Here is a 57671-nt window from a genome sequence, read left to right on the forward strand (position 1 = left end):
TTCCAGATCCATCGCACACCAATCTACGTAGTTACGTAATTCCTTGCAAGCGGCTGGTCGGACAACGCGACGGGCCCCCGTCCGCACCGAGTGCGGACGGGGGCCCGAAGGACCGCTCAGAGCCGGGAACGGATCACACCAGCAGACCGGGGATGGTCTCCTCGTGCGCCGTGCGCAGCTCGGCCAGCGGAAGCGTGAACTCGCCCTGGACGTCGACCGCGTCGCCGTCGACCACGCCGATCCGCGTCACGGGCAGCCCGCGGGCGCCGCACATGTCGGTGAAGCGCAGCTCCTCGCTCCGCGGCACCGACACGACCGCGCGCCCCGCGGACTCGCTGAACAGGAACGTGAAGGCGTCCAGGCCGTCGGGGACGACCAGCCGCGCGCCCTTGCCGCCGCGCAGGCACGACTCCACGACCGCCTGCACCAGACCGCCGTCGGACAGGTCGTGCGCCGCGTCGACCATGCCGTCGCGGGAGGCGGAGATCAGGATCTCGGCGAGCAGCCGCTCCCGGTCCAGGTCCACGGCCGGCGGCAGCCCGCCGAGGTGGTCGTGGACGACCTGCGACCAGGCCGAGCCGCCGAACTCCTCCTTCGTCTCCCCGAGGAGGTACAGGAGCTGCCCCTCCTCGGCGAACGCCATCGGGGTGCGCCGGGTCACGTCGTCGATCACACCGAGGACGGCGACGACCGGCGTCGGGTGGATCGCGGTCTCCCCCGTCTGGTTGTAGAGGGAGACGTTGCCGCCGGTGACCGGGGTGCCCAGGTGCAGACAGGCGTCGGCGAGACCGCGGGTGGCCTCCGCGAACTGCCACATCACGCCCGGGTCCTCGGGCGAGCCGAAGTTCAGGCAGTCGGAGACCGCGAGCGGCTTGGCTCCGGTGGCGGCGACGTTGCGGTACGCCTCCGCCAGCGCGAGCTGCGCGCCCGCGTACGGGTCGAGCTTGGCGTACCGGCCGTTGCCGTCGGTGGCCAGGGCGACGCCGAGGTTGGTCTCCTCGTCGATCCGGACCACGCCCGCGTCCTCGGGCTGGGCGAGGACCGTGTTGCCCTGCACGAAGCGGTCGTACTGGTCGGTGATCCACGCCTTCGACGCCTGGTTCGGCGAGGCCACCAGCTTCAGGACCTGCTCGCGCAGCTCGTCCCCGGTCTTGGGGCGGGGCAGCGCACCGGCGTCGTCGGCCTGGAGCGCGTCCTGCCACTCGGGACGGGCGTACGGGCGCTCGTAGACCGGGCCCTCGTGCGCGACGGTGCGCGGCGGGACGTCCACGATCTGCTCGCCGTGCCAGAAGATCTCCAGCCGCTCGCCCTCGGTCACCTCACCGATCACGGTGGCGATGACGTCCCACTTCTCGCAGATCTCCAGGAAGCGGTCGACCTTGTCGGGCTCGACGATCGCGCACATGCGCTCCTGCGACTCGCTCATGAGGATCTCCTCGGGCGAGAGCGTCGCGTCGCGCAGCGGCACGGAGTCCAGCTCGACGCGCATGCCGCCGGAGCCGGCGCTCGCCAGCTCGCTGGTGGCGCAGGACAACCCGGCGCCGCCGAGGTCCTGGATGCCCGCGACCAGCTTCTCCGCGAAGATCTCCAGGGTGCACTCGATGAGCAGCTTCTCCTGGAAGGGGTCGCCGACCTGGACGGCGGGGCGCTTGGCCGGGCCGGTGTCCTCGAAGGTCTCCGAGGCGAGCACGGAGACGCCGCCGATGCCGTCGCCGCCGGTGCGGGCGCCGTAGAGGATGACCTTGTTGCCCGGCCCGGAAGCCTTGGCGAGGTGGATGTCCTCGTGCTTCATCACGCCGATGCAGCCGGCGTTCACCAGGGGGTTGCCCTGGTAGCAGGGGTCGAAGACGACCTCGCCGCCGATGTTCGGCAGGCCCAGGCAGTTGCCGTAGCCGCCGATGCCGGCGACGACGCCGGGCAGCACCCGGCGGGTGTCGGGGTGGTCCGCGGCACCGAAGCGCAGCGGGTCGACGACGGCGACCGGGCGGGCGCCCATCGCGAGGATGTCGCGGACGATGCCGCCGACGCCGGTGGCCGCGCCCTGGTAGGGCTCGATGTACGAGGGGTGGTTGTGCGACTCGACCTTGAAGGTCACCGCGTACCCCTGGCCGACGTCGACGACGCCCGCGTTCTCGCCGATGCCGACGAGCATGGCGTCGTTCTCGGGCGCCTTCTCGCCGAACTGCTTCAGGTGCACCTTGCTGGACTTGTACGAGCAGTGCTCGGACCACATGACCGAGTACATCGCCAGCTCGGCGCCGGTCGGCCGGCGGCCCAGGATCTCGCGGATCCGGGCGTACTCGTCCTCCTTGAGGCCGAGCTCGGCCCAGGGCTGCTCGGCTTCGGGCGTCCCCTCGGCGTGCTTGACCGTGTCGAGGTTCTTGCTCACTGGGTGACCACCAGCTTCTTGATGACCGACGTGAAGAACGGGAGGCCGTCGGTGCGGCCGGTGCCGATCAGGGGCTCGACGGCGTGCTCGGGGTGCGGCATCAGACCGACCACGTTGCCCGCGGCGTTGGTGATTCCCGCGATGTCCCGCAGCGAGCCGTTCGGATTGGTGTCGAGGTAGCGGAAGGCCACCCGGCCCTCCGCCTCCAACTCGTCCAGCACCCGCTCGTCGGCGACGTACCGTCCGTCGATGTTCTTCAGGGGTACGGAGATCTCCTGGCCGTCGGCGTAGTCGGCGGTCCAGGCCGTGCCGGCGTTCTCCACCCGCAGCTTCTGGTCGCGGCAGACGAAGTGCAGGTGGTTGTTGCGGAGCATGGCGCCCGGCAGCAGATGCGACTCGGTGAGGATCTGGAAGCCATTGCAGATCCCGAGCACCGGCATGCCCGCCCGGGCCTGCTCGATGATCGTCTCCATCACCGGGGAGAACCGGGAAATGGCGCCGGCGCGCAGATAGTCGCCGTACGAGAAGCCACCGGCGAGGACGACGGCGTCCACTTGGTGGAGATCTTTGTCACGGTGCCACAGCGACACGGGCTCGGCGCCGGCGAGGCGCACCGCCCGGAGGCTGTCCCGGTCGTCGAGCGTGCCGGGGAAAGTGACGACTCCGATACGAGTTGTCACGACTCGTCTACCTTTACAACGAAGTCTTCGATGACGGTGTTGGCGAGGAAGGTCTCGGCCATCTCGTGGATACGGGCGAGGGCGGCGTCGTCGACCGGCCCCTCGACCTCCAACTCGAAACGCTTTCCCTGACGTACGTCCGCGATGCCGTCGAATCCGAGGCGGGGCAGTGCGCGCTGCACCGCCTGTCCCTGCGGGTCGAGGATCTCGGGCTTGAGCATGACGTCGACTACGACGCGTGCCACGGGCACTCCCGGGGTGATGTGGTGCGAAGGCGGTTCCCTCAGCGTACCCGGCCAAAAAATCTACCCGCGTAGATATCTCGGCTGCGCAACAGGGAACACAGAAGGCGTCAGACGTCGAAAATCCGGGAGAATATCCCGGACGTCTTTGCCCGCACCACGACCGACCGCATCACGGGACGCGCGGATAATTGCATGGGCTTCACAATGGGCCGCCCGCCGCTGTACAAAGGAATGCGTAACCCTCATTGCCGAAAAGTCGGCATCGCCACCACCGGCGCCGGGGACGGAACCGGCGGCTGGCCTTCCGTGCCCTATGGGCCGGGTGATACCGCGGGAAAGGACCGATATCCGTGGCTCAGCGAGTAGTGGTCGCGCTCTTCGACGACATCGACGGCGGAGCAGCGGCGGAAACGGTTAAGTTCGGTCTGGACGGGAAGTCGTACGAGATCGACCTCAATACGGCCAACGCAAAGAAACTGCGCAGCGCGCTGGCGCCCTACCTGGCCGCGGGCCGCAAGCAGTCCGCCGCCGGGAAGCGCCCCCGGCTCGCCCGCACCGCGTACAAGCACACCTCGCTGGAGCCCGCGCCCGCCGCCGTGCGTGCCTGGGCCCAGTCCAACAAGATGGACGTGCCCGCGCGCGGCCGGATTCCGAAGGCCGTGTACGAGGCGTTCCGCAAGGCGAGTTGAGCACGGCGCGCCCCGCGGGCGGGTGGGTCCGCGGGGGTCGCGCGCCATCGGGCCACCGACGGTGCGACGGTGCGGCGGGCGCGTTCGACACGGCTCGGACGACCCTCGGCGGGACCGGAGTTGCACTACCCCCCTGATCGTCGGCTAAAGTCTGGAGCACGCCGAGGGGCAAGGCCGAAAGGCCCACCTCAGCAGCGTGCGGGTGTAGTTCAGTAGTAGAACATCCCCCTTCCAGGGGGAAGGCGCAGTGTGCGATTCCTGTCACCCGCTCTCATCGCTTACCGATCATCTCAGTGGATCAGGTACAGTGGTGTTCGCACCGCAGGTGAAAGCCCATCGGTTGCAATGCGGACGTGGCTCAGTTGGTAGAGCATCACCTTGCCAAGGTGAGGGTCGCGAGTTCGAATCTCGTCGTCCGCTCGGTAAAGAAGGCCCTGGTCGAAGACCAGGGCCTTCTTCGTGTGTCCTGCATTGGCTCGTGTCGACTCCCGTGCGGGTCCCCTTCGGGCCGCCGATGACAAATGTCATCGGGCCCGGTGACAGCGCGCACTGCCCGCCGGCCCGGGCCCGCGGAAGCCTTGTGGCATGACCACAGACCAGAACGTGATCGCGGTGGAGGACCTGCGGCGCAGCTACGCCGGCGGCTTCGAGGCCGTGCGCGGCATCTCCTTCTCCGTGGCCCGCGGCGAGATCTTCGCGCTGCTCGGCACCAACGGCGCGGGCAAGACGTCCACCGTCGAACTCGTCGAAGGGCTCGCCGCCCCGTCCGCCGGATCCGTGCGCGTCCTCGGCCACGACCCGTACCGGGATCGCTCCGCGGTCCGCCCCCGGATCGGCGTGATGCTCCAGGAGGGCGGCTTCCCCTCCGATCTGACGGTCGACGAGACCGCTCGCATGTGGGCCGGGTGCACCAGCGGGGCCCGTGCGGTGGCCGAGGCGCTCGACCTCGTCGGGCTGGGCGCGCGGGCCCGGGTGCGGGTCAAGCAGCTCTCCGGCGGTGAGCGGCGCCGGCTCGACCTGGCGCTGGCGCTGATCGGCCGGCCCGAGGTGCTCTTCCTCGACGAGCCGACCACCGGTCTCGACCCGGAGGGCCGGCGCGACACCTGGGACCTGGTGCGGGCGCTGCGCGACACCGGCACCACCGTGCTGCTCACCACGCATTACCTGGAGGAGGCCGAAGCGCTCGCCGACCGGCTGGCGATCATGCACCGGGGGGTGATCGTCACCGCCGGCACTCCCGCCGAGGTGACCGCGGCGCGGCCGGCCCGGATCCGCTTCGCCCTGCCCGCGCACGTGCAGCCGGCGCGGTTGCCGCTCTCGCTCGCGGCCGGGGCCGACGGACGCCGGGTGGAGATCCGCACCCACGAACTCCAGGAGTCCCTGGAGGTGCTGCTCGCGTGGGCGCGGGAGTCGGACGTACGGCTGGAAGGGCTCGACGCCCGCGCCGCCTCGCTCGAAGAGGCGTTCCTTGAGATCGCGCAGACGGAAACGGCGGGTGTGTGAGATGGCGACGACGACGGGTGCGACGCGTACCGGACGGGGGGCGGGGGCCGCGGGCCGCAGCACCGCCACGGGCCGGCTGACGGCGCTCGGCCGGGCCGAGTTGACGCTGCTGGTACGGAACCGGGCCATGCTCTTCGTGGCACTGCTGATGCCCGTGATGATGGTCGGGGCGATGCAGGGCTGGGCCAAGGAGCTGGACTACGACAAGGCCGCGATGAGCGTGGGCGAAGCCTCGGTCACCGCCGGCATCGGGTTCGTGCTCCTGTTCGTGGTGCACGCCAACCTGGTGTCCGCGTACGTGGCCCGGCGCGAGGAGCTGGTCCTCAAGCGGCTGCGCACCGGCGAGGTCTCCGACCGGGAGATCCTGGTCGGCACCGCGCTGCCGGCGGTCGTGCTCGCGGTGGCGCAGTGCGTGCTGATCGCCGCGGTGTCGATGGCCGCCTTCGACGTGCCCGCGCCCGAGCGGCCGGACCTGGTCGTGGCGGGCGTCGTGCTGGGGCTGGTGCTGATGGTCGCGCTGGCGGCGGTCGTGGCGGCGGGCACCAGGACCGTGGAGAGCGCGCAGCTCACCACGCTGCCGCTGCTGACGGTGTCCTTCCTGGGCTCCGGCCTGTTCGTGCCCCTGGAGCTGCTGCCCGAGAAGGTCGCGTCGGTGTGCGAACTGCTGCCGCTGACCGGAGCGATGACGCTGGTGCGCAGCGGCTGGATCGGCGGCGGGGACGCCAAGGACCTGGTGGGCGCCGCGGTGACCGCTTTGGCCTGGATCGTGGTGTCGGTGTTTGCTGTGCGACGGTGGTTCCGCTGGGAACCGCGGCGCTGAGCCGGGCCGGACAAGGGAGGGTGCCGTGCGGATGAAGGGCTGGAGCGGGCGCACCGGGCTCGCCAAGGTGAACATCTACTGCCGCGGCACCGTCTACTTCGTCCAGTGGGCCATGGTCGTCGGCTACGTGCTCCCGACGCTGGGCGGGCCGGTGCGCGAGCACCGGCTCGCGCTGGCCGGGCCGGTGGTCGGGATCGCGCTGGGGCTCGTCATCCACCGGCTGAGCCGTCGCGCCATGGACGCCTACCTGGGGCGGGGCACGGTCAGCCGGCCGCTGCTGTGGTCGGGCGTGGCGGTCACCGCGGTGGCGCTGGCCCTGGCGCTGTCGCTGGCCGACGCCGCCCACCCGCCCAAGACCGGCATTGCCGTGGCGTATCTGATCGGCCTGGGGCTGGCCCCCTTCCTCGCCGCGCACAGCCTCCTCGTACCGCTGCGGACCACCCTCGCGATCCAGTTCGCGGTGCTGATCGGGGTGGGGGCGGCGCTGCTGGCCATGGGCCACACCCGCCACCAGCTCGTCGCGATCATGAGCTTCGTCGGTTTCCTCACCCTGTGGATGGCCTTCACGGCGTGCGCCACGACGTGGACCCTGAAGGTCATGTGGGAGCTGCGGGAGGCCCGGGACGTACAGGCCAGGCTCGCGGTCGCGGAGGAGCGGCTGCGGTTCGGGCGCGACCTGCACGACGTGCTGGGCCGCAACCTCGCCGTCGTGGCGCTCAAGTCGGAGCTGGCCGTGCAGCTCGCGCGGCGCGGGCGCGCGGAGGCGGTCGACCAGATGGTCGAGGTGCAGCGGATCGCGCAGGACTCCCAGCGCGAGGTCCGCGAGGTGGTGCGCGGCTACCGCGAGGCGGACCTGAGCGTGGAGCTGGACGGCGCGCGGTCGGTGCTCGGCGCCGCCGGCATCTCCTGCACCGTCGTCGCCGACGGGGTCGACCTGCTGTCGGCCGAGGTGCGCTCGGCGCTGGGGTGGGTGGTGCGCGAGGCGACGACGAACGTGCTGCGGCACGGGGACGCGCAGCGCTGCACGATCTCCGTGAAGGTGCCGTCCGGGGGCGGCGCGGGCGGCGGCGACGCGGTCGTCCTCGTCGTCGAGAACGACCGGGCGGACGCGCCGACGCTCCGGAAGGACGGGGGCGGGTCGGGGCTGGCGGGGCTGCGGGAGCGGTTGGCGGCGGTGGGCGGGGAGTTGGAGGCGGGTGCGGTGCGAGGGGGGAGGTTTCGGGTGACGGCGCGGGTTCCCTGTGCGGGGGTCTCCTCCGGGGCGACGTTGCCCGTGGACGGCGGGCCCTCGTCGGGGGCCTTGCCCCCGAGCCCCCACGCCTCAATCGCCGGCGGGGCTGAATTTTGCTCACCCCGTGCCTCCGTCGGCGAGGTCGGCTCTGGCCGCCCTGGCGCCTCGATCGCCGGCGGGGCTGAAGGTGGGGAGGGCGTCGGATGACCGTGCGGGTGTTGCTCGCCGACGACGAGCACCTGATCCGGGGGGCGCTCGCCGCGTTGCTCGCGTTGGAGGACGATCTGGAGGTCGTCGCGGAGGCCGCCTCGGGGACGGAGGCGCTGGCGATGGCGCTGGCGCACCGGCCGGACGTCGCCGTACTGGATCTTCAGATGCCGGGGGCGGACGGTGTGAGTGTCGCCACATCCCTGCGTGCGGAACTGCCGGAGTGCCGGACGATGATCGTCACCAGTCACGGGCTGCCGGGGCACCTCAAGCGCGCCCTGACCGCGGGGGTGCGGGCCTTCGTGCCGAAGACCGTCAGTGCGCAGCGGCTGGCGGAGATCATCCGTACCGTGCACGCCGGAAACCGTTACGTGGACCCGGAGTTGGCAGCCGATGCGATCTCCGCCGGGGACTCGCCGCTGACCGCCCGGGAGGCCGAGGTGCTGGAGCTCGCGGGGGACGGGGCGCCCGTCGCGGAGATCGCCCGGCGGGCCGCGCTGTCGCAGGGGACGGTGCGGAACTACCTCTCGTCCGCCGCGGCGAAGCTGGGTGCGGAGAACCGGCACGCGGCGGCCCGTCTCGCACGGGAGCGCGGTTGGGTATAGTGGGCTGCGCGCAACGGCGCACGCGGACGTAGCTCAGTTGGTAGAGCGCAACCTTGCCAAGGTTGAGGTCGCCAGTTCGAACCTGGTCGTCCGCTCAGCTGAAAGGCCCCGGTTCTCTCACGAGAACCGGGGCCTTTCGCCTGTCGCCTGTCGTCGGGGGGACGTCAGGACCAGGTCGTGCCGGTCAGCAGCTCGTACGCCTCCAGGTACTTCGCGCGGGTCGCCTCGACGACCTCCGGCGGCAGCGGCGGCGGGGGCAGCTCGCCGCGGCGGTCCCAGCCGGACGCCGGGGAGGTCAGCCAGTCGCGCACGTACTGCTTGTCGTACGAGGGCTGGGCGCGGCCGGGCTGCCACCGGTCGGCCGGCCAGAAGCGGGACGAGTCGGGGGTCAGCACCTCGTCCGCGAGGATCAGCCCGCCGGGCTCGTCGGCGGGGGTGTCGGCGGCGTGGCCGAACTCGAACTTCGTGTCGGCGAGGATGACGCCCCGCTCCCGCGCGATGTCCCGGGCCCGCCCGTACACCGCCAGCGTCGTCTGCCGCAGCAGCGCCGCGGTCTCCGCGCCGACCTGCCGGGCGACCTCCTCGTAGCTGACGTTCTCGTCGTGGTCGCCGACCGCGGCCTTGGTGGCGGGGGTGAAGATCGGCGCGGGCAGCTCGGAGCCGTCCGCCAGCCCCTCGGGCAGCGCGAGCCCGCAGACCGTGCGCGTCTGCTCGTACTCGGCGAGTCCGGAGCCGGTGAGGTAGCCGCGGGCGACCGCCTCGACGGGCACCATCCGCAGCGACTTGCAGATCAGGGTCCGGCCGGCCCAGTCGGCGGGCGCGCCGGGCGGCAGCTCGGTGCTGATCACGTGGTTCGGCACGAGGTCCTGGAGGAGGTCGAACCACCACAGCGAGAGCTGGGTGAGGACCCGCCCCTTGTCGGGGATCTCCGTCGGCAGCACCCAGTCGTACGCGGAGATCCGGTCGGTGGCGACCATCACGAGGTCGCCCGCTTCGTTCCGGTACAGCTCCCGCACCTTGCCGGTGTGGAGATGGATCAGCCCCGGCACCTGCGGCGCCTCGGGCTTTTCGACGAATCCGGACACGGTTGCTCCTCGTGGTTTCCGACGTGCGTACGACCGATTCTCGCAGCCGCCGCCCGGGCGCTCTCCGTCACGCTCTCCGTCGCGCCGCTGTCCCGCCTCAGTCGCGCTTGCAGATGCGGTCGAGGAGGTTGGCGGTGGCGCGCTGGATCCGGGGGTCCACGTGGCCGGGCCGGTCCAGCGCCGGTGACCAGGCGAAGGTGCCGGAAGCGAAGACCAGCGCGTCGGACGGCGCCCGGTACAGCGAGGTCTCCTGGTGGCGTCCGGCGCCTTCGGCGTCGCGGTACGGGGAGTGTGCGAGGAGGATGCGGCGCTGGTGTTCGGGGAGCGGGACGCGCGGGAAGTAGCGGTCGGCCTCGCCCGCGACCAGTCCCGGCAGCTCGTCGCCCTCGCCGGCGCCGGTCGCCTCCCACAGCCAGTGGTCCGCGTTGCGCACCACCATCGGGTGCGGCTCGGGGACCCGGCCCGCGTACTGGATGCCGAGGAGCTGCTGCTCGGCCCGCTCGACGTCCCGCCACAGCGCGGGCTTGCCGGGGCCGCGGCGCTTGCGGCAGGTCAGCAGGCGGTTCGGCACCCCGGACGGCGACGGGCCCAGCTCGACCTGCCAGTACAGGCTGTTGGCGGAGAGGAAGACGAGGGAGGTGCCCTGGTCGCGGGCGGCCTCCGCGGTGCGGCGCATGGGCACGGACCAGTACTCGTCGTGGCCGGGGAAGACCAGGCCCCGGTAGCGGCCCGGGTCGACGCGGCCGGCGTGCAGGTCGCGGGTGTCGGCGTAGGCGAGGTCGTAGCCGTACCGCTCGGCCCAGCGGATGAAGTCGTACGCGTGGCCGACGTGCAGCGGCAGGCCGGCGCCCGCGAAGGGGCGGTCGAAGGAGACGGTGATCGCGGCGTCCTGCTCGCCGAGGAGCCGGCCCCGGTCGTCCCAGGCGTGGTAGAGGCTGGCGCCGGTGTGGCCGTCCTCCGGGTAGAGGTTGTACGCCTGCCAGGTGATGTCGGGCAGCAGGAGCAGCAGGTCGGCCGGGCGGTCGTCGCGGACGGTGAAGGGGATGTGGGAGCGGTAGCCGTCGGCGGTGGTCAGGACGGCGACGTACGCGCCCACCGACCAGTAGGACGGGACCTGGAGGCGCCAGGAGAGCCACCAGTGGTGGCAGGAGACCGTGCGGCCGGCGATCAGCGGGGGCAGTTGGGCGATGCCGGACAACCGGGGGCTGGTGGTGACCTTGGTCGCGCCGTGGCCGGCGTAGTGCCCGATCCGGTACACGTCGACGAGGAACTGCTGGGGCGGGTCGACCGTGACGTGGAAGTCGATCGCCTCGCCGGGGGCGACCGCGCCGGTGGAGGCGAAGCCCTTGATCTGGCGGTGCACGTCGTCGGCGGTGCGGGGGGCGCGGGCGCTGCGTCCGCGGTCCGGGTCCGCGTACCAGGGCACGGCCTGACCGGTGTCGTCGATGTACTGCTCGCTGCTGCGCAGCCAGGGGAGGGGGCCCTGTCCGAAGGGGTCCGAAACCGCGTGCGCGAGGGCACCCGACTCCCAGCGGCGAATCCGTTCCGCACCAGCCCCCATCATCGTCGCGCCCCTCCTCCTCGTGCCCGCACGGAGCCGGATTTCGGTCCGGCGGGCGGCGATTCTGCCTGTTCAGGTCAGGTTTCCTGGCGGATCCGGGCGGCCCGGTCGGGTCGCGGTTCCGTACCCGGCCGGTCGGACCGGTCGGACCGCAGCCGGCCGGCGTCACCCGATCGACGTCGGAACCCAGCACATCACATAACGCGCTCGCCCCGTCACCCTTCGTCGCGAATGACGGCCCGGACGCGCCGGTGCACGGTGGTTTTGTCAGGGTTTCCAGGGGAAGGGGACGGCGCCTTTTTGGCCAGGGGCGCGGGCGTGCGGGGGCGCGGGAACGTGACGGTGCGCGCGGGTGGTGCGAGACGCGCGGGAGGCGTGCGGAAGGATTTCAGGGTGGTACGAGGGCGCCGGGAGGCGTACGGGCCGGGCGCGCGGGCCCGCGTCCGCGGTCAGACGAGTCGTACGGGCTTCTCCGTGCGGATGCCCACCCTCGTGAGCCAGTCCCGCAGTGGCCCCGGATCGCCGTCCTCCGTGAGCGCGAGCACGCGCGGGCCGAGGTCGGCGCAGCGCTCCCCGTGCAGCAGGAGCACCGGCCCGTCCAGCCAGTCGAGGCCGGGGGTCGCCCCCGCGGTGTCGACGGCGGCGCAGCAGACCATCGCGGTGACGTGGTCGGCGAGCAGGTCACGGCCGGTGCGCGGCGGCTGGAGCGGGAAGAGTGGCAGCGCCTCCGGGCCCCAGCCGTCCCCGCCGCTGCGGGCCGCGGCCGCCTGCTCCGTACGCGCCTCCGCGCGGGCTTCGGCCCGGGCGACGTCGGCGCTGAGGCCGGCCGCGAGGGCGTCGGCGGCCTCCGGGCGGCAGCCGGTGAGATGTCCGATGACCCGGTCGAGGGTCGGCCCGCCGGACGTGTCCCCGGGGACGTCGGAACCGCCGGGGCCCTCGGGCCGCAGGGGCGGGGCGCCTGCGAGGTCGTCCAGTACGCGATGGAGCCGGGCCGCTTCCGTACGCCACTTGCGGTCCACGACCTCGTCCGGATACGCCCGCCAGTCGATCGGGGACCAGTCGGGGCCCGGTGCCGCCGGGCCGCCGTGGAAGAGGCGGGCGGCCAGCAGGGACGCGGCCTCGTCGACGGCGCCGGGCTCTTCCAGCAGGTCACAGGCGGGCCGCTCGCCCAGCCTGGAGGTGAAGCCCTCGGCGAGGCGGTCGCGGCGGGACAGCTCGGTGAGGGCCGAGACGACGCCCGCGTCCAGCCGGGAGGGCCAGCGCCCCATCCGCCAGGCGGGCAGCGCGACCCGGGTCAGCAGCCGGTCCCAGCCCGCGTACGCGAGGCCGACCTGCTCCTGGGCGACGATCCGCAGTCCGTAGTCGACGGCCTGGGCGCGCTCGGACGCGGCGGCCGCGACGCCGCGCTCCATCTCCACCGCGTGCCCGCGGCAGCCGCGCAGCAGCAGCCTGGCGACCCGGCCGACGAAGCCGAGCGCGAGTCCGCGCAGCGGGGCCAGGGGCCCCAGCCGACGTATGAGCCCGGGCGGGGGCCCGGCCGCGACGGCGAGCGCCGCGTCCAGCCCCCGTACGAACCGACGGGCCGCGGCTATGTCGGGCTGGGCGGCGGAGACGGTGCCGGCGACCACGGGCGCCAGCAGCGCCCGCAGCTCGGCGACCCGCATCCACCACAGGAACGGGGACCCGATGACCAGCACGGGCGACTCGGGCACCCGGGCGCGCGGCCCGGGGCTGAGCCGCCGGTGGGTGCGGTCCTCCAGCCAGCTGTCGCAGTCGGGGGTGAGCGCGAGGGCGGACGGCGCGGGCACGTCGAGGCGCTCGGCGAGCTCCCTGACCAGCCGGTACAGATCGGGGGCGGCCCGCTCGGCGAGCTCGACCGTGGGGCTGAGCGCGGGGCGTGCGCGGGCGATCACCGCGGCGACGGCGCCGGCGAGCAGCGCGACGACGACCGCGACGACCAGCACGACCGTACGGGCGACGTCCCAGCCGGCGCCGCGCATGTGGCCGGTGGCGTCACCGGCGAACAGCACGACGGCGACCGCCGCCGGCAGCACGGCGGCGGCGACGGCCCGGCCGCGGATCCGCAGCACGGCCAGCGCCCGTGCGTGCGCGGCCTGCGCGCCGATCGACTCACCGACTCCGGTACTGGACACGGCCGGTCCTCACCCCCTCTGCCCTGCGACGGACTGTCTGCACTCCCCCACTGTGGCACCCGCCACGGACATCGCAATGCCGGTGGGCCAAGTGCCGGAACGCATGCGCCGCACCCTAGTTGGGGCGCCGGCGAGCGTCATCCGGATGGCTCAGCGTCACTCGATGGAATGGCTTTGGCTAAAGGTGATGACGAGTGAGGTGGCGCCGTGAGTTCCGTGTGTAGACGGTGTGAACAAGCCGTCCTCCGGCCGCCGGCACGCGCAAACGTGCCCGGTTCGCACACACAGGCGTGCCCGGGTGCGCGCTGGCACCCGGGCACGTTCGGGAAGGAACCGGCTCGCTACTGCTCCCGGGCCGCCTTGCGGGCGATGTCCGTGCGGTGGTGGGAGCCGTCCAGCCGGATGCGGCCGACCGCGGCGTACGCGCGCTCCCGCGCCTGCTCCAGGTCCTTGCCGGTGGCGGTGACCGAGAGCACCCGGCCGCCCGCGCTCACCACGGCGTCCCCGTCCCGCTTGGTCCCGGCGTGCAGGACGTACGCATGGGGCGCGTCCTGCGCCGCGACGTCGGCCAGCCCCTCGATCGGGTCGCCGGTGCGGGGCGTGCCCGGGTAGTTGTGGGAGGCGACGACGACGGTCACGGCGGCGTCCTCGTGCCAGCGCAGCGGCGGCTCGTCGTCGAGGGTGCCCTCGGCGGCGTTCAGCAGGACGCTCGCCAGCGGGGTGCGCAGCCGGGCCAGCACGACCTGGGTCTCCGGGTCGCCGAAGCGCGCGTTGAACTCGATGACGCGCACGCCGCGCGAGGTGATCGCCAGGCCCGCGTACAGCAGTCCGGAGAACGGCGTGCCGCGGCGGCGCAGCTCGTTCACGGTCGGCTGGAGGACCGTGGTCATGACCTCGTCGACGAGCTTGGGGTCCGCCCAGGGCAGCGGGGAGTACGCGCCCATGCCGCCGGTGTTGGGGCCCTCGTCGTCGTCGAGCGCGCGCTTGAAGTCCTGCGCGGGGGTCAGCGGGACCACGGTCTCGCCGTCCGTGATGGCGAAGAGGGAGACCTCGGGGCCGTCCAGGTACTCCTCGATGACGACCCGCTCGCAGGCGAGGGCGTGCTCGCGGGCGGCGGCGAGGTCGTGGGTGACCACGACCCCCTTGCCGGCGGCGAGGCCGTCGTCCTTGACGACGTACGGCGCCCCGAAGGCGTCGAGCGCCTCGTCGACCTCCTCGGGGCTCGTACAGACGTAGCTACGGGCCGTCGGCACGCCGGCGGCCGCCATCACGTCCTTGGCGAACGCCTTGGAGCCCTCCAGCTGCGCCGCCTCCCGGGACGGGCCGAAGCAGGGGATGCCGGCCGTGCGCACGGCGTCCGCGACGCCGGCGACCAGCGGGGCCTCCGGGCCGACGACGACCAGGTCGACCGCGAGGTCGGTGGCGAGGCGGGTGACGGCCGCGCCGTCCAGCGCGTCCACCGGGTGGAGCTCGGCGATCTCGCCGATGCCCGCATTGCCGGGCGCGCAGTGCACAGCGGAGACGTCGGGGTCGAGGGAGAGGGAGCGGCACAGGGCGTGTTCGCGGGCGCCGCCGCCGATGACGAGGACCTTCACGGGCGCCAGCCTAACCGGCGCGGGGCGAAGTGCCTGTACGGGCCTCTGAACGCCCCCGCGCTACTCGTTCGTGTATTCCTCCAGGACCGTGGCGCCCAGCTCGCGGACGATCAGGTCGTGTCCGGAGAGCGCGGAGTCGACGAGGTCGGGGTCGTCGTCCTCCGGAATGTCGTCTTCCGGGCGAACGGGGGGCGGTCCCGAGTACGCCGGCGGGCCGGACGGCTGCGACGGGCCGGAGCCTTGGGCCGGTCTCGGCGGGGTGGCGGAGCCCTGGGGCGCGGCGGAGGAGCCCGGCCCCGGGGGCGGGGCGGTGGGTGCTGAGGACGGGGGCGGCGTCGCGGGGGACGGCTGCGCGGGTCGCGGGGCGGGGGCCGGGGCTTGGGCCTGGGGCGGTCGACCGCCGAAGCCGCTGTTCCCGGGGCTGCCGCCGCCCGGGCCTCCGTAGCCACCGCTGCCGGGGCCGCCGGCGCCGCCCGTCGGGTCGACGATCGCCTCGATCTTCCACTGCACGTTGAACTGCTCGGCGAGGGCCTGGCGCAGGACGTCCTCGCTGCCGCTGCTGGCGAAGTTGTCCCGGGCGCCGGCGTTGAGGAAGCCGATCTGGAGGGTGGTGCCGTCGAACCCCGCCACCTGGGCGTTCTGGCTGAGCAGGATCCAGGTGAAGCGACGGCGGTTCTTCACCGCCTCCAGGATGTCGGGCCACATGTTCCGCACCTGGACGGCGCCCTGGGCCATGCCGGGGGCGGGCGCCTGGGCGGGTGCTGCTGGTGCCGGCTGGTCGGGCTGCGGCGCCTGCGCCTGCGGGGCTGCGGCCGGCGCGGGCCGGGCGCCCGTGCCGGGCGCGGTGGCGGTGGGCCAGCCGCCCGGCCGCCGACCGGTGTCGCCACCGCCGGTGGGCCAGGCACCGGGACGCTGTGCGGGTGGGGCCTCCGGTGTCGCCGGTGCTGTTGGCGCTACGGGTGCTGCGGGTGCTGCCGGGGGCGTCTGTACGGCCGGCGGCTGCATCTGCTGGACCGGCTGTACGGGCTGGATGGGCTCCCGTACGACGGGCCCGTCCGGCCCGGGCATGTGCGGAGCGACCTCGGGCCCGGGCACGTACCCCACGGGCGGAGCCCCGGCCGGCGGCCCGGAGAAGGCGACGGCGGCGGCGCCCCGCTCCAGCCGGTCCAGCCGGGCCTGGAGCGACCGCTCGTCGTCGAAGGCGGCGGGCAGCAGCACCCGCGCGCAGATCAGCTCCAACTGCAACCGCGGCGAGGTCGCCCCCCGCATCTCGGTAAGACCGGCATTGACGAGGTCGGCGGCCCGGCTCAGCTCGGCTGCGCCGAAGACGGACGCCTGCCCCTGCATGCGCTCGATCACATCGGCGGGGGCGTCGATGAGCCCCTTCTCGGCCGCGTCCGGCACGGCGGCCAGGATCACCAGGTCCCGCAGCCGCTCCAGCAAGTCGGCGACGAACCGACGGGGGTCGTTGCCGCCCTCGATGACCCGGTCCACGACCTCGAACGCCGCGGCGCCGTCCCCGGCGGCGAACGCGTCCACCACCGCGTCCAGCAGCGACCCGTCGGTGTACCCGAGCAGGCCGGTGGCCATGGCGTACGTCACACCTTCTTCGGTGGCGCCGGCCAACAACTGGTCCATCACGGACATGGAGTCCCGCACGGACCCCGCCCCCGCCCGCACCACCAGCGGGAGCACCCCGTCCGCCACGGGGATCGCCTCCCGTCCGCACACCTCGGCCAGGTAGTCCCGCAGGGTCCCGGGCGGCACCAGCCGGAAGGGGTAGTGGTGCGTGCGCGACCGGATCGTCCCGATGACCTTCTCGGGCTCGGTCGTCGCGAAGATGAACTTGAGGTGCTCCGGAGGCTCCTCGACCACCTTCAGCAGGGCGTTGAAGCCCTGCGGGGTGACCATGTGCGCCTCGTCGATGATGTAGATCTTGTACCGACTGCTCGCCGGCCCGAAGAACGCCTTCTCCCGCAGGTCACGCGCGTCGTCCACACCACCGTGCGAAGCGGCGTCGATCTCGATGACGTCGATCGACCCCGGCCCGTTCCGCGCCAGGTCCTGGCACGACTGGCACTCGCCGCACGGGGTCGGCGTCGGCCCCTGCTCACAGTTCAGACAGCGGGCCAGGATGCGCGCACTCGTCGTCTTGCCGCACCCGCGCGGACCGCTGAACAGGTACGCGTGATTGACCCGGTTGTTCCGCAGGGCCTGCTGCAACGGGTCGGTGACATGCTCCTGCCCGATGACCTCGGCGAACGACTCCGGGCGGTAACGGCGGTACAACGCAAGGGACGACACACCTACGAGGTTATCGGCCCCCACCGACAACCGTCCCCCACCCGCTCCCCCACCCCACCCCCACAACGCAAGCGCCCCCCACGCACCCGCCAGAGCCGACCTACCCTTGCTGCCTTCCGGCCCTGGGGGAGTTCAGTCAGATAGCGCCACGTGAGGGGCTCCGCACAGGGTACCTGATGAGCGGGGGTGGGAACGAGTTCGCTAGCACTCCTCAACGTCTTGTATTGTTTGCCGCGGAGGATTCGCCTAGTGGCCTAGGGCGCACGCTTGGAAAGCGTGTTGGGGGCAACCCCTCACGAGTTCGAATCTCGTATCCTCCGCCAGTGCCTCACCGGGCACGATGTCGAAGGGCCCCACCGCAAGGTGGGGCCCTTCGACGTGCGTGGTCTCAGTTTTGGTCTCAGTTGGCGCCAGCGCCCGTCGCGGCAACGCTCCAGCCGGGCCGCTCACATCTGGAAGGTAGCCCGCAGCTCGTCATCCCGGAGGAGATCCAGGACGCCCGGTTCCTCGGCTGCGAAGATCCGGGACGCCTCCTCGGACACGGCCTTGTGCAGTGCCGCGTAACAGACGTCGGCGAACGGCTGGGTGTGCATGCGGTAGATCTTGCGGCGCATGTTCCTGACGTCGCCGACGGCCCGGGCCTGGGCCCAGCCCCGCAGATCGTCGGCCAGGTTCAGCCAGGCTTCGGCACGGACCCGTGGCCGCTTCCCCTCGTTCAGGCCGCAGACCTCGATGGTCCACTCGCCCTTCAGTGAGCCCTCGACCGGCCGATAGACGCCGCTAGCGAGCCCGAGGTCCAGGTGCTCGAAGGGGTCCTCGCGGGTCGGGTCGATGAGGAGCGAGCCGACGAGGCCGTCGCCGCGGTGCTTGTCTCCCTTGAAGCGGGTGTTGCAGGTGGAGCAGGCCAACAGCAGGTTTGGCCAGTGGAAGGTCCGCAAAGCACAGTGCGACTTGGGCACGAAGTGGTCCACTGTGTCGGCCATGTGATTGCCGCAGTACATGCAGCAGTCGATTCCCGGGGCCATGTCTTCCAGGGCTTCGCGCATCGGGCGGTACACGTCCCGGCGTACGGTCTTGCGTTCCCACATCCGCTCGGCGTGCTTGCCACGCTCAGGGACCGGGGTGCTGGCCATCTCCTGGGTCAGGGCCAGCAGGGAGGCTTCCAGCTCGGTGGGGAGCCTCGGCCGTACGATCCTGATCACGAGCCGCCGGCCTCCCGCCTCCTGGCTCGCAGGCTAGAGTCCTCGACGTAGGTCGCCTGGGAGCTGGCCAGGGTCCGGCGCAGAGTGCGGAACCGTCGCATCGTCTCCGGATCGGCGTCGCCCGACGCGATCTCATATTCCAGGTCGGCGAGCTCTTCGCGCAGCTCTTCCGCGCGACGGGAGAACGGGGACTGGAGGCCGAAGAAGTCCGAGAGCACCGCATCGTCGCCGGTGCCGTAGACGATCGTGCCGTATTCCTTCTCGTCCACGACCTCTGGCGGGGCCTGCTCATCAGGGCCTGGCAGTCGGACGAGGCCGCCAGGGTCCGCGGCCTGGCAGATGTAGGGACTGTGGGTGGTGACGATGAACTGAATTGCGGGGAAGTGAGTCTTGAACCACTCGCCGATGCGCTGCTGCCAGGAGACGTGGAGGTGTGCATCGACCTCGTCGATGAGGACGACACCCGGGTGCGGCAGGTACGGCCGACCGCTGTCGCCCCGGTGCAGTGTCAGCCCTCCGTAGGCGGCGTGCATCTGCCGGATGATGTCCAGGACCAGCGCTGTGACGGTACGCAGGCCGTCACTCATCCGCCACTGGGCGATGAGCGGCCCCTCACCGTCCGACCGCCGTAGCCACAGCCCCCGCGACGTGACCTTCTCGACGCGGAAGTCGCCCGGCAACAGATCGTCGTTGAGGAGCTCGAGCACGGACTCCAGCAGCTCTTCGGCGCCGGCCTCGCCTTCCAGTCGGCGAGTGTGCACGGAGACGAGCCAGACCACCGCTTCGGTGAGTGCCGACTGCTCCTCGAAGAGGGTGCGCATGGCCTCGGCGCGGTCCAGGTTCTGCCGGTCGCGTTCGAAGAGGCCGGTGCCGCTGAGGCGGCGGAAGGGGCCGTAGGCGGCGTGGAACCAGCCTGGTGGCGGGGAGAAGTCCCACAAGTGCCTGGACATTTGGGCGCCCGGGTCAGCGAGGAACCGGACGCGGGTCGGGGGCGCGTCCTCCGCGCTGAGCGGCTCACGGCCCGGCTCCCACACCATCGTGACCGTACGCGGACCGGGCGGAGAGGGGGCCCCGAGGTCGGCGTCCCGGTCCGCACGCAGGGACAGCTCCAGCTTTCCCAGAAACCGCCCGTAGGTGCGGTAGTCCTCGACCTCCCCGTCCAGACGGCTGGCCCGCTCCGGGCCAGCCAGGGCGAGTGCGATCGACCTCAGCAAGGTCGTCTTTCCCGAGCCGTTGTGCCCAGCGAGGACAGTCCAGCCAGCGAAGCTTCCGTCCGGACGCGTGAAGTCGAGGTCACAGGCCCGAGCGCCGTGGAAACCACGCACGCCGTCGAGCCGGAGCCTCGTCACGTACACCCGAGCGTCCTTCCTGGTCTTCGTTAGCCCGTCCCCTACTGGCCCGACGCAACTTACCGCCCACTGTACGGACGCGCACTGACAGTGACTCGCCGGAGCCAATGGCCAGATCCGGACGGTCATCGTCCACGCGCTGTCGAAAGCCCCGGACGTGCGTACGTCAACTGGTGTAATGGGTGGGGCTGGCGGGCTGTTTCAGAGCGCGGGGCAGGCACAGAGCACGTAAGAGCCGCGAGGTTACGGGGAGGGACTGTGAGCGCTTCTGGCGCGTGGGGAAACAGCGACAAGGTCGAGCAGGCTCTGCGCGACGCCGGATGGAGGGTGTGCGCCCCGCACGAGCGCGACCTGACCTCTGATCCGACGGCGGTCCGGACGGCACACCCAGCGCTCGAGGGTCTGCGGGTCTACCTCCTGCATGTTGACCGGGACCTCAGCGGCCTCGTCGTGGCGGGGATCGAAGCGGACGACCCTCACGAGATGCTCGCGGAGGCCGACCGGCTCGCCGCCCCGATCGCCGCGCAGCACCAGCGGCGCACCTGGCAGGAGCGCCCCCTCCCGTTCCGCTACGGAACCAACGGCCACGCCTGGGCCTTCCTCAACGCCCTCGACGCCGAACAGCTCGACGGCACACCCGCAGCCGACGCCCCCCAGGGCGGGGCCCGCAGCCGCTACGTCTTCGCCCCGGCCCAGCCGGCCACCCTCGCCCGCTGGAAGCGCAATGCCGTGCACCACCCTGCGACGCCCTCCCTGCGGGCCCGGCTGCGCAGACTGCCCGGCGTCCACCTGGATCCGCAGCGGCATCTGTACGACGCTCAGCGCCGGGCCATCGAGGGCCTGGAGGATTCCCTCGCCGCCGACCGTCCGCGAGCCCTCATCCAGATGGCGACCGGGGCCGGCAAGACGTACACCGTCGTCCAGGCAAGCCATCGGCTACTCAAGCACGCGGGCGCGCATCGCGTGCTGTTCCTCGTGGACCGCTACAACTTGGGCGAGCAGGCGTTCCTGGAGTACCGCAGCTTCCAGCCGGCGGAATCGAAGAAGCCGCTGCACGAGGACTTCCCCCTCAAGCACCTGTCGGGCGGGGCATCGGGCCTGGCGGACTCCGACAAGATCGTGATCACTACGGTCCAGCGGCTGTGGTGCATGCTGACTGGGCGGACGCCACCGGCACCCGGCAGCGAGGAGGCGCGAAGCTTCGAGGGCGGCGGGACGGCGGGGCTCGGCAAGCGACCGCCCAAGGTTCGCTACTCAGCTGCGCTTCCGCCCGACTACTTCGACTTCATCGTCATCGACGAGTGCCACCGCTCGATCTACGGCTCCTGGCGGCCCGTGCTTGAGTACTTCGACGCGCACATCGTGGGCCTGACCGCGACCCCGATCGGACCGACGTTCGCCTTCTTCGAGAACAACCTGGTCAGCCAGTACACGTACGAGGAAGCGGTCGCCGACAAGGTCAACGTCGACTACGACGTCTATCGGATCTCGACCCGGATCACGCGGGACGGCTCGAAGATCCCGGCCGTGACCGAGGCCCAGGCCGCCGATGGCGCCATCGAGAAGATCAACACGGTCCTGGCCCATGTGGACCGTGTCACGCGTGAGCAGCACTGGCACCAGCAGGACGAGGACGACGAGTACACGGCTACCGAGCTCAACGCCCGGGTCGAGTCCACGAGCCAGATCCGGACCGTCGTCGAGACCTTCAGGGACCGGCTGTTCACGGAGATCTTCCCGCCCGACATCGATGCCGAGACCGGTGAAATCGTGCACCAGCGGTTCGTCGTCCCAAAGACCCTGATCTTCGCGGCGACGAACCGGCACGCAGACACCATCGTCGCGGAGATCCGCAGGGCGTGGAACGCAGGTGACAAGTTCTGCCTGAAGATCAACAGCGAGACCGCGCAGCCCGCCAAGGCGATCAAGGAATTCCGCAACGCGCCGGAGACCCGAATCGCCGTCACCGTCGACATGATCGCCACCGGCACCGACATCCCCGCCCTGGAGTGCCTGGTCTTCATGCGGGACGTGCGGACCTGGTCCTACTTCGAGCAGATGAAGGGCCGGGGCGCCCGGATCATCAAGCCGGAGGACCTGCGCAGAGTCACCGAGGATGCGCTGTGCAAGGACCGGTTCGTGATCGTCGACACCGTGGGCGTGACCGAGCACACCATGGTCGACGCACGACCACTCGTACGGGACGACCTGCAGGAGCTACCCAGCTTGGAGCGACTGCTCCAGGCGTGTGCGCAAGGGGTTCCGCTGACCGTCGCCGATGCCTCTACCCTGGCCGGCCGCCTGAGCCGGCTCGGGCAGCGGCTCGACGAACAGCAGCTGGCCCAGATCGAAGGCTGTGCGGGAGGCCGCAAGCTGACCGAGCTAGTGACAGACCTGGTCCATGCCACCGATCCGGACCGGCTGGCGAAGGAGCGGGCCAGGGCTGCTGGCGAGAAGGAGACGGTGGAGAACGAAGCGCCGTCAGTGGAAGGGGCCGCCCCCACGGCCGCCGACGAGGTGGCCATCAACGCTGTGCTGGCCTGGGCTCTGCGGCCGTTCGTCGAGCGCGAGGCGCTGCGTCAGGCGCTCATCGAAGCGGCACGACGCCGCTGGATCAAGATCGACCACCTCAGCCGGGACGGCGGCGTGATCGCCGAAGGCGTGACCGACGTCATGCGAGCCGAGCGGACCGTGAAGGACTGGCGCCAGTACATGGCGAACCAGCAGGACCGGTTCGCCGCCCTGCGCATCGCCTTCAAGGAGCGGCGGTCGCTGAGCGAGGTCGAGGCGCGCATCGACGAGCTTCTCGGCAGGGTCGGTCCGCCGCACCAGCGGTGGACCGGGCAGCAGCTTTGGAAGGCGTACATCGACCTCGGCATCGCGCGGGGGAGACGACGGCGGAACGCCGGGCTGCCCGAGTTGCTCTCGGTGCTCCGGTACGAGCTGGGACTCGACGGGAGCGGCTTCCGGCCGTATCGGGATACCGTGGACCTTCGCTTCCAGGAGTGGCTCGCGCGTCAGGAGATGGCGGGAGTGACGTTCACGGAGGAGCAGCGCGGCTGGCTGAAGCGCGTCGCGAACGTGATCGCCACCTCGGCGACCGTCTCCGTGGACGCGCTGGAGCAGCATGCCCTGTGCCGGGCTGCAGGCGGCTGGAGCAGGTTCAGAGCGGTGTTCGCGGAAGGAACGCGAACACCGGACGAGCTGATCAATGAACTAGATCGGGAACTGGGTGCGTGAGTGTGGAGAGCGGTGAGGGGGGCGCGGGGGCGCTGGAGGAGCGAGAGGCGGCAGATCTGCCCTCTGGCTGGAGTTGGGCCGAACTCGACGACCTTCGGTCTGCGGACGAGCGTCCCGTCACAGACGGCCCTTTCGGGTCGAACCTTGCAACTCGGCACTACACCGAATCGGGCCCGCGAGTACTGCGTCTGCAGAACATCGGAGACGGAGTGTTCCGTGATGTCCGGACGCACATCTCGATGGAGCACTTCAAGCGCCTGACCGTGCATGAAGCACAGGCGGACGACCTCGTGATCGCGTCGCTCGGCGACGATCTACCCCGGGCCTGCATTGTGCCGGAGGACGTGGGGCCAGCGATCGTCAAGGCCGACTGCATCCGATTCCGCGCGCATCCAGAGATCTCCACCGGGTGGCTGCTCCGGTCGCTGATTGCCCCGGCGACCAAGCGGCATGCTGCCGCCAGTCTGAGGGGTATCGGGCGCGCCCGCCTCGGGCTGAACGGCATCCGATCGCTCCCGGTGCCTGTCCCGCCTGCCGCTGAGCAGCGTCGCATCGCCGACGCCCTCGATGAGCGGCTCGCGCGGCTGGACCTGATCGAGGCGCGGCTGCGGGCTGCCCATGCTCGCCTGAGCTCGCTCCGTGACGAGGTCCTTACCTCGGCTCTGCAGGTGGTTGGGGACTCCATCACATCCTTTGGGGACGTACTGAGTGAGCCGCTTACCAACGGTCGGTCCGTTCCCACGAGCGAGGACGATGACGGATTCCCCGTGCTGCGGCTAACAGCTCTGACCGGAGAGGCTGTTGACCTCACCCAATACAAGTACGGCGAATGGTCTATCAAGGATGCCCAGCCCTTCCTGGTGCGAAAAGGAGACTTCCTGGTCTGCCGGGGCAACGGATCGCTGAGCCTCGTAGGCCGCGGAGCGCTCGTGCCGACAGTGTATGAACCTGTCGCGTTTCCCGACACCATGATCCGGATTCGGACAGACTCCGAACGAGTACTGCCCCGCTACCTGCATCACGTCTGGTCGTCTCCTCTGGCGCGTAAGCAGATTGAGCGAGGGGCGCGGACCGGGACCGGCATCTACAAGGTCAATCAGAATCTGATCAGCGGGCTCCGATTGCCGTTCCCCGAGCCTGACGAGCAGGAAGAGATCGCGGACCATATTGACCAGGCCCTAGCTCGTGTAGAGGCGAGTGACCGCATGGTGACTGGCGGCCTCACCCACGCCAACGCCCTCCGCCGCACCCTCCTCGCCGAAGCCTTCACCGGCAAGCTCGTCCCCCAGGACCCGGACGACGAGCCCGCCGAGGACCTGCTCAAGCGCATCCAGGTCGAGCGCGAGGCCGCCGAAGCCGAGCGGAAAGCGGCTCGGCGGGCCGCTGCACAGGCCAGGCGGCAGAGCCAGAGCGCAGCCGAGCAGCCTGATTCCAAAGCCTCGCCCCCGCCGGCCCCCACATCTCGTACCCCCCTTCCCGAGGGCGAACAGACCACCCTCCCCCTGGAGTTCACCGAGTGAAGCCGGAAGCACGTCGTCTCGTCGATCGTCTCTGGAACTACTGCAATGTCCTGCGCGACGACGGCGTATCGAGCCTCGAATACCTGGAGCAGCTCAGCTTCCTGGTGTTCCTCAAAATGGCCGCAGAGAAGGAGGAGGCCAACAAGGACCTCCCCGCATCGCAGCGCCGCCATGTGCTCCCCGACACCGAAGAGTGGGCGGGGCGTGGCTGGACGCAGCTGCTCGATCTCTCCGGCGAGCAGCTGGAGGAGGCATACACCCAGCTCCTCACAGACCTCGGCAAGCAGGACGAGGGGCGGAATAGCGCTCTTGGCCTGATCTTCCACCGCGCCCGTAACCGAATCCAGAACGCGACCAACCTGCGCCGCCTCATCGTCGACCTGATCGACAAGGAGCCCTGGCTAGGGTCCAGCAAGGACATCAAGGGCGACGCTTACGAGGCGTTGATCGCCCGGAGCGCGGAGGACACGAAGGCGGGTGCGGGGCAGTACTTCACCCCACGGGTGCTCATCGAGTCCATCGTGCGGTGCATGCGGCCCGCACCGGAGGACACCATTACCGACCCGGCCTGCGGAACTGGTGGCTTCCTGCTCGCCGCGCACGACTACATCGTGAACACATACGGCGACGAGATGTCCGTCGAGGAGTCCGCCCGATTTGACGAGGGCGCGATCTGGGGCACCGAGCTGGTGCCAGCGACCGCACGACTCGCGGCGATGAACCTGCTCCTCCATGGCATCGGCAGGCCCGATGGCAAGCCCTTGATCCATGTCGAGGACGCGCTGGTCAAACCACCAGCCAAGAAGGCTTCGAAGGTGCTGGCCAATCCGCCCTTCGGCAAGAAGTCCTCGATCGTGATCACCCATGTCGACGGCACGGTGAGCCGCGAGGACACGTCGTACCACCGCCAGGACTTCTGGGAGACCACAACCAACAAGCAGTTCAACTTCGTCCAGCACATCGCGAGCCTGCTCACCGACAACGGAACCGCTGCGGTGATCCTCCCCGACAACGTCCTTTTCGAGGGCGGCCGGGGCGCGACCATCCGCCGTGAGCTGCTCAAGCGGTTCAACCTGCACACGATGCTGCGTCTGCCGGCCGGCATCTTCTACGCGGGCGGCGTCAAGGCCAACGTCCTCTTCTTCGACGCCGCCCCGCCCCGTCGCAGCCACGACGAGCCCCCGCACACCCAGCAGCTGTGGGTGTACGACCTGAGGACCGGCAACCGCTTCACACTGAAGCAGAACCCGTTGCTCCCCGGGCATCTGGAGGACTTCGAGAAACGGGTCTTCGGAGTCGGCGAATGCGAGGAGACCGCCGAGGCGATCGCCCGCCGGGAGCCCGAGGGCCGCCTGCAGGTCTTCGACGGTGCCGAGCTCGCCGCCACGAAGGACGTCAATCTCGACATCGGCCTTATCGAGCCAGATGGCGAGGACGCCATGGAGGCCAAGTCCCTATCCGAGCTGACGCTCGCGCTCTCCGTGGACCTACGCGGAGCGCTGGCTGAGCTGGAGCGCCTGGCAGCTGACTTGGGCGTGAAGCTGCCACCGTCGGCGTGACGCTGCGGAGGAGCCCTGTCCGAGACCAGTCAGGGCTCGTCCGCTCATCGTCCGGCTACCACTCGTCGATGTCGCCGTACTTCCCCGGGTTCCGGGCTCGGTCCACGGCCTGTGCGCAAGCCTCGGCGAAAGCCGCCTCTACGGCCGCCTTGTCCGTCCCACGCACCTGGGCCTCGACCTCCTGGCCCGTGCCGGGCCGTCGGGCCGTGCGCCAGGCCGAGGCACGGTCGGTGTAGCGGTCGGTCTCGAAGTCCCAAGCCGGCACCGACCACTGCTCCGGGCCCCCGGTCGCTGCTCGTTCGCCGCCAGGAAGGAACAGGGCTCGGGCGTGGAAGACCACGGCCCGCTCCGGCACCCGGTCGCGAATGGCGCTCGCGCCACCAGGACCCTGCTGTTCCCAGCGCCAGCGGTCCCATTCCTCGACCTCGGCGGTGTGGTCGGGCCAGTCCTCGCTCCACCGGGCGACGACCTCGTCGGCGTGCTCGCGGTGGAGGAAGGGCACACGTCGCTCGCCAAGGCGGGCGACATGGACCATCAGCTCGGCGGGGACCGGACTCTGGCCAGCGTCCGGCGCGGCGCCTTCCGCCGCTTGGCCCGTGCCCCACAGGAGGCCGCCGACCTTGGCGGCGGTGTCCTTGAGGACGCGGCTGGTCAGGTGCTGGTAGCGGCGGCGCATCCGGGCAGACTTGCCGGGTTCCCAGCCCATGATGGCGTCGACGACCGCGTCGGAGACGCCGAGGATGAGCAGGACGGTCGCTGCGGTGTGTCGGGCGTCGTGGAGGCGGGCATCGCGGACGCCGGCGGCCTTCAGCAGTTCCTTCCACTTGTGGTAGTCCGTGTTGGGGTTCAGGGGCTCGCCTGAGGGCGAGGTGAACACGTATCCCTTCTCCGTCCACAGGTCACGGGCCCTCGCTCGCTCGCGCCCCTGCACTTCGCGGTGCTGGCGCAGGAGCTGGAGCAACTCGTCAGGGGCGCCTATGGGGCGCTGGCCTGCTCGGGACTTGGCGTTCTTCGTCTCGCGCCGGGTGTTGATCTTCTGGGGGCAGAAGCCGGGCTTCCGGCCGCAGCGGTCGCCGCAGCCGTGCTTGTAGCGGGGCCGCAGCCGGCCACGCCGTACGCGGATGACGCCGAGGTCGAAGTCAACGTCGTCCCACTGCATACCGAGGACCTCGCCCTGGCGCAGGCCCAGAGCGAGCGCGATGACCCAGCGGGCGGTGTTGCGGTGCTTGCCCACCTCGGCAAGAAGGCTCTGGACCTCCTCGACCGTGTACGGCTCGACCTCCTCCTCTTCAACCTTGGGAGCCTTGGCGATGGAGGCCGGGTTCGAGGTGAGGTGCTGGCGGCGCACGGCCTCGTTCAGCGCCGTGCGGATCGTGCGGTGGGCCTGGTGGGCTGTACCGGCGGCGCTTCCGTTGTCCTGCATCTTCTTGTAGAAGCGCTCCAGGTGTTCGGGGTCGAGCTTCTGCAGGCGGTGGGCACCCAAGCCGGGGATGAGGTGGTGGTAGACGGCGACGCGGTAGCCGTCGATCGTGTTCTCCGAGACGTGTGCGGCAGCGATGTTCTCGACCCAGTGGGTGAGCCACGTCTTCACTGTCCACGACTGCCCGACCTTCCGGACGGCGCCCTTATCGCGCTGGCGCTCCAGCTCGCGGACGACCTTGGTGACCTCAGGGCGGCTCTTGCGGCTGACGTGGCGTCGGTCCGGGATGCCGTCGTCTTTGACGCCGACGGTGACGCGGCCGTGCCAGCGGCCGTCTTTGCCGAGGTAGATGGTCGAGGCGCCGTTGGGCTGGCGGGACTTGACGGTACGGGAGTCGGTCACGCGGCTGTCCCGAAGTCCGACGCGCCGAGCTGGCGAGTCAGGAAGTCGTTCACCGCCTCTGCTGGGATGCGCCGGAGACTGCCGATCTTCACGGAGGCGATCTCGCCGGTGGAGACGTACTCATACAGCTTGGTGCGGCCGATGCCCAGGCGGCGGGCGGCCTCCTCGACCGTGAGCGCGACGAGCGTGGCGTCACCGGCGGGTCGGCGCTCGGCCACGAGGGTGCGCAGGGCGTCCTCGGGGACGTCCAGGAGGCGGGCTATCTGGGCAAGCGGAAGACCGTTTTCGGGCAAGGGGAAGTCCTTCTCTGGCCGAGCGTGGGACGGCGAATCCCGTGCTGGCCGCGATCGTTCAGGGATGGGCGGTGTGCGGTGGGACGTACGCGGCGAGGGCCAGCCCCCTGCTGTTCGTAGCAACAAGGGACGGCGGGCCGGTCAGCCCTTCGAGGTGATGTCGTTGGCGTGTTCGCCGAGGTAGCTGATCAGCTTCGTCGGCGGGAAGTGGCGGTGGAACTCTCCGTTGGAGGCGACCGCGAGCTCGTGCGTCAGGAATCCCTTGACCAGGTCTTCCTGGTTCGGGTTGGCGTCGGTGTACTCCTGTAGCTGCCCCTGGATCCGGCGCATCTCCTTGCGGGCCGCGAGGTGCTGCTTGTAGTTGCCGATGTACTCGGCGATGAGTCTGCGGACGTGCGCGTTGGCGATCTGGCCGGGAGGGCTGGTCAGCTCGTCCATGTCGAGGTCGAAGACCTTGCAGAAGCCGATGGCCTCGTCGAGGTTGACGCGGCGTCTCGGCTTGCCGCTCTCGATGCGCCAGATCGCGGCCTGGTTGACGGGGTGGCCGGCGTCGGCCATCCGCTCGGAGAGCGTGACCGTGCTCCAGCCGCGGGCTTCGCGTTCGAGCTTGATCCGCTGGGCTACGTAGTCCTCGGGCAACGGCCGGTCCGGGCCGGCGCGGGCCGCCCCTTCCTCGCTGCTCATCTCTCCACCTCCTCCGCCAGGCCCAGGGGACACCCGGGGCGATGATCCAAGGAAACACCATTGCGGGGCCGAATGCAACCATTGCGCTACCGAAAACGTCAGGTAGTGTGGGTCGTCCACCCCCGCACGGGGGCGGACGCAAAAAGCCCCCGGTGCTACGAACACCGGGGGCCAAGCTCGAACCCTCGTAACCGCCCATCCCTGAACGATCGACCTGCATGACCTGGGATTCGCCGTCCCATGCGGCCCGCAAGTGAGGAGCTCAGTGCCCAGTATGGACGAACCCCGTCCTGCCGCGCCACACGACGACACCCGCAACCTCCCTCGCCCGTTCGACGACTTCACCGCCGTGCCGCCGCACGACGCGGACGCCGAAGCCGCCGTCCTGGGCGCGTGCATGCACGACTCCGCCGTGGTCGACGCCGTACGAAACCTGCTCGACGGGCCAGACTTTTACCGACCGGCGCATGAGACCGTCTGGCGGACGGTCCTCGCCCTGCGCAGCGAGGACAAGCCCACCGACCCGATCATGCTCTGCGACCGGCTGCGCGAGCAGGACGACCTGGAGCGGGTCGGCGGCGCCTCCTACGTGCACCGGCTCGCCTCCGCCACGCCCTCGGTCAGCGGCGCCACCCACTACGCGGGGATCGTGCGCCGCATGTCCGACCTGCGGCGCCTGCGCGCCTCCGGCCTGCGCACAATGCAGCGATCCATGGAGCCCGGAGCGGACCCCGATGCCATCCGCAGCGAGGTCGAGACCGAGGCACGGGCCGAACGCGAGCGCGCCCTGGCCTCCGGGCAGGGACGACTCTCGCGGTTCATCACCGACGGGTGGTCGTTCGTCAAAGAGAGCGGCGCGGACGCCGAGCCCCTGTGGGGCACCCGAGAGAAGACCGTCTGGGCACCCGGCGAGAGCCTGATGATCGTCGGCGCTCCAGGCGTCGGCAAGACCACCCTGGCCCATCAGGTGATCTTCGCCCGCATCGGCCTCACGGAGACCGTCCTGGAGATGCCCGTCGCCCCGAGAAGGCGGGTGCTCTACCTGGCGATGGACCGCCCCAAGCAGATCGCCAAGGCCATGGCCCGCCGCGTCTTCCCCACCGACGAGAAGATCCTGCGCGAGCGGCTCGTGGTCTGGGAGGGACCGCTGCCCGCCACGCTCGACAAGGAACCCGACCTTCTCGCCGACCTCGCCGCCGCCCACCAGGCCGACACCATCGTGATCGACAGCCTCAAGGACGCCGTCAGCACGATGGTCGACGACAGCCTCGCCGTCGCCTTCCACAACGCCCGCATGCGCGCCCTGCGCAACGGCGTGGAGATCATGGAGCTCCACCACCAGCGCAAGGCCACCGCCGACGCACCGCGCGGCCAGCGTCCCAGCCTGGACCAGGTCTACGGCTCCACCTGGATCACCGCCGGCGCGGGCAGCGTCCTGTTCGTCACCGGCCGGGCGGGGGACCCCGCCGTCACTCTGCACCACCTCAAGACCCCCACCGGCGAGGTCGGCCCCCTGGACGTCACGCACGACCACGTGCGCGGCACCACGACCGTCGACCCCACCAAGGACCCCGCCATCCTGCTGCGCAACACCCCCAACGGGCTGCGCGCACGCGAGTTGGCGACCATCCTCATCGGCGGGGGCGACCCCGAACGCGCCGACGTCGAGAAGGCCCGGCGTCACCTCAGCCGCCTCGTCGACAGCGGCCTGGCCACCAAGGCCGACGGCATCGCCGGAGGAGCAGGAGGCGGCCAGCAGGCCCGCTACTACGCCTCCGCCCGCCACCTCACCGCCGTCGACTGAGCCCCGCCCCGACGCTCGAAAGCGATCACGCGACCGTCCACGCGGCCCCCGCGCCCGCACACCGCCGCGTACCGCTCACAGCGCACACGCTCACCGCAAAACCGCAGGTAGGGCGATCACACGAGCGTCCACGCCGTACACGCACCCAAGCGATCACGCGCGGGGCCCCCTTTAGACACCGTTTCAGTTGGTGAGTCTGCGGTGGCAGATGAGGGCTGCGGCTATGCCGACGAACGCGAGGAAGTGTTCGGGCTTGCGTTCATAGCGGCGGTGCAGGCGTCGGCAGCCGGCCAGCCACGAAACGGTGCGCTCGACCACCCAGCGGTGGCGGCCAAGCCGTGTGGAGGACTCGATTCCCTTGCGGGCGATCCGGTGGCGGATGCCTCTGCCGCGAAGCCATCGGCGCAGGTGGGCGTAGTCGTATCCCTTGTCCCCGTGCAGCTTCGCGGGTCGTCGGCGGCGCGGTCCGCGGCGGGAGCGGATGGGCGGGATCCCCCGCACGAGGGGCTCCAGGCCGAGGCTGTCGTGCATGTTGGCGCCGGAGATCCCCAGCGAAAGCGGGAGTCCGTTCCGGTCCGTGATGAGGTGGATTTTCGATCCGTTCTTGCCACGGTCGGTCGGATTCGGTCCGGTCAGTGGCCCCCTTTTGCGGCCCTCACACTCACGGAGTCGATCGCGCACCGCGACCAGTCCAGTTCCCCGCGGGCGCCGAGTTCGTCGAGGATGACCCGGTGGAGCCGGGCCCAGACCCTCTCCCGGCTCCACTGCGCGAAGCGGCGGTACACCGTCTGCCAGCACGGCCCGAACACCGGCGGCAACTACCGCCAGGTGCAACCGGAGGTAGCCACGAAGATGATCGCGGCCAGAGCCTCACGATCACCCGCTCTCCGCTTGCCCCCGCCCTGCGGACGCTTGATCTCCGTCGGCGGCACCACCCGCCGGAACAACACCCACAACTCATCCGGCACCAAACGCACAACCAGATCCGTCATACACAGTTCAACGAACGATCAAGCCAACAGAAACGCTGTCTTAGGCGACAGGCAGGCTACCCCGATGCTCATCGGTCAAGTCCTGACTGGCCTACGTGAGCTGTAGTTGTGCCGATCAACCGTGGCATCGCGTAACAATGCCTTGGCTCGGCCCCATGAACCTGCTGCCGACCGCCACGAGCACCGACGTTGTCGAAGCCTTGCGACACTGAGCGCCTCACGCTTCACCCACACGCTCTGCATCACCTGGGTACGCTGGGCGGTCAGAGCGAGACCAGAGGGGTAGCGGGGTCGAGGATGGGGAAGACGCAGGGCATGCCGCTGGAAGTGCGGCAGGTTCGTGAGGCCCTACTGAGGGAGTTCACTGACCGAATTTCCATGGATGACTTCGAGAAGAAGGATCCTACTGAGCGTGTGACCGCCCTTCTATCTCGGGCTTTGTCGGCGAGAGCAGCTCGCATTCTGACCGACTGCTCCTCAGACGAGGCAGCCACCGGGGTGATCGACGGCAGGGATGACTTCGGAATCGACTCTGTGGCCTTCTCCGCTTCCGGAACCGAACTATGGCTAATCCAAGCCAAATGGAAGAACTCGGGGACAGCGGGATTCGATACCGAGGCGGCACTTAAGCTCATCCACGGCCTAAAGAAACTCGATAACCGGGATTTCGATCACTTCAACGAGCGCCTACGATTGCTCGGGGATCGAGTACATGGCGTTCTCAAACTTCCCACCTGCAAGGTTCATCTAGTCGTTGCCCTCATGGGAGACGGTCGAATTTCACCCGAGACGCGCAACATTCTGGATGAGGCAGCCCGTGAATTTGGCGGCCTCGGCCGCACCGTTGAATACCGAGTGGTGGACCAGGTTGATTTTCACCGCGCCATTCGGGACGATCTGCAGCCAGAGCCCATCACCCTGACGGCGAAGATGACCGAGGGCTGGCACGACCGCGAGACCCCTTATCAGGCCATCGTTGGTGAGGTTTGCGCCGCAGAGCTTGCCCAGTGGTATGCAGTCAACGGCGAGCGCCTCTACGACCGCAACGTCCGCAAGTCGCTGGGGCTCACGGGCGTTAATAAGACTTTGGTCGACAGCATGTTGGAGGACCCGGACGGCTTCCTCTACCGCCACAACGGCATCACGGTGCAGTGCGACACCATCGAACGAGAGTTCTTCGCAAAGCGTGCGACTGGCGCGCCGATCTCCCTGACTCTCCGCAACGCGAGCGTCGTGAACGGGGCACAGACCGTCACCTCAGCTAACCGAGCCTTTGAAAAGGATCCGGACGCGGTAGCCGACGCCTACGTCTCCGTGCGGATCGTCTCGATGCAGGGGACGCCTGAGGGATTCGCACAAAGTATCACCAAGGCCACCAACACGCAGAACCATATGGAGCGTCGGGACTTCATTGCCATCGACCCGGTACAGAGTGAGATCCAGAAGGACTTCAAGCTATCACTCGACAAGGAATATGTATTCCGACGCGGAGAAATGGATCCGGCTCCCGATTCTGGTTGCTCAGTCACCGAAGCGGCCACCGCTCTCGCATGTGCATATCGGGATCCAACCTTCGCAGTCCGAGTCAAGGGATCCACTGAGGCACTGTGGAAGGAAGGCGCTGACGGCGCCTATACTCGCCTATTTGGTCAACAGGCGAGCGCGTACCAGATTTGGCGTTCTGTACAGGTCCTGCGAGCAATCCGAGACGAGCTCACGAAGATCCGTTCAGAACTGTCGGGGAGGGCGGCTTCTATCGCGGATAGTGGGGCTCTCTTGGCTGCCCATATCGTGTTTCAGCGAGTCGACAGCGAAGCCTTGCAGGAGCCCGACAGCAATTGGGAAGCTCTTCTGCAAGATGTTCCCCGCCAAGTGCGACATGTCCTGGCCAGTCTGATCGACATGGTTGACAAGCTCTTCACCAACAAGAGCTACATCACCAGCACTTTCGCCAGCGAGGAGAAATCCAGGCAGCTGGTCCAGGCAGTCTTGCTGACGCTCGACGCCGGTAGTGATTCCCCTGATCTCTCGGCGTTCGTGACAGCAGCGAGCAAGAAGCGTGCGAAGCGTCCTCCGACGATTCACCTCCTCGTAGACCACGATCTCATCTCTGACGGCACCCCGCTTGTCTACGCACCCAGTGACACCGAAGAGCGGGCCATCGGCTCCTGGCTCGACCAGGATCCGCGCCGACGCCGGGGTACCTGGGTCAACGACCGTAAGGGGCCAATCCTCTGGGAGGCGGATGGCCGTCGCTACTCGCCGAGTGGACTGGTGAACCACATCTGGCAGCAGGCCGAATGGCGGGAACAGTGGAGTGCTGTCCAAGGCCCCAAGCAGTGGCGGGTTCCTGAGGAGGGGACGCTGGTAGAGATTGCGGAACGACTGTGGCGGCGGCTGGACACGGAACAGGAGCCGGACGAAGACGAACAACCCTAGTCGGAGCGCCCACAGTCGAGACTGAGCGCTCAGGCCCAGACATTCTTGACTGCGAAGCAGAGATTGTTTCTTCCTCAGCTCGGTCTACGCCCCTGCATCCGCAGACCGAGGAGAGGCAGGCCCCTGATCACGGCCGTCCACCCCAACGTCTACGACGTCCACAGGCGCAGAGGGCCTGGCACACAATCAGCAGGGTGAACCCTATCCCTCAATGTGCTCCCATCCCGGTCTCAGTTCTGGTCTCATTCGCCCCCGTCCGGGCCCGTCCGGGCAGTGCTGCCCCGAACGCTCCGTACCAGGTCAGGACAGGTACGGCTCCCACCAGACGGGCGTGCGAACATTTGGAAAGCGTGTTGGGGGCAACCCCTCACGAGTTCGAATCTCGTATCCTCCGCCAGTGCCTCACCGGGCACGATGTCGAAGGGCCCCACCGTCCGCGGTGGGGCCCTTCGACGTTGCCGGCCGCGGCGCCCCGCGCACTTCCCTGTGCGCGGGACTTCGCCGACGTGACCTAGGGCCGGGAGCGGCGAGAAGTGTGGCGGTCGAAGGTGTGCAGGTGGGCGACGACGCTTCCGTAGAAGCGGTCGATCGCGCCGTCGACGCTGCGGATGAAGCCGGATTCCGTGGTGCCCCGGGTGCCGCCCATGCCCTTGAAGAGGGAGAGGCGGAATCCGGTGATCGCGGCTCCGTCGCGGGGGAGCAGGTCGCCGGGTTCGGGGCGCAGGCGTTCCAGCGTGCCCCGGGGGCCGTTGCCGGTGTCGACCAGGGTCTCCACGTGGAGGTCCGCCGGGGCCTCGGTCAGGGAGCGGATGAGGCGCTTGGCGGAGGTGAGGGGGTAGCCCCCTTCGGGGACGGGGATGTCGACGGAGGTGCGCAGCTTCGAGGTGCGCAGGTCGGCGGTGATCGTGAAGACGCCCGGCGTGCCGTCGATGCGCAGCTCCGAGGAGAGGCGGCCTTCTGTGCACAGCCGGTCGGCGATCGCGACCCGTCGGGACGTCGGGTCGGTGCCGCGGCTGACGCGCTGCACGGGCAGGGCCTTCTGGCCGAGTTCCCCGCCCAGCCGGAGACAGATCTGGCGGATGAGCTGTTCCCAGCTCTCCACCACCTGGACGGCGCGCGGGTCCCCTTGGGTGAGGGTCTCCGCCTCGATGCCGTTGCGGACCGGTACCCATGCCGGGCCCATGTTCTGGAAGCCGTGGCAGCCGGAGTTCTCGTGCTGGAGGTAGTGCAGCAGTTCGTGCAGCAGCCAGGCGTGCGCGGCGTTGCCGACGCCCTCGTGGCGGATCAGCATCTGCGCCTGGTGCGCGACCTCCGCCCAGGACAGGTGCCAGAGCGTGACCTTGTGCTTGCGGCGGCCGTCGATCTTGACGTCGACCAGCGGACGGCCGTCCAGGGCCACGTCGTTCGACAGGGTGATCACGGCCTCGTAGCCGCGGCGGGCCGCGATGTCCATGTAGTCCTGGACCTGTTCGGCCTTGAGCGGATTGCCGTTGGTCTTCGTCTCGACGAGGGCCGTCCAGAGCTTGCCGGCGCGTTCGACCCGGATCACCCCGTCCGGGCGCCTCGGGCTGTCGCCGTGGGGCAGCGAGACTTCCGTGAAGGTCTCCATGCGACCCGCGGGGGCACCGAACGCCGCGGTGAGGCGGCGCCCGAACTCCGGCACCTGGGCCATCACGGAGAGGAGTACGGACGTGGCCCGCAACTCCCGCTCCTTGTCGCTCCGGAGGGTCGGCACGGGGAAGAGGCGGGCGGGCTTCCACGAGTCGTTCTCGGCGAGGGACTTCTTGGCCACCTTGGGGAGCGTGACCTTCTTCTTGACCGTCCGCGTGCCGCGGGCGCGCGGCGTCGGGGCCTTCTGCGGTGCCGGTTCGGCATCCGCGGTCCGCTCGGCACGAGGCGTCAGGTCCTCGGCCGCGGCAGTCGGCGGTGCCGGTGCCGGTGCCACCGGGGTCGGGGCCGAAGCCGCCGTCTCGGTGGCCTCGTCCTCCCCCGCCCCGTCGACCTCCCCGTCGATCTCCTCGTCGGTCCCGTCGTCGATCTCGATGCCGAAGTCGGTCGCGAGCCCCGCCAGTCCGCTCTCGTACCCCTGTCCCACGGCCCGGAACTTCCACTCCTCGCCCCGTCGGTACAGCTCGCCGAAGACGAAGGCCGTCTCCACGCCGGCGTCGTCGATCGAGAAGCCGAGCAGCACTTCGTTCGCCCGGTCGGCGAGGGTGAGACGGATGTCGTGGAGGTCGCCGAAGCGGGCGCCCTCGTACCGGCTGGCGGCGACGACGATGCGGGAGACGTCCGGCGGCACCGCGGTCAGGTCGAGGCTGATGCGGTCCTCGCTGCCGCTGTCCGTCGGCGTCTTGCCGAGGAGTTGGACGCTGCCGTCGACCGCGGCCGGGTGGTTGTAGAAGTAGAAGTCGGACTCGCTGCGGACCTTGCCGCCGTCGTCGAGGAGGAGGACCGACACGTCCGCGTCGCCGTCCCCCTCCGCACTGCTCCAGCTCAGCCCCACGATGACGCCACCGCTGTCCTCGCTCAGCTCCGCCAGGCTGACGTTGGCACCTTTGATCATCTCTTGCACGTGACCCCCCGGGCACACGGGCCGCAGCATGCACTCCCCAGGCAGCCGCGGCCGTCTCGTTCTGTCATGCGGCACCTACTGAGTGCGCATGCCTGAACCTAGCGCAACCGTGCGGTTACCAGGAGCTGGATTCGTTGAATGGTCGACTGAGTGCGCTCGCGGCAGGCGCCCGCAGCATCAACCCCGCACCTCCCGAATCAGCCAGCGGAAGCCGCGTCTTGGCGAGCCCGGACGGAGAAGACGCAGGTGTACAGGGGTGGGAGTGCGGCTGGAATGGGGTGGTGTCAGGGGCGTGGGGTGGTGGGCTGCTGTACCCTCCGCGTTTTGGTCTGAGGTGCGAGGGGCGTGGGCCCGGAGGTGGGGTTGGGTATGTCGTGGCGGTGCACCGGACTCGCGTGGCCGCAGGGGGCGCAGATGGCGGTGTTGGGTTGGGAGGGCGGTCGGGTCAGTCCGTTGACGGCCGGGAAGCAGTTGGGGTTGCGGGCCGAGGGCGAGCGCCGGTGCGTGGGGGCCCGGGGGAACGCGTGTCCGCTGGGCGCCTCGGTGCCGGGGCGGACGACCCGGGCGCGCTGTGCCGAGTGCGCGCGGCTGGATCGGGCGCACTCGGTGGCCGCGGACGGGGTGCCGGACGATCCGCGGACGTACCGGGTGTATCTGGCCTGGTTCGGGCCCGGCATGGTGAAGGTGGGGATCACGGCCGAGGAGCGCGGTTCGGCGCGGCTGTTGGAGCAGGGTGCGGTGGTCTTCAGCTGGCTGGGGCGCGGACCGCTGATGGCCGCGCGGCGGACGGAGGAGTTGCTGCGGGCCGCGCTCGGGGTGCCGGACCGGATTCCGTACGCCGACAAGCGGACGGTGCGCGCGGCGCTGCCCGCCCGGGCCGTCGACCGCGCCGGCGAGGTCGAGGAGTTGCACCGGCGGGCGCTTGAGGCCGGCGAGTGGACGCAGACGCTGGAGCCGTTGGCGTACGAAGCCGTGGACCACGTCGCGGCGTTCGGCCTGGAGCGGTTGCCGGGCGCCGGGGCCGTGGTGCGCGAGTTGGTCGACGGCGGGGCGGTGGCCGGCACGCTGCTGGCCGTCGCCGGGCCCGACCTCCACCTCGCCGACGCGCAGGAACGGCACGTCGTCCTGGACAGCCGGCTGTTGGTGGGGTGGTCCCTCGTGGGCGCCGAGCCGACGGCCGGGGTCTCCGTGCCCGTCGTCGACGTGCGGGAAGGCGACGACGGCGTACAGGAAGGGCTGTTCTGACCTCACCGGCAGGCGTGGTGTCCGGAACGACCTGTTGGGCCGGCGCGCCGCTGCGCTTTCTCAGGCAATTCACATCCAGCGGCAAGGTCCTTTTGAGGCGCGCTCCTTAGCGTCGCCGCCATGACGCTGACGCCGACGACGCGACCGACGACGCCACTCACGGACAAAGGCCCGGGGCGACAGCCCGATCCCACGCCGTCCGCCCTGGTCAGAGCCGACGGCAGCGCGGTGCGCGTGCTGGTCGTCGAGGACGAGCAGGCGGTCACGGAGCTGCTGTCGATGGTGCTGCGCTACGAGGGCGGGGAGGTGCGCAGCGCCGACGACGGCGCCGGCGCGGTGCGCTGCGCCCGCGAGTTCGAGCCCGACGTCGTGGTGTTGGACGCCACGCTGCCGGACATGGACGGGCACGCGGTCCTGAAGGAGCTGCGGCGCGAGCTGCCGAACGTGCCGGTGCTGTTCCTCGCGGCGCGCGACGCGGCCACCGCGCGGATCGCCGGGCTGACGGCCGGCGGGGACGACGTGGTCACCAAGCCGTTCTCGTTGGAGGACGTGGCGGCGCGGCTGCGGGGGCTGATCCGCCGTACGAACCTGCGCACCGGACTGCGCACCGCGGCCCGTGCGGGGCTTGACGCGGCCGGCGCGGCAGCCGCCCGCAGCGACAGCGTCCTGACCGTCGGCGACCTGGTGTTGGACGAGGACAGCCGAGAGGTGTGGCGCGCGGACGAGCCGATCCATCTGACGGGGACCGAGTTCGAGCTGCTGCGCTATCTGATGCGCAATCCGCGCCGGGTGCTCAGCAAGGCGCAGATCCTGGACCGGGTGTGGTCGTACGACTTCGGCGGCCAGGCGAACGTGGTCGAGCTGTACGTGTCGTACCTGCGGAAGAAGATCCACGCGGGGCGGACGCCGATGATCCACACCCGGCGCGGCGCCGGCTACCTCATCAAGCCCGGCGAATAGCCCGCGCGCCCCACAGACGCCCGACCGCGCGCCCGACCCGCGCACGCCTCCCGCGCACGCCTCCCGCGCACGCCCCTGACTGTTCGCCAGGGCCCTCCACCGGGCCGAGCGAAACCGCGCAGAGCCCGCGCCAGAGTCACGCCAGACCCGCGCCAGGAGCCGCGCCGAAGCATTGCCGAAAAGCAGTTGTACAGCGTATAGCGATGCCTTGTACGGTGTACGGGAACCCATCCCCGTACACCGTACAAGGAGGTGCCCGTGGCAGCGCCCTCCACCGACGCCGCACCCGGCACGCCCCCGCTCGCCCCCACCGGCGGGCATCCCCAGCGCTGGCTGATCCTCAGCGTCATCTGCCTCGCCCAGCTCGTCGTGCTGCTCGACAACACCGTGCTGAACGTGGCGATCCCGTCCCTCACCCGTGAGTTGGACGCCTCCACCTCCGACATCCAGTGGATGATCAACGCGTACGCGCTGGTCCAGTCCGGCCTGTTGCTCACCGCGGGCAACGCCGCCGACCGCTACGGCCGCAAGAAGCTGCTCCTCACCGGGCTCGCGATCTTCGGCATCGGCTCGCTCGCCGCCGGGCTCTCCCAGACGTCCGCCCAGCTCATCGCCGCCCGCGCCGGCATGGGCGTCGGCGGTGCGCTGCTGCTCACCACCACCCTCGCCGTCATCGTCCAGATCTTCTCCGACACCGAGCGCGTCAAGGCGATCGCGATCTGGTCCACCGTCAGCTCCCTCGGCTTCGCGCTGGGGCCGCTGCTCGGCGGCGTGATGCTGGACCACTTCTGGTGGGGCGCGATCTTCCTGATCAACCTGCCGGTGGCGGCGCTCGGCCTGTTCGCGGTCGCCACGCTCGTCCCGGAGTCCAAGAGCAGGCAGGGCGAACGGCCCGACCTGCTCGGCGCCCTGCTGTCCACGATCGGCATGACCTCGGTGGTCTTCGCGATCATCTCCGGGCCCGAGCACGGCTGGACCTCCGGCCGGGTGCTGGTCTCGGCGGTGGTCGGCGTGCTCGTCCTCGTCGGCTTCGCGCTGTGGGAGCTGAAGATCCCGTACCCGATGCTCGACATGCACTTCTTCCAGAACCGCAAGTTCGTCGGGGCCGTCGCCGGCACGGTCCTCGTCGCCTTCGGCATGACCGGGTCGCTCTACCTGCTGACCCAGCACCTCCAGTTCGTGCTGGGGTACGAGCCGCTCGACGCGGGGCTGCGCACCGCACCGATGGCGCTGATGGTCGTCCTGCTGAACCTTTCCGGGCTCGGCCCGCGGGTGCTGCTGAAGATCGGCACCCCGCTGACCATCGCCGCCGGCATGACGCTCACCTCGGCCGGCCTCGCCGCGATCGCGCTGATGAGCAGCGACGGATACGGCGGCATGCTCCTCGGGCTGGTCATCATGGGCGCGGGCGTCGCGCTCTGCATGCCGGCGATGGCCAACGCGATCATGAGCGCCATTCCGCCGGAGAAGGCGGGCGTGGGCGGCGGGATCAACGGCACGCTCGCGGAGTTCGGCAACGGCCTCGGCGTCGCCGTGCTCGGCGCGGTGCTGAACGCCCGCTTCGCCGCGCTCGTGCCGGCCGCCGTCGGCGCCGCGTCGCTGCCGGCCGCACTCGCCGCGGCCAGCGGCCCCGAGGAGCGGGCGGCGATCTCCGACGCCTTCGCCTCCGGGCTGGAGACCAGCCAGCTCGTGGGCGCGGTCGCCGTGCTGGCGGGCGGACTGGTGGCCGCCGTGATGCTGTGGCGGGCGGAGCAGGCGAACAAGGCCGACGGGACGGGCAAGGACGACGGCACCGGTACGGCCGACGGCGCGGGTGAGGCGGGAACGGACGAGGCCGACCGGACGGGCAAGCCGGACGGCGCCGTCCCGGAGACACCGGCCTCGGCATAGCATCGACACCGTGACACGTGAGTGCTGAAGTGACCCGGTGGCCGCCGCGGACGACGCGACGGCGGCCACCGGCGAGGGCGAGCAAAAGGGGTGACGCGATGGCGAACGCGACCGGACGGACGGAGCGTCCCGTACGGCCCAGCGTCTGGCTGGACGGCGGGAAGCCGGAACGGGTCCGCAGGTCCGGTCAGCCCTCGTCGCTCGACCGCACGAAGATCGTCGAGGCGGCGGTACGGCTGCTGGACGCGGACGGCGCCGCGAAGTTCTCCATGCGCCGCCTCGCCGCCGAGCTCGACGTCACCGCGATGTCGGTCTACTGGTACGTCGACACCAAGGACGACCTCCTGGAGTACGCCCTTGACCACGTGTTCGACAGCATGCGGCTGCCGGACGTCACGGACCCGGAGCAGTGGCGCGAGCAGTTGCGCGCGCTCGCCGTGGAGTTGCGCGGCGTGCTGGTGCGCCACCCCTGGGTCTCGCCCCTCGTCGGCCACTTCCTGAACATCGGCCCCAGATCGCTGGCGTTCGCCCAGGCGTCACAACGGGCCGTGGCGAACTCCGGCCTGCCGGAGGACCGCCAGACCGCCGGCATGGCCTCCGTCTTCCAGTTCGTCTACGGGTTCGGGACGATCGAGGGGCACTACGTCGAGCGGTGCGCCTCGGCCGGCATGACCCAGGACGAGTACTACCAGGTGGCCATGGGCGGCTTCTCCGGGCAGCCGGCCTTCTCCGACTACCTGGACAACAGCGTCCGCATCATGAACGCCCGCGGTGGCGGCACGGTCGCCGAGATGCGCGACCGCGACTTCGAGTACGCGCTGGACCTGCTGATCACGGGGATCGAGACGATCGCCGCGCGCACGGCGCAGGGCGCGCACACCGGCTGACCGCGCGCCGGCGCGCCACCCCCGCCGCCTGCCTGCGGCCCGGGGCGGAGCACGACCGGTCCACCACCGGGCCGCACGGACCGACGCTCCCGCAGGGTCACGCCGGTTGGTCGGCGGTGCGCGTACGGGTGTCCTCCGCCGCGGTCCCGGACGCCGGGCCGCCCCCGGGGCCGGCCTCCGGCGTGACCGTACGGGTCTTCAGCGGCACCTCCTTGATGAAGAGGGTGACGAAGAAGGCGACCAGCGCGAACGGCGCCGAGTAGAGGAAGACGTCGGCCACCCCGTGCCCGTACGCGCTCTCCACCACCGTGCGCACCGGCTCCGGGATCAGATCGAGGTCGGGGATCCCGCCGCCCGCGGTCGCGCCCGCGCCGGCGCCGGCGGCCTCGGGCCCGAGCGCCGCGAGCCCGTCCTCCACGTAGTGGGTGACCCGGCTGCCGAGGACCGCGCCCAGCGCGGAGACGCCGATCGCGCCGCCGAGGGAGCGGAAGAAGACCACCACGGAGGAGGCCGCACCCAGGTCCCGCCCGGAGACCTGGTTCTGGGTGCACAGCACCAGGTTCTGCATCATCATGCCGATGCCGAGGCCCAGTACGGCCATGTACGCGGCGATGTGCCAGTACGGGGTGTCGTAGCGCATCGTGCCCAGCAGTCCGAGGCCGGCCGCGGCCAGCACGCCGCCGTTCACCAGCCACGCCTTCCACCGCCCGGTGCGGGTGATGACCAGGCCGGAGACGGTGGAGGAGACGAAGAGGCCCGCGATCATCGGGATGGTCATCACGCCGGACATCGTGGGCGACTGGCCCCGGGCGAGCTGGAAGTACTGGCTGAAGAAGACCGTGCCGGCGAACATCGCGACGCCGACGAAGAGCGAGGCGACGGCCGCCAGCGAGATGGTGCTGTTGCGGAACAGCCGCAGCGGGATGATCGGCTCGTCCGCGCGGGTCTCGACGTACAGGAAGGCCGCGCCGAGCAGCAGCGTGCCGCCGACCATCGCGGCGGTCTGCCAGGACGCCCACGCGTACCGGTCGCCGGCGAAGGTCACCCAGACCAGCAGCAGCGACACGGCCGCGCTGATCAGGCCGGCGCCCGCCCAGTCGACCTTCACCCGGCGCTTCGCGACGGGCAGGTTCAGGGTCTTCTGGAGGACGACGAGGGCGAGCAGCGCGAAGGGGACGCCGGCGTAGAAGCACCAGCGCCAGCCCAGCCACTCGGTGTCGGTGATCACTCCGCCGAGCAGCGGGCCGCCCACGGTCGCCACCGCGAAGGTCGCGCCGAGGTAGCCGCTGTAACGGCCGCGCTCCCGCGGGGAGATCATCGCGGCCATGATGATCTGCGACAGCGCGGTCAGCCCGCCGACGCCGACGCCCTGGACGACGCGGCAGGCGATCAGCATGCCCGTGCTCGTCGCGAAGCCGGCCGCGATCGAGCCGGCTATCCATATCAGCAGCGACGTCTGGACGAGCAGCTTCTTGCTGAAGAGGTCGGCGAGCTTGCCCCACAGCGGGGTGGTCGCGGTCATGGCGAGCAGGGCGGCGGTGACGACCCAGGTGTAGCCGCTCTGGCCGCCGCCGAGGTCGGTGATGATCTGCGGCAGCGCGTTGGAGACGATCGTGGACGACAGGATGGCGACGAACATCCCGATCAGCAGCCCGGACAGGGCCTCCATGATCTGCCGGTGGCTCATGGGGGCGGTGTCGTTCTCGTCGGCGGCGTGCGGCTGTGCCGGCACGGGGCGGCCGTCGCCCCCCGTACCGACCCGTGTGGTCGAAGCCATGTGTGTCCTTCTCGTACGTCGTCTTGGGAACGTCCGGTGCGGTGGCGCCCCCTTGGTCATGCGTGGGCGTGCGGGAGTTCAGGTGGTGCGGAGGGGTCGGCAGGTGCCGGCGGTACGGCAGGTTCTGGCCGTACGGCAGGTTCTGGCCGTACGGCAGGGGCGGCGGTCGCGGCCCGCGCCGGCGGCGGAACGCGGCAGTCCGCGCCGAAGGAGTCCCGCAGCCGCGACAACATCGCGATCAGCTCCTCCACCTCGCCGTTGGACCAGCCGTCGAGCCGGTGCGAGAACATCTCCGCCGTGCGGTCGTGCAGCTCCGTCAGCTTGGCCGTGCCCGCCGGGGTGATCCGCAGGATCCGGGAGCGCCGGTCCGCGGGGTCGCGCACCCGCTCGACCCAGCCGCGATCGACCGTGTGCGCGACGTGTCTGCTGGTCACCGACATGTCGATGGCGAGCAGCTCGCCGAGCCGGCCCACCCGCATCTCGCCGTGCCGGTGCAGCAGGGAGAGGGTGGCCGCGGGGCCGGACGGGCAGTCGGTGGGCAGCGCGCGCAGCAGACCGCGGCGCAGGATGCCGATCGCGTTGAGCTGACGGGCCAGTTCCGCGTACAGCGCCTGAGCTGCCATGACCCGGGATCCTCCCCCTCGATGAAGCTGAGTGCAGTTGTTGCTTAGAGCAACCATAGATTTATTTGGTTGCTCTAGGCAAACGAAATGGGGCTTGCGGGGGTAAAGGAACCCCAAAGCCTTCACCGCTGGCCGGGTGCGGCCGGCCAAGAAGCGGGCGACGCGGTCGGGGGCCGGCCGGGGGTTGGGCGGGCGCGGGCGGCTTCGCTAGGGTCGTGGCCCATGGCACACCACCCCCAGACTCCCCAAGGCCAGGGCCCCGACGGCGGTCACGACCCCGCGGGCAGCACGCAGATGTTCCGTGCGTTCGTCGACGAGGGCGCGCCCGAGGGGCGTCGACGGGCCGCCGAGCCGCAGTCCGGGCCCCGGGTCGGGCTGATCATCGGGGTCGTCGCGGCGATCGCGGTGCTCGGCGCCGTCGCCTGGCTCGCCCTGGGCTGAGGCTCCGGAGCCTGCCGGGTCGGCCCGGGAGGCTCGCTACTTCCACACGGCCGTGACGTCCTGCGTCTCGATGCGCATCCCCAGCGGTACGCGCCAGGCGTCCACGCACACCGCGTACGCCTGCGTGCGCTTCGCCCCCGCCGCGATCGGCGCGGGCAGCGGTTGACTGGTCTTGATGGTGGCCCAGTCGACGCCGAGGGCGCCGATGACGTGGGTCTCGAAGGTGGCCGTGCCCGATGTGACCGCCGTGCCACCGGAGTTGCGGAACTCCACGGTGACCTCTTCGCACCACCTCTTGTCCAGCTCCTTGCGGACGGGGTCGCCGACCGTCAGCGCGGCGGGGCCGGCCGGGGGGCGCGGCCCGGGAGGGGAGGTCGGGGCGGTGGAGGGCGGGCGGGCGCCGGGGGCGCCCGGTGGCGTACCAGGTGCGCCGGGTGGTGCGGGAGGGCCGGACGTGCCGGATGAGGTGCCGGGCGCCGCACCAGAAGGCGACGTACCGGAAGGCGACGTACCAGAAGACGACACGCCGGTAGAGGACGCATCGGAAGCGGACGCACCGGATCCGCCGCTCGGCGGTGTGGACGTCGTGCCCGCGCTCGGGGACGGCGGGGTGGCGGAGCCGGACCCCGGCCCCGTCGACTTCGACGACGCGCCGGACGGACTTCCGGGCTCCAGCGGGATCAGCTCGATCTCGCCCTTCGGCGGGACCGCGCCGTCGGGGGCCCCTTCGGTCCCCGCGCCCACCGCCGCGTATCCGTCGCCGTCGCTGCTCCCGCCGCATGCGGTGAGCGCTCCGCCCAGGCAGAGCGCCGCCGCCGCGAGGACTGCCCTCTGACGTCGTCGTCGCATCGCGCCAGTGTGCCTGACGCACCGTCAATAAGGAAGCCGTCGGCGGAGGCCCGCGGCGCGGACGGCACAAGTGCCCCTCGCGCCGGCGGTGTCGGCAGCTTCGATGCCGCCGGGTCGGTCCGGCTGGTGCCGGTCACGCCCGGGTCCCGGGTCGGCGTCAGTCTGTGGTCATTCCGCGATCAGCCGCAATCGGTCCGCAGTCAGTCCGCAGTCAGTCCACGATCAGCCAGAGGTCAGTCCGCGGTCAGTCCTTGGCGCAACTGCGCGAGCGTGCGCGTCAGCAGCCGGGAGACGTGCATCTGCGAGATGCCGACCTCCTCGCCGATCTGCGACTGCGTCATGTTCGCGAAGAAGCGGAGCATGATGATCTGCCGCTCGCGGGGCGGCAGTTTGGCCAGCAGCGGCTTCAACGACTCGCGGTACTCCACGCCTTCGAGCGCCGTGTCCTCGTAACCGAGGCGGTCCGCGAGCGAGCCCTCGCCGCCCTCGTCCTCCGGCGACGGGGAGTCCAGCGAGGACGCGGTGTACGCGTTCCCCACCGCGAGCCCGTCGACGACCTCCTCCTCCGACACCCCGAGCACCGCGGCGAGTTCGGGCACGGTCGGCGAACGGTCGAGGCGCTGGGCGAGCTCGTCGCTCGCCTTGGTCAGCGCGAGGCGCAGTTCCTGGAGGCGGCGCGGCACCCGCACCGACCACGAGGTGTCGCGGAAGAAGCGCTTGATCTCCCCGACGACCGTCGGCATCGCGAACGTCGGGAACTCCACGCCGCGTTCGCAGTCGAAACGGTCGATGGCCTTGATGAGCCCGATCGTGCCGACCTGGACGATGTCCTCCATCGGCTCGTTCCGGCTGCGGAACCGGGCCGCCGCGTACCGCACGAGCGGCAGGTTCAGCTCGATCAGGGTGTCGCGGACGTACGTGCGCTCCGGGCTGTCGCCGGCCTGCTGGGCGTCCAGCGCGCGCAGTCGCAGGAAGAGCGAACGGGAGAGCGTACGGGTGTCGATGGCCCCGCCGCCGTCGCCCGCGTCGGCACTCGGCTCGGGCGGGGAGTCGGCCGCGGACAGCGACGCCGACGGCTTCGGCAGCGTCTCGTCCGTCGCCGACACCGATGACAACTGCTCTGACGTGGGCGAGAGCACGGGCGCGGGCGTGAGCGTGAGCACCTTCGAGCTGCCCTGTTCTACGGACATGCCACCCCCTTGAGGTCGCGGTCGGTCGCGGTGGCCGCGACCAACGGAGGAACGCAGCCTGCCCCTGAGATACCGGCACAGGGCCTGCCGCAAACGCGTCATCCGCAGAATGTCACATGTCGGCAACGCGCTGAAGTGACATGTCGACAAGTGATGAAGGAAACGATGCAGGAAACAGCAGGTACGCGTGCGACGCCCCGCAGAAGAGCTCCCGAAAGGTCTATACCCGTTTCGACTACGCTTCGATCCTGTTTGCGGATCGCAATCGAGCGAAGCTCCGGGCGAGGAGTCTTGACACGTGCATCTGCGAGACGCCGAGCTCCTGACTGATCTGCGACTGCGTCAGATTGCTGTAGTAGCGCAGCATCAGGATCCGCTGCTCGCGCTCCGGGAGTTGGACGAGCAGGTGCCGTACGAGGTCGCGGTGTTCGACGCCGGCGAGCGCGGGGTCCTCGTACCCTAGCCGGTCGAGCAGCCCGGGCAGCCCGTCGCCCTCCTGCGCCGCTTCCAGCGAGGTCGCGTGGTAGGAGCGGCCCGCCTCGATGCAGGCGAGCACCTCGTCCTCGCCGATCTTCAGCCGCTCGGCGATCTCGGCGGTGGTGGGGGTGCGGCCGTGAGCCGTCGTCAGGTCCTCGGTGGCGCCGTTCACCTGGACCCAGAGCTCGTGCAGCCGGCGCGGGACGTGCACGGTGCGCACGTTGTCCCGGAAGTATCGTTTGATCTCGCCGACGACCGTCGGCATCGCGAACGTCGGGAACTGCACCCCGCGGTCGGGGTCGAACCGGTCGATCGCGTTGATCAGCCCGATGGTGCCGACCTGGACGACGTCCTCCATCGGCTCGTTGCGACTGCGGAACCGGGCCGCCGCGTACCGCACGAGCGGCAGGTTCGCCTCGATCAGCGCGGCCCGGACGCGCGAGTGCTCCGGGGTGCCGGGGACGAGCCCCTTGAGTTCGCCGAAGAGCACTTGGGTGAGCGCCCGGGTGTCGGCGCCCCGGCTCTGGGGACGGACGGGCGCACCCTCCTCACCAGCGGGTCCGTCCGAGGGACCGCCGTCGGGACCGCCGTCGGGGCTGCGAACGAGTCCGCCCGGAGATTCTGCGGCGCCCCCGTCCGCCGGGCCGTCCGTCCGCCGGCCCGCCCGTACGACGCCCTTGTCGGCTTCGTCCTCGGGGGCCTGGGCGGACGGTGGCACGGCCGGGCGCTCGTTCTGAGGCGGCGCCTGCTGAGGCGCGGTACTGGCCGGCACGATGACGCCACCCCTTTGCGGTCAACTACGGTCAACTCATCCGTCAAAAGCGGTCATAGCATCACAAGACATGTCCACTGTGTGCAAGCACCAGATAACACCGTGTTGAGGGCAAGTTGGGCCTCAAACCTCAAAAAGCCCCTTGCCTCTGGGGCAAGGGGCCGTCGAACGACCTCGAACGGGATCGAACGCGCTGCTGAACGGCGCTCAGATCTCGTAGTCGGCGATCACCCACGTGGCGAACGCCCGCCACTGGCCGGCGGCCGCCTGGTGGGCCGGGTGCTCCAGATAGCGCTTCAACGCATCGCGGTCGGCGACGGCGGAGTTGATGGCGAAGTCGTACGCGATGGGGCGGTCCGAGATGTTCCACGCGCACTCCCACTGCACCAGCTCCGGCACCTCCCCCTCCAGCGCCCGGAACGCCTCGACCCCGGCGACGACGCGCGGCTCGTCCCGCTCGACGCCTTCGTTCAGCTTGAAGAGGACCAGGTGGCGGATCATGCAGCGCTCCTCCGGTGCGTGGCCGGCCGTTCGACCGGGTGCGGGGGCGACGGCGGCCTCCCCGCCGCCCGGGACGTACGTACGACCCCGTCGGCGCCGGGACCCGTGCCCGGGTCCTAGGTGACCAGCTCGGTCATGAACTCACCGATGCTGTCGGCCGCGTCCGATATGCCCTGGAAGCCTATCTGGACCAGGTCCGCGGCTCTTTCCGGGGTCTTGATGATCGTGTACAGCACGAAAACGACGAGCATCCAGAGCACGACCTTCTTCGCCTGCGCCATAGCCCCTTGCCTCTCGACGTTCCCCGTGAGCGATCGCGGAAGTCTAACCGAGCGTTTATGGACCAAGGGCCCGACCATCGGGGCCCTTTGCCGCCCGATTCCCGCCCGCGCGAGGAGCAGTATGGGCACCGGACCGCGCGGATCTGGCAGGAATCCCGCGGCCGGGCGACCGGCTCCCACTGCGGGGCCGCGTGCCGCGCGCTTCCCCCGACGCGACACGGGCCTGTGGCCGGTCGCACACGGGGGAAGCGGCAGTCCCCCCGTAGCCGCTTCCCCCGATCTCGCCCCGACGCCCTCCGCGCCACTCCCGCGCCAGACCCGAACCCACTCGACCGCACCACCGCGCGGAGCCAGCACAGCTCGTTCTCCCCGCCCGCCCCGAAGCGGCATCCCGTCCAGCCGAAGGTCGGGGACCAAGATCCGTTCGGGGCGATGGCGCGACTTGGGCCCGCATCCTCGTTTTTTTGGCCAGTCAGGCGAAATGTCCATTCGCTCCTTCACGACGCATGAGATACAGACCCCAAACTGTCTGCTGTTCTAGACCCCGCGCCGCGTGCTGTGCTGATACCGTCTGGGCGTACTCGGAAGAAGAGGCTGTGGGGGTGGCTCAAGAGTGAGTTCGGTGGGGGCGTGGTGCCTCGCGCTGTCAGTGGCGCTGAACCTGTCGTTGCTGGCGGGCATCATCGAGTACGCACGGAACAGGGATGTCCTCGGCTCCGTGCAGTACGGGGGAGGCGCGTTCCTTGCGGTCGGCACGATCGCCGTTGCGATCGTGCTCTCCCTTCGCCCTTGACTCGGCATGGTGGTTGTGATGAGAGAGACCAGGTCCCAGGCTGACTGGCTGTGGCGGACAGTGGACGTGCTGCGTGGTGACATGACCGTCGATGCCGTACAGAAGCTCATCCTGACCGCGGTCTTCCTGCGCCATGTCTCGGACGTCCCCGAAGAGGCAGCCCAGGGGCGTCCGACCTGGCAAGGGCTGGTCCGCGAAGTGAACGAGTTCCACGGCATCCGGGATTCTGTCCAGCGTTCACTGCGCGCCTGGAGCGGTGGATACGGACAGCTCCACCTCGATCTCGGACTGCCGCCCTCTGGAGGTCGCGAGATGGACCGGGCGCTGCGGGACCTTGTTGTAGCCCTGGACCAAGCGGTCGGGGAAACCGCACCGAGGGACTTGTACGAGCAGTGCCTCGCCCGATTCTCAGAGGATCGGGAGGGCGGTGGGTACTACACGCCGCGCGACGTCGTCCGGACGCTGGTGGAACTCATGGCGCCGACGCCTGATGACGAGGTCTATGACCCGGCGTGCGGTTCGGGCGGATTCCTCGTCGCGGCCGCAGAGTATGTGAGGACGCGCTCCGCTCTGCCCTCGGGTGACGATGACCATGAGCATGAGCCCAGACTCCGGCTGTTCGGCCAGGACATCAACGCCCACACACGCCAGGTCGCGGCAATGAACCTGGTCATCCATGGCCTGGAAAAGGACGTGCAGCGGGGCCTCACTCCCGAGAGCAGCCTTATGCATGGCTCAGAAACCGGCGGGAAACATGACATAGCCCTCGCGAATCCACCCTTCAGCATGCGCTTGCCGGATCCTATGGATCTTCGGTTCACGCCTTGGCGCTATGGACCGCCGCCCCGGAGCAACGCTGATTTCGCCTGGGTGCAGCATGTGCTGGGTTCACTCAACGCCGGCGGGCGTGCCGGGATTCTGCTGGCGAACGGAGCGGCCTTCCGGGGTGGTGCCGAGCGGCGTATCCGCGCTGGACTGGTCCACGATGACGTACTGTCTTCGGTCGTCCAGTTGCCTCCCGGGCTCTTCCCCCATACCCGTATCCCCGCCTGTCTGTGGATTTTCAGCAAGGCAAAACCCGCTTCCGTCAGGAAGCGCGTTTTGATGATCGACGCGCGGGAAGCGGGTGTGCCGGTGAGTCGAGGCAGGCGCACTCTCTCCGATGAGTACGCCGAGCGGATCCTCGCGACGTTCCGCGACTGGTCGGAGTCCGGCGAGGTGAACGAGCCGGGGTGGTGCCGAACCATCACCCTGGAGGAGATCGAGGAAGCGGACTTCAGCGTTCTGCCGGAACGTCATGTCGCGCCGGTGGCGGAGGACATCGAACCAGGTGGCTATGAGCGGCGCGTGCGCGAACTGACGGAAGACCTCTATGAGCACTTTGCGCAGGCCGCCCGCCTGGAGCAGGAACTCCGGGACGCTCTGGGGGAATGGTGAGCGAAGGTTCGCAGTGGGCAGCGCTCGCCGATCTGCCCGGCGTTGAGGTGCTCGGGTACGGGATCAACCGTCCGGGCAGAGTCGACCCGGATGGTGTCCCCATGCTCCGGGCGGGGGACATCGCCGACGGCCGTATCCAGTGCTCGGAAGTCTTCCGTGTGGAGCGCAAAGTCGCCGATGCCCACCCGAAGACCCGCCTACGCTCCGATGATCTGCTCATTGTTCTCGTGGGGCGGATCGGTGAAGCCGTCGTGACCAGGCCGGAGCACGAGGAATGGGCCGTGGCCCGTTCGGTGGCCCTCGTCCGCTGTGCCGACCCGGGCATCGCCCAATGGCTCCGGGTCTGGTTCACCATGCCCGCGATCCGTGCGTGGTGCGAAGCCCAGTCGGCGGGTACCGCACAGCGCACGCTCGGTCTGAGGGCACTGCGGAAGCTGCCTGTTGGGATGCCGCCTCTGGAGGAACGTGATCGTGCCCTGCGCATTGTCCGCGCCATTGAGGAACGGATCCAGGTCGACGAGCGGATTGCCCATACGGCGGTCGCACTCGCGGATGCTCATTTCGGCGCGCTTGCAGTGAACGAGAAGACTTGGTCCGAGAGGACTTTCAAGGATGTTGTCCGAACTGCTCGGACGGGGAAGACAGCACGGCCCTCGCCTGTTCCGCAGGGCGAGGAATGGGTCGTACCCGGTGACGTACTGAGAAGTCCACTGCCGTACATCGACACCATGGAAGTGTCGGATCTGTCGCATGCTCTGGGTCCTGTGCTGGTGGTTCCCAGTGACGGGCGGGTGTCGGTGGCCCTCGGCCGGGTATCCGCCGAAGTGAGCCGCGGTGTTCTCGCGGTGAGTGCGGAGCGGGAGCGCGACATGTGGTGGCTGCTTCATTCGATTCGCTCAAGAAGCACTGAGCTGGCGAGACTTGCCCAGGGGGCGGCGGGCCGTGAGCTGAGTGCGCGGGCCTTCGAGCAGGCAACGGTGGCCTGGCCACCGCAGGACGTGTTGGCACACTTCGGCCGCAGCACGAGTGCGCTGCACAGGCGGGCGCTTGCGGCGCAATCCGAGAGCCGGACCCTGCGAGTGCTGCTCACTGACTTTCTGCGCACGCTGGAGCCGGTTGAGGTTCCGTTGTCCAGCTGACCGGCCCTGTTCGGGCAGGTACTCCCGGTGGATTTGTCCACCGGGAGTACGCGCTGAGTCGAGCAGGCGCCAAAGGATGTCGCGCGTCGGACTCCGCGCAGGGCGTGACCTCTGCTGGACAGCACACGGTTCACGACGCCGGACGCCGTTGTGCCCAGCTAGGTGGGTCGGATGCCGAGGGCCGGCCCGCGATGGGTCTCACTCGCCGTAGAGGGTGGGCAGGTCGACCAGAAGGACGTCGTCGCGACGAGCGGCGAGTTCGGTCAGGTCGGGATAGAAGCCGTGCAGGGAGTACAGGGCCAGCGTGGCATTGTCGGTGTCGTACCCCTGTTCGGCGAGAAGGGCGCGGATGTGTTCCAGACGCTGCAGGTCGCCGGTTCCCCGACGGGCGGCGGTCGCCTTGGCCTCGCCGAGGAGTGCGATCCTCGCCCGGGGCGTCTGCGGGCGTTCGCCGGCGGCCAGGGCGATAACGTCGACCTCGTGCTTCGTCCTGGCGGCTTGGTCGGCAACCTCGGTCGTACCGACCGGGCCGGGCAGGCCGCTGGGCAAGAGGGCATGGGCGTAACGGCGGGTGAAGTCGCGGGCCAGGTCCTCGAAATGGGGGCCGAGGATCTTGGAATTGAAGGTCGGGGCGGCCTGCTGCCACACCTGCTCGGCGAAGCCCTGCTCCACGGCGGCTGCCTGCGGCAGGGTGATCAGCTGATTGAAGCGGATGACCGGGTCAGCGAGGGTGATGACCGGATGCCGGGTGCGGAGGATGTCCTGTTCCCGCTGGATGTACCCGGTGGACTCCAGCACGTCGAGCGGGTGTCCGACGGCGTTGCGCGGGCGTTCCAGAGCCGCACCGATCTTGCTAGGTGTGGTGGCCCCGTTCGCAATCGCGGTAAGCGTGTCGTAGTACAGCGTGTGCTGAGTGATCCTCGGATCCTCGCGCAACAGGTACTCGGTCTCGGTTCGCGAATACACCGCCCGGCCCGGGTCAAGAAGCGTCCTGGCGAGCCATGCGTCGAACCCGTCGTCGGGATGCGGACGTGCGGCCACCGGCCGGTAGCCGGGCGCACCGCCGAGGACCGCGTGCACCTTCAGTGCGGTCAGCGGGTCTTCGATCTGCCAGAAGGCCCGGCTGCCCCGGTAGTCGAAGGGTCCGAGGCGCAGGTCGACGACAGCCCGGCCGCGCAGCGGTTTCGTCCCCGAGAGCAGTTCGTGCATGACGCTCATCGCGGAGCCGCAAAGGATCAAGCGCGGGCCCGGTCCGTCTCCGGGCCGGGCGCCGCGCTGACGCTCGTCGTAGAGCTGCTGAAGCAGCCCCGGGATCTCGGGTGAGTGCTGGAGCAGATACGGCAGCTCGTCGATCACCAGCATCGGATGCGGCGCACGCGCCGTCACGTCAAGGGCGTTGGACAGCACATCACGCCAGTCCGTCAGCCGCAGGCTCCCCGGCCGCAGGCCGGCGCGGACGGCGACCGCGTCACTGAACCGCTGGATCGCCGGCAGCCGTCCCTCTTCCCGGACTGCCGTCACGTACAGACCGTCGACCTGCTCGGACAGCGCCTGCAGCAGATACGACTTCCCGTGCCGTCGCCGCCCCGACACGATGCCGAGCCGCATCGCGGGATCTGGGTCAGCGAGGAAATCTGCGAGCAGACCCCACTCCCGGTCCCGGTCCACCACATCATCCGGCTTGGTCGGCAGGTTGCTCTTCACTGGAACTCCAGCCCATCGACTAGGACGGATTTCGTCTAAGTCTACTTCGACGGAATCTGTCGCACTGGGCTTCGTTGAAACTCCCGGGGCAAGGGGGCAGAGGAGGGATGACCGCCATGTTGACTTGCCCATACACAAAACACCCCCTCTGATCATGTTTCCACAGATCAGAGGGGGTGTCAGAAGCGGTAGCGGAGGGATTTGAACCCTCGGTGACTTGCGCCACACTCGCTTTCGAGGTCTGTTCGTGCTGGTCAGAGGGTCGTTCAGGGCTGTTCACGCCCGTTCATCGACGCCCTGCAACGGGCCGTCTGGACACCGATGAACGAGCCTGCACGGCTATGAATGAGACGGAAACTGAGACGGGCCGTCAGTCGTCGACATCCGGGGTGCGGTCGAGGAACCCATGGTCAGCGGGTCGAGTGGGCCGAACGGCCAGCCACCCGGATACGCGCGGTCCGCCGTTCACCGCCGCCCCTTCCCGGACGGTCCTGATGTGCTCGAACCCCTGCCGCAGGTAGTAGTCCTGGAGCCCCTTGTTAGTGGTCCACGCGTCGAGTCGGAGCCACTTCGCTCCGCTTCGGTACGCGCGATCCCCTGCCCAGTCGAGCAGGCGCCCACCGACGTTCCGCCCCGCCGCGGCGCGGGCCACGGTCAGCTTGTTCACGTAGATCGAGGGTTCGGCCAGTTCGGCATCCGTCCACAGCCCCTCTTCCGCTTCGGGGGTAAGGGTGATCGTGGCGACGGTGGCCCCTTCGTCGCGAACCATGAAGACGGTGCCCCCTTCGATGGTGGCGCGCAGGCGGTCAGCCGGGTAGGGGCGGCTCCACTGATCGGACCCCATGGTCCGCAGCCATGCCGCCGCCTCCTCCCGGAAGGAGAGGAGCGCCTGAAGGTCGCCCTCGTTGGCAGCCTCGACTATCACTGGGGCTCGCTCTCGGGTCGGCCGGCCAAGTCGCCGATCTCGTAGTTCATGCGGTTCAGGTCTCCCCGGAGCGTGGTGAATGTGCACCGAACGGGACGTTCGCTTGAGTACCCCGTACGCGTCCACAAGATCACAGGGACGCCTGCGCCGATCTCCAGCAGTCGCGCTTCCTCTGGGGTGGGCATCCGAGCAGAGATCTCGTCGAAGTAGCCGATCTGCTCAATGCCGTGGCCCGCCAGATAGCGCGTGGTCCCTTCTGCGATGTCGCCGGGCTCTGCGAGGCGGGGCGCCTGCTCGATGAGCCAATCCGGGTAGTAGGTGGCCTGCGTCGACCACGGCACATCATCCACGTACCGGTGGCAGAACCGCAGCACCGTCGTGGCACCCGTGGTGATCTTCAACCGCTCAGCCGTATACGCCTGCGCCGGGGTCACCTCGACGCGGAACGTCTGGTGCGGCCGTCGCCCGGCGTTGGTTACGTCGGTGCTGTAGGCGTCGCCGTTCTGGGAGAAGCTCAGGTTCTCGGAGCGCGAGGCGTTCAGCTCGAACACCTCATGCCTCACCACCTCGTACCCAAGTCCCTGGCTGGACGTGATGAGCCCCTGGCTCACCAAGAGGCCCAGGCCGGAGCGGACGGTGTTCCGTGACGCCCCGAACTGATCCATGAGTTCGCTCTCTGACGGAAACCTCTTCTCGGGCGTGTAGGTGCCGTCATCGATGGCACGGCGAAGGCTGTCGGCCACCTGGCGGTACTTGGGCTGCTTGCTCATGCCCTCATCATGACGCACTCGACCAACTTGTTGGTACATGTTGCTCCGAATCTCTTGACGGCGCTCCGCTAGGAGTGCAATCTATTCCTGCAAGCCAACTTGTACCAACAAGTTGAGCAAGAGGTGCAGCTAGTTCAAGTGTGCCTCTCGTGCCCGGAGAGCTCGTGAGACGGCTCGAAGGAAGCGCCTGGCCTTTGAGAACTGAACAGTGGACACACAGAAAGACAGGCATCTGCGACAAGCCGCAGGCCCTGCCGCACGAGTAGCAAGCACCTTGCTCCGGCTCGCCCGCTACCGGGTGGCCGTGGAGTCCTTTCACGTGCGGTGAGACAGGGGCAGAGATCGCGATCTACACCACGCACCCGTGTCCGCCCCGATGGAGGCCGACATGAAGCAACGAAGAACTTGGGCGCCGCCGGCATCGGACCGGCCGGCGGCGCCGCGTCTTTAGGTCCGCTCATCCGCCGCGGCACAGACCACGGCCGGCTGCCTCTCCTCGCCCGTCTGGGCCTGCTCTTGCGGGACCTGGCCGGGCGAGGCGGGGGGAACCGGGAAGGTCCCGGGCCGCCGCAAGGGGGTTCCTGATGTTCGGAATGACGAAGCCTGCCGCTGCTGGTGCGTGCCTGCGGGAGCAGGCCACGCGGCGCATCCACGCTGCGGCCGTGACGGTCGGCGGGGAGCGGGCGCGAGGAGTCGCGAACAAGGTCACGACCGCGCTGCGGCTGGGTCGTATCGACCTGTGCGACTCCACGACCTGCGTCGACTGCGCGCCCGTGAAGTAGCCGCCACACGGCCCGCCGAAGTACCTGCTGCGGCCGGTTGCCTCCGCCGCTCGTCTCGCACGAGCGGCGCTGAGGGGAGCCGGAACAAGCCGGACCTGAAATCGAGGGAGAACCTCGTGCCGAAGTACCGCTTCACCGCCGAAAAGCTGGTCGACACCTTGGCCCCTGGCGCGACCACCAGCACGGCCAGCGGCACGTTGAACGCGTCTTCGCCGCATGCCGCCAAGGAGACGGTCGAGCGCAGCTTGCGCAGCAGGGGCTACGAGCCAAGCGGTGACATCACGATCACCCAGAAGTAGGCGTACGCCCCACCTCACCCCATGAACGGCGAGAACCCCCGGTGTTGGAGCACCGGGGGTTCGGTACGGGCCGTTTCACCCGAGAGGAGAAGAACGACCCATGGAGCATGGTGTCACGATCACCGCTGCGGAGGCAGCGACGGCTTTTGAGCCGTGGCTGGAGCCGACGGATGCGGAGCTGGACGCGATCGACGCCGAGATGCCGCTGATCCTGGCCGCGGTTGACTGGCTGGACGCGCGGATCATCACCCTGGACCGGACGCCGACCCAGGTGGACGAGCAGCGGATCCGCCGGGCGCGGCGCCGTGTGCTGGCCGCGCGTCGGGACCTGGCCAACCGCACGGGCACGGGCCTGGCGGGGGGTGCGGCGTGAGCGCCCTGTATGACGCGGTGGGTGCCGCGCACGCTGAGGTGAAGGCCGAGATTGCTCGGACGGACACGAAGACGTCGTTGCTGTTGGCGTTCGTGGGTGCGGGGCTGGCGGGAGTGTGGACGGTCGCGAAGGACGCCGACCTGTCGTTGCCCGCGCTGCTGGTCGGTGGTGCCGGTGTCGGCGTGCTGCTGGTCGTCATCGGGCTGTTGCTGTTCGCCGTGCGTCCGAACATCTCCGGCCGTCACGGGTTCCCGCTCTGGGCCACCGAGACGGCCGAGGAGATCGCCGCCGAACTGCGGACCGACACGCGGTGCGCGGACATCGCGGGCCTGTCCCGCCTCGCCGTGGTCAAGTACCGCCGGCTGCGGCGGGCGGTCGACCTGATCGCGGTCGCTGGTGGCCTGCTGGTGGCCGCCGCAGTGCTCTCGTTCGGGGGTGCCGCGTGAAGGCGAAGTCCACACTGCCTGCCCGGTTGATGACCGCGGTCAGCATGGTGCTCACCCTGGCCGTGGTCATGATGTGGCTGGGCCCGGTGATGCCGTGGCCCGTCGCGCTGGTCGTCGGGTTGGGGATCGATGGCGGCTGGCTCACGGTGCTGGCCTACGAACGGCGCCTCGCCGCCCAGGGCGACCACTCCACCCCCGTGACCGTCATCGGCTGGTGCTTCGGTGCCGTGGCGACCGGTGTCCTGGTCGCCCACGCGCTGGGCGAGCAGTCACCGGCGGCGTGGCTGGCGGTCGCGTGGCTGCCGCTGGCGGCCAAGGCCGCGTGGGTCGTGCACGGCCTGTGGGAACGCACCGCGCTCACGGACGGCGCGCTGCACACGATCCAGGGCATCCAGCAGACAGCCCGGGACGAAGCGGCCAAGGCCCGCGCACGGCTCCGGGCCACGGCCAGCAGCGAGCAGACGCGCCTGAAGGCCGTCACCCGGGCCGGCGCGGACGTCGCCCAGATCCAGGAGAAGACCGCCCGGTCCCTGTCGACTGCATGGGAGAAGCTGGAGAGCGCCCGAC

47 protein-coding genes, 4 tRNA genes, 1 other RNA gene and 2 pseudogenes (2 of these 54 cut by a window edge) are annotated in these 57671 nt (G+C 69.9%); 27 read left to right on the forward strand and 27 right to left on the reverse strand.

What is annotated here, in order from left to right:
- The 4 genes from ACH4E8_RS22590 to purS form a co-directional block, all read right to left on the reverse strand.
- Positions 1-12, reverse strand: the beginning of a protein-coding gene (locus ACH4E8_RS22590) for an ArsR/SmtB family transcription factor (RefSeq protein WP_398450893.1). The gene continues 522 nt to the left of window position 1, outside the view; the window shows 12 of its 534 coding nt (coding positions 1-12); its start codon is at positions 10-12; its stop codon lies off the left edge, out of view.
- A gap of 121 nt (positions 13-133) precedes the next feature.
- Positions 134-2389, reverse strand: coding sequence for a phosphoribosylformylglycinamidine synthase subunit PurL (gene purL, locus ACH4E8_RS22595; protein ID WP_398450895.1), 2256 nt, complete (start codon positions 2387-2389; stop codon positions 134-136).
- The gene (purQ, locus tag ACH4E8_RS22600) at positions 2386-3069 is read right to left on the reverse strand and encodes a phosphoribosylformylglycinamidine synthase subunit PurQ (protein WP_398450897.1); all 684 of its coding nucleotides are present in this window, start codon (positions 3067-3069) and stop codon (positions 2386-2388) included. The genes purL and purQ overlap by 4 nt, the downstream gene beginning before the upstream one ends.
- Positions 3066-3314, reverse strand: a complete 249-nt coding sequence (gene purS / locus ACH4E8_RS22605; protein ID WP_006348228.1) for a phosphoribosylformylglycinamidine synthase subunit PurS — start codon at positions 3312-3314, stop codon at positions 3066-3068. Before purS ends, purQ begins: the two co-directional genes overlap by 4 nt.
- Positions 3315-3664: 350 nt before the next feature.
- Here purS and ACH4E8_RS22610 point away from each other — a divergent pair, with 350 nt between their 5' ends.
- The 8 genes from ACH4E8_RS22610 (at position 3665) to ACH4E8_RS22645 (ending at position 8464) form a co-directional block, all read left to right on the forward strand.
- Positions 3665-4003: an Lsr2 family protein gene (locus ACH4E8_RS22610; protein ID WP_398450899.1), complete on the forward strand. Its 339-nt coding sequence runs from the start codon at positions 3665-3667 to the stop codon at positions 4001-4003.
- 198 nt (positions 4004-4201) lie between these two features.
- Positions 4202-4273 (forward strand) — tRNA-Gly (locus tag ACH4E8_RS22615).
- A 77-nt stretch (positions 4274-4350) separates the two neighbouring features.
- Positions 4351-4423: transfer RNA gene (locus ACH4E8_RS22620), tRNA-Gly, on the forward strand.
- Positions 4424-4588: 165 nt separating this feature from the next.
- Positions 4589-5506, forward strand: coding sequence for an ABC transporter ATP-binding protein (locus tag ACH4E8_RS22625; RefSeq protein ID WP_398450901.1), 918 nt, complete (start codon positions 4589-4591; stop codon positions 5504-5506).
- Between the two features lies 1 nt (position 5507).
- Entirely contained in the window at positions 5508-6326 is an 819-nt protein-coding gene (locus ACH4E8_RS22630) for an ABC transporter permease (protein WP_398450903.1), read from the forward strand.
- A gap of 31 nt (positions 6327-6357) precedes the next feature.
- Complete coding sequence (locus tag ACH4E8_RS22635) at positions 6358-7764, forward strand: sensor histidine kinase (RefSeq protein WP_398451291.1); 1407 nt, start codon at positions 6358-6360, stop codon at positions 7762-7764.
- The gene (locus tag ACH4E8_RS22640) at positions 7761-8369 is read left to right on the forward strand and encodes a response regulator (RefSeq protein ID WP_398450905.1); all 609 of its coding nucleotides are present in this window, start codon (positions 7761-7763) and stop codon (positions 8367-8369) included. Before ACH4E8_RS22635 ends, ACH4E8_RS22640 begins: the two co-directional genes overlap by 4 nt.
- Positions 8370-8391: 22 nt before the next feature.
- Positions 8392-8464: transfer RNA gene (locus tag ACH4E8_RS22645), tRNA-Gly, on the forward strand.
- Positions 8465-8533: 69 nt separating this feature from the next.
- Here the strand turns inward: ACH4E8_RS22645 and ACH4E8_RS22650 are convergent.
- From ACH4E8_RS22650 to ffs, 6 genes are all read right to left on the reverse strand, one after another.
- On the reverse strand, positions 8534-9454 hold the full coding sequence (locus ACH4E8_RS22650) for a phosphoribosylaminoimidazolesuccinocarboxamide synthase (protein ID WP_398450907.1): 921 nt from the start codon (positions 9452-9454) through the stop codon (positions 8534-8536).
- A 97-nt stretch (positions 9455-9551) separates the two neighbouring features.
- The gene (locus ACH4E8_RS22655; protein WP_398450909.1) at positions 9552-11018 is read right to left on the reverse strand and encodes a N,N-dimethylformamidase beta subunit family domain-containing protein; all 1467 of its coding nucleotides are present in this window, start codon (positions 11016-11018) and stop codon (positions 9552-9554) included.
- Between the two features lie 446 nt (positions 11019-11464).
- Complete coding sequence (locus ACH4E8_RS22660; RefSeq protein WP_398450911.1) at positions 11465-13168, reverse strand: hypothetical protein; 1704 nt, start codon at positions 13166-13168, stop codon at positions 11465-11467.
- 341 nt (positions 13169-13509) lie between these two features.
- Entirely contained in the window at positions 13510-14763 is a 1254-nt protein-coding gene (purD, locus tag ACH4E8_RS22665) for a phosphoribosylamine--glycine ligase (protein WP_398450913.1), read from the reverse strand.
- 60 nt (positions 14764-14823) lie between these two features.
- Positions 14824-17067, reverse strand: a complete 2244-nt coding sequence (locus ACH4E8_RS22670) for a DNA polymerase III subunit gamma and tau (protein ID WP_398450915.1) — start codon at positions 17065-17067, stop codon at positions 14824-14826.
- Between the two features lie 64 nt (positions 17068-17131).
- Positions 17132-17230: signal recognition particle sRNA small type (gene ffs, locus ACH4E8_RS22675), an RNA gene on the reverse strand.
- 72 nt (positions 17231-17302) lie between these two features.
- Between ffs and ACH4E8_RS22680 the strand changes: the two genes are divergently transcribed.
- Positions 17303-17390 (forward strand) — tRNA-Ser (locus tag ACH4E8_RS22680).
- Between the two features lie 123 nt (positions 17391-17513).
- Here ACH4E8_RS22680 and ACH4E8_RS22685 read toward each other — a convergent pair.
- Together ACH4E8_RS22685 and ACH4E8_RS22690 are read right to left on the reverse strand one after the other, a co-directional pair.
- Positions 17514-18269 (reverse strand): HNH endonuclease, encoded by a 756-nt coding sequence (locus tag ACH4E8_RS22685; RefSeq protein WP_398450917.1) that lies wholly within the window; start codon positions 18267-18269, stop codon positions 17514-17516.
- On the reverse strand, positions 18266-19624 hold the full coding sequence (locus ACH4E8_RS22690) for an AAA family ATPase (protein ID WP_398450919.1): 1359 nt from the start codon (positions 19622-19624) through the stop codon (positions 18266-18268). The genes ACH4E8_RS22685 and ACH4E8_RS22690 overlap by 4 nt, the downstream gene beginning before the upstream one ends.
- A gap of 444 nt (positions 19625-20068) precedes the next feature.
- On the opposite strand from ACH4E8_RS22690, the gene ACH4E8_RS22695 reads away from it, so the two are divergent.
- Genes ACH4E8_RS22695 through ACH4E8_RS22705 form a run of 3 tightly spaced genes read left to right on the forward strand, consistent with a single transcriptional unit; the run spans position 20069 to position 25937 of the window.
- On the forward strand, positions 20069-22858 hold the full coding sequence (locus tag ACH4E8_RS22695; RefSeq protein WP_398450921.1) for a DEAD/DEAH box helicase family protein: 2790 nt from the start codon (positions 20069-20071) through the stop codon (positions 22856-22858).
- On the forward strand, positions 22855-24378 hold the full coding sequence (locus ACH4E8_RS22700; RefSeq protein ID WP_398450923.1) for a hypothetical protein: 1524 nt from the start codon (positions 22855-22857) through the stop codon (positions 24376-24378). The genes ACH4E8_RS22695 and ACH4E8_RS22700 overlap by 4 nt, the downstream gene beginning before the upstream one ends.
- Positions 24375-25937 carry an N-6 DNA methylase gene (locus ACH4E8_RS22705; RefSeq protein WP_398450925.1) on the forward strand — a complete coding sequence of 521 codons (1563 nt, stop codon included), beginning with the start codon at positions 24375-24377 and terminating at the stop codon, positions 25935-25937. The genes ACH4E8_RS22700 and ACH4E8_RS22705 overlap by 4 nt, the downstream gene beginning before the upstream one ends.
- A gap of 55 nt (positions 25938-25992) precedes the next feature.
- Here ACH4E8_RS22705 and ACH4E8_RS22710 read toward each other — a convergent pair whose 3' ends face one another.
- From ACH4E8_RS22710 to ACH4E8_RS22720, 3 genes are all read right to left on the reverse strand, one after another.
- On the reverse strand, positions 25993-27759 hold the full coding sequence (locus tag ACH4E8_RS22710) for a tyrosine-type recombinase/integrase (RefSeq protein WP_398450927.1): 1767 nt from the start codon (positions 27757-27759) through the stop codon (positions 25993-25995).
- The gene (locus tag ACH4E8_RS22715; protein WP_398450929.1) at positions 27756-28052 is read right to left on the reverse strand and encodes a helix-turn-helix domain-containing protein; all 297 of its coding nucleotides are present in this window, start codon (positions 28050-28052) and stop codon (positions 27756-27758) included. Before ACH4E8_RS22715 ends, ACH4E8_RS22710 begins: the two co-directional genes overlap by 4 nt.
- Positions 28053-28193: 141 nt before the next feature.
- The gene (locus ACH4E8_RS22720; RefSeq protein WP_398450931.1) at positions 28194-28736 is read right to left on the reverse strand and encodes a helix-turn-helix domain-containing protein; all 543 of its coding nucleotides are present in this window, start codon (positions 28734-28736) and stop codon (positions 28194-28196) included.
- 397 nt (positions 28737-29133) lie between these two features.
- Between ACH4E8_RS22720 and ACH4E8_RS22725 the strand changes: the two genes are divergently transcribed.
- Entirely contained in the window at positions 29134-30540 is a 1407-nt protein-coding gene (locus ACH4E8_RS22725; protein ID WP_398451293.1) for a DnaB-like helicase N-terminal domain-containing protein, read from the forward strand.
- A gap of 183 nt (positions 30541-30723) precedes the next feature.
- Here the strand turns inward: ACH4E8_RS22725 and ACH4E8_RS22730 are convergent.
- Positions 30724-31532, reverse strand: a pseudogene (locus ACH4E8_RS22730) (IS5 family transposase).
- A 297-nt stretch (positions 31533-31829) separates the two neighbouring features.
- Here ACH4E8_RS22730 and ACH4E8_RS22735 point away from each other — a divergent pair.
- Positions 31830-33971, forward strand: a complete 2142-nt coding sequence (locus ACH4E8_RS22735) for an AIPR family protein (protein ID WP_398450932.1) — start codon at positions 31830-31832, stop codon at positions 33969-33971.
- 511 nt (positions 33972-34482) lie between these two features.
- Here ACH4E8_RS22735 and ACH4E8_RS22740 read toward each other — a convergent pair.
- Entirely contained in the window at positions 34483-36534 is a 2052-nt protein-coding gene (locus ACH4E8_RS22740; protein WP_398450934.1) for a TerD family protein, read from the reverse strand.
- Between the two features lie 378 nt (positions 36535-36912).
- Between ACH4E8_RS22740 and ACH4E8_RS22745 the strand changes: the two genes are divergently transcribed.
- From ACH4E8_RS22745 to ACH4E8_RS22760, 4 genes are all read left to right on the forward strand, one after another.
- A complete protein-coding gene (locus ACH4E8_RS22745) occupies positions 36913-37788 on the forward strand; it encodes a DUF2797 domain-containing protein (RefSeq protein WP_398450936.1) in 876 nt (291 codons plus the stop codon).
- A 120-nt stretch (positions 37789-37908) separates the two neighbouring features.
- Complete coding sequence (locus ACH4E8_RS22750) at positions 37909-38748, forward strand: response regulator transcription factor (protein ID WP_398450938.1); 840 nt, start codon at positions 37909-37911, stop codon at positions 38746-38748.
- A gap of 258 nt (positions 38749-39006) precedes the next feature.
- Positions 39007-40638 carry an MFS transporter gene (locus ACH4E8_RS22755; RefSeq protein WP_398450940.1) on the forward strand — a complete coding sequence of 544 codons (1632 nt, stop codon included), beginning with the start codon at positions 39007-39009 and terminating at the stop codon, positions 40636-40638.
- 98 nt (positions 40639-40736) lie between these two features.
- The gene (locus ACH4E8_RS22760; protein ID WP_398450942.1) at positions 40737-41525 is read left to right on the forward strand and encodes a TetR/AcrR family transcriptional regulator; all 789 of its coding nucleotides are present in this window, start codon (positions 40737-40739) and stop codon (positions 41523-41525) included.
- 97 nt (positions 41526-41622) lie between these two features.
- On the opposite strand, the gene ACH4E8_RS22765 is transcribed toward ACH4E8_RS22760, so the two are convergent.
- Both ACH4E8_RS22765 and ACH4E8_RS22770 read right to left on the reverse strand, forming a co-directional pair.
- Positions 41623-43302, reverse strand: coding sequence for an MDR family MFS transporter (locus ACH4E8_RS22765; protein WP_398450944.1), 1680 nt, complete (start codon positions 43300-43302; stop codon positions 41623-41625).
- A 56-nt stretch (positions 43303-43358) separates the two neighbouring features.
- Positions 43359-43925, reverse strand: a complete 567-nt coding sequence (locus tag ACH4E8_RS22770; protein WP_398450946.1) for a MarR family winged helix-turn-helix transcriptional regulator — start codon at positions 43923-43925, stop codon at positions 43359-43361.
- A gap of 222 nt (positions 43926-44147) precedes the next feature.
- On the opposite strand from ACH4E8_RS22770, the gene ACH4E8_RS22775 reads away from it, so the two are divergent.
- Positions 44148-44366, forward strand: coding sequence for a hypothetical protein (locus ACH4E8_RS22775; RefSeq protein WP_398450947.1), 219 nt, complete (start codon positions 44148-44150; stop codon positions 44364-44366).
- 36 nt (positions 44367-44402) lie between these two features.
- Here ACH4E8_RS22775 and ACH4E8_RS22780 read toward each other — a convergent pair whose 3' ends face one another.
- The 5 genes from ACH4E8_RS22780 to ACH4E8_RS22800 all read right to left on the reverse strand — a co-directional run bounded on the left by ACH4E8_RS22780 (position 44403) and on the right by ACH4E8_RS22800 (position 48406).
- Entirely contained in the window at positions 44403-45215 is an 813-nt protein-coding gene (locus tag ACH4E8_RS22780; RefSeq protein ID WP_398450949.1) for a hypothetical protein, read from the reverse strand.
- A 233-nt stretch (positions 45216-45448) separates the two neighbouring features.
- The gene (locus ACH4E8_RS22785) at positions 45449-46405 is read right to left on the reverse strand and encodes an RNA polymerase sigma factor SigF (protein WP_398450951.1); all 957 of its coding nucleotides are present in this window, start codon (positions 46403-46405) and stop codon (positions 45449-45451) included.
- A gap of 235 nt (positions 46406-46640) precedes the next feature.
- Positions 46641-47654, reverse strand: coding sequence for an RNA polymerase sigma factor SigF (locus ACH4E8_RS22790; RefSeq protein WP_398450952.1), 1014 nt, complete (start codon positions 47652-47654; stop codon positions 46641-46643).
- Between the two features lie 207 nt (positions 47655-47861).
- A complete protein-coding gene (locus tag ACH4E8_RS22795; protein WP_398450954.1) occupies positions 47862-48155 on the reverse strand; it encodes a Dabb family protein in 294 nt (97 codons plus the stop codon).
- A 116-nt stretch (positions 48156-48271) separates the two neighbouring features.
- Positions 48272-48406, reverse strand: coding sequence for a hypothetical protein (locus ACH4E8_RS22800; RefSeq protein WP_398451319.1), 135 nt, complete (start codon positions 48404-48406; stop codon positions 48272-48274).
- A 643-nt stretch (positions 48407-49049) separates the two neighbouring features.
- On the opposite strand from ACH4E8_RS22800, the gene ACH4E8_RS22805 reads away from it, so the two are divergent.
- Genes ACH4E8_RS22805 through ACH4E8_RS22815 form a run of 3 tightly spaced genes read left to right on the forward strand, consistent with a single transcriptional unit; the run spans position 49050 to position 51805 of the window.
- Positions 49050-49229: a hypothetical protein gene (locus ACH4E8_RS22805; RefSeq protein ID WP_398450956.1), complete on the forward strand. Its 180-nt coding sequence runs from the start codon at positions 49050-49052 to the stop codon at positions 49227-49229.
- Between the two features lie 18 nt (positions 49230-49247).
- Entirely contained in the window at positions 49248-50666 is a 1419-nt protein-coding gene (locus tag ACH4E8_RS22810) for an N-6 DNA methylase (protein ID WP_398450958.1), read from the forward strand.
- Entirely contained in the window at positions 50660-51805 is a 1146-nt protein-coding gene (locus tag ACH4E8_RS22815) for a hypothetical protein (protein ID WP_398450960.1), read from the forward strand. Before ACH4E8_RS22810 ends, ACH4E8_RS22815 begins: the two co-directional genes overlap by 7 nt.
- Before the next feature lie 198 nt (positions 51806-52003).
- On the opposite strand, the gene ACH4E8_RS22820 is transcribed toward ACH4E8_RS22815, so the two are convergent.
- The 3 genes from ACH4E8_RS22820 to ACH4E8_RS22830 all read right to left on the reverse strand — a co-directional run bounded on the left by ACH4E8_RS22820 (position 52004) and on the right by ACH4E8_RS22830 (position 55204).
- Entirely contained in the window at positions 52004-53509 is a 1506-nt protein-coding gene (locus ACH4E8_RS22820) for an ATP-binding protein (protein WP_398450961.1), read from the reverse strand.
- A 370-nt stretch (positions 53510-53879) separates the two neighbouring features.
- On the reverse strand, positions 53880-54434 hold the full coding sequence (locus ACH4E8_RS22825; protein ID WP_398450963.1) for a GNAT family N-acetyltransferase: 555 nt from the start codon (positions 54432-54434) through the stop codon (positions 53880-53882).
- On the reverse strand, positions 54431-55204 hold the full coding sequence (locus ACH4E8_RS22830) for a GntR family transcriptional regulator (protein ID WP_398450965.1): 774 nt from the start codon (positions 55202-55204) through the stop codon (positions 54431-54433). Before ACH4E8_RS22830 ends, ACH4E8_RS22825 begins: the two co-directional genes overlap by 4 nt.
- A gap of 584 nt (positions 55205-55788) precedes the next feature.
- Here ACH4E8_RS22830 and ACH4E8_RS22835 point away from each other — a divergent pair.
- The 5 genes and pseudogenes from ACH4E8_RS22835 to ACH4E8_RS22855 form a co-directional block, all read left to right on the forward strand.
- A complete protein-coding gene (locus ACH4E8_RS22835) occupies positions 55789-55986 on the forward strand; it encodes a hypothetical protein (protein ID WP_398450967.1) in 198 nt (65 codons plus the stop codon).
- A 116-nt stretch (positions 55987-56102) separates the two neighbouring features.
- Positions 56103-56285, forward strand: a complete 183-nt coding sequence (locus tag ACH4E8_RS22840) for a hypothetical protein (RefSeq protein WP_398450969.1) — start codon at positions 56103-56105, stop codon at positions 56283-56285.
- 100 nt (positions 56286-56385) lie between these two features.
- Complete coding sequence (locus ACH4E8_RS22845) at positions 56386-56658, forward strand: DUF6284 family protein (RefSeq protein WP_398450971.1); 273 nt, start codon at positions 56386-56388, stop codon at positions 56656-56658.
- Positions 56655-57104: a Pycsar system effector family protein gene (locus ACH4E8_RS22850; RefSeq protein WP_398450973.1), complete on the forward strand. Its 450-nt coding sequence runs from the start codon at positions 56655-56657 to the stop codon at positions 57102-57104. The genes ACH4E8_RS22845 and ACH4E8_RS22850 overlap by 4 nt, the downstream gene beginning before the upstream one ends.
- Positions 57101-57671, forward strand: a pseudogene (locus ACH4E8_RS22855) (protein spdB); its annotated part runs 99 nt beyond the window's last position; the annotation flags it as partial. The gene ACH4E8_RS22850 and the pseudogene ACH4E8_RS22855, both read left to right, overlap by 4 nt.

It is taken from the genome of Streptomyces sp. NPDC017979, from assembly GCF_044328175.1.
Taxonomy (GTDB): Bacteria; Actinomycetota; Actinomycetes; order Streptomycetales; family Streptomycetaceae; genus Streptomyces.

Excerpts from the sequence above, each read along its gene's own strand:
- ACH4E8_RS22750 (WP_398450938.1), top strand. The coding sequence starts at position 37,909 with ATGACGCTGACGCCGACGACGCGACCGACGACGCCACTCACGGACAAA.
- ACH4E8_RS22735 (WP_398450932.1), top strand. The coding sequence starts at position 31,830 with ATGGGGAAGACGCAGGGCATGCCGCTGGAAGTGCGGCAGGTTCGTGAG.
- ACH4E8_RS22810 (WP_398450958.1), top strand. The coding sequence starts at position 49,248 with ATGAGAGAGACCAGGTCCCAGGCTGACTGGCTGTGGCGGACAGTGGAC.
- ACH4E8_RS22845 (WP_398450971.1), top strand. The coding sequence starts at position 56,386 with ATGGAGCATGGTGTCACGATCACCGCTGCGGAGGCAGCGACGGCTTTT.
- ACH4E8_RS22780 (WP_398450949.1), bottom strand. The coding sequence starts at position 45,215 with ATGCGACGACGACGTCAGAGGGCAGTCCTCGCGGCGGCGGCGCTCTGC.
- ACH4E8_RS22630 (WP_398450903.1), top strand. The coding sequence starts at position 5,508 with ATGGCGACGACGACGGGTGCGACGCGTACCGGACGGGGGGCGGGGGCC.
- ACH4E8_RS22785 (WP_398450951.1), bottom strand. The coding sequence starts at position 46,405 with ATGTCCGTAGAACAGGGCAGCTCGAAGGTGCTCACGCTCACGCCCGCG.
- ACH4E8_RS22815 (WP_398450960.1), top strand. The coding sequence starts at position 50,660 with ATGGTGAGCGAAGGTTCGCAGTGGGCAGCGCTCGCCGATCTGCCCGGC.
- ACH4E8_RS22830 (WP_398450965.1), bottom strand. The coding sequence starts at position 55,204 with ATGAGCAAGCAGCCCAAGTACCGCCAGGTGGCCGACAGCCTTCGCCGT.
- ACH4E8_RS22655 (WP_398450909.1), bottom strand. The coding sequence starts at position 11,018 with ATGATGGGGGCTGGTGCGGAACGGATTCGCCGCTGGGAGTCGGGTGCC.
- ACH4E8_RS22835 (WP_398450967.1), top strand. The coding sequence starts at position 55,789 with ATGTTCGGAATGACGAAGCCTGCCGCTGCTGGTGCGTGCCTGCGGGAG.
- ACH4E8_RS22725 (WP_398451293.1), top strand. The coding sequence starts at position 29,134 with ATGCACGACTCCGCCGTGGTCGACGCCGTACGAAACCTGCTCGACGGG.
- ACH4E8_RS22720 (WP_398450931.1), bottom strand. The coding sequence starts at position 28,736 with ATGAGCAGCGAGGAAGGGGCGGCCCGCGCCGGCCCGGACCGGCCGTTG.
- ACH4E8_RS22800 (WP_398451319.1), bottom strand. The coding sequence starts at position 48,406 with ATGCTCGTCGTTTTCGTGCTGTACACGATCATCAAGACCCCGGAAAGA.
- ACH4E8_RS22795 (WP_398450954.1), bottom strand. The coding sequence starts at position 48,155 with ATGATCCGCCACCTGGTCCTCTTCAAGCTGAACGAAGGCGTCGAGCGG.
- ACH4E8_RS22740 (WP_398450934.1), bottom strand. The coding sequence starts at position 36,534 with ATGATCAAAGGTGCCAACGTCAGCCTGGCGGAGCTGAGCGAGGACAGC.
- ACH4E8_RS22775 (WP_398450947.1), top strand. The coding sequence starts at position 44,148 with ATGGCACACCACCCCCAGACTCCCCAAGGCCAGGGCCCCGACGGCGGT.
- ACH4E8_RS22625 (WP_398450901.1), top strand. The coding sequence starts at position 4,589 with ATGACCACAGACCAGAACGTGATCGCGGTGGAGGACCTGCGGCGCAGC.
- ACH4E8_RS22760 (WP_398450942.1), top strand. The coding sequence starts at position 40,737 with ATGGCGAACGCGACCGGACGGACGGAGCGTCCCGTACGGCCCAGCGTC.
- ACH4E8_RS22635 (WP_398451291.1), top strand. The coding sequence starts at position 6,358 with ATGAAGGGCTGGAGCGGGCGCACCGGGCTCGCCAAGGTGAACATCTAC.
- ACH4E8_RS22765 (WP_398450944.1), bottom strand. The coding sequence starts at position 43,302 with ATGGCTTCGACCACACGGGTCGGTACGGGGGGCGACGGCCGCCCCGTG.
- ACH4E8_RS22770 (WP_398450946.1), bottom strand. The coding sequence starts at position 43,925 with ATGGCAGCTCAGGCGCTGTACGCGGAACTGGCCCGTCAGCTCAACGCG.
- ACH4E8_RS22640 (WP_398450905.1), top strand. The coding sequence starts at position 7,761 with ATGACCGTGCGGGTGTTGCTCGCCGACGACGAGCACCTGATCCGGGGG.
- ACH4E8_RS22745 (WP_398450936.1), top strand. The coding sequence starts at position 36,913 with ATGTCGTGGCGGTGCACCGGACTCGCGTGGCCGCAGGGGGCGCAGATG.